The 55,778-nt window shown below is 63.6% G+C and carries 56 protein-coding genes (1 of these 56 running past the window's edge); 14 read left to right on the plus strand and 42 right to left on the minus strand.

The annotated features are described in order from the left end of the window. The 4 genes from QCE49_RS24745 to acnA form a co-directional block, all read left to right on the plus strand. Positions 1–136, plus strand: a 136-nt coding sequence (locus tag QCE49_RS24745; protein ID WP_309806707.1) for a citrate/2-methylcitrate synthase, incomplete at its 5' end; no start/stop codon positions are given. Positions 137–225: 89 nt separating this feature from the next. Continuing rightward, complete coding sequence (locus QCE49_RS24750; protein WP_008354065.1) at positions 226–738, plus strand: hypothetical protein; 513 nt, start codon at positions 226–228, stop codon at positions 736–738. Positions 739–770: 32 nt separating this feature from the next. Continuing rightward, the gene (locus tag QCE49_RS24755) at positions 771–2,222 is read left to right on the plus strand and encodes a bifunctional 2-methylcitrate dehydratase/aconitate hydratase (RefSeq protein WP_250459141.1); all 1,452 of its coding nucleotides are present in this window, start codon (positions 771–773) and stop codon (positions 2,220–2,222) included. Positions 2,223–2,261: 39 nt separating this feature from the next. Then, complete coding sequence (gene acnA / locus QCE49_RS24760) at positions 2,262–4,967, plus strand: aconitate hydratase AcnA (RefSeq protein WP_250459143.1); 2,706 nt, start codon at positions 2,262–2,264, stop codon at positions 4,965–4,967. Between the two features lie 96 nt (positions 4,968–5,063). On the opposite strand, the gene QCE49_RS24765 is transcribed toward acnA, so the two are convergent. Continuing rightward, positions 5,064–5,387: a DUF2917 domain-containing protein gene (locus QCE49_RS24765; RefSeq protein WP_008354068.1), complete on the minus strand. Its 324-nt coding sequence runs from the start codon at positions 5,385–5,387 to the stop codon at positions 5,064–5,066. A gap of 300 nt (positions 5,388–5,687) precedes the next feature. Between QCE49_RS24765 and QCE49_RS24770 the strand changes: the two genes are divergently transcribed. Beyond that, positions 5,688–7,112 (plus strand): PLP-dependent aminotransferase family protein, encoded by a 1,425-nt coding sequence (locus QCE49_RS24770; RefSeq protein ID WP_175982956.1) that lies wholly within the window; start codon positions 5,688–5,690, stop codon positions 7,110–7,112. Here the strand turns inward: QCE49_RS24770 and QCE49_RS24775 are convergent. Beyond that, entirely contained in the window at positions 7,109–7,939 is an 831-nt protein-coding gene (locus QCE49_RS24775) for an NAD(P)-dependent oxidoreductase (RefSeq protein WP_008354070.1), read from the minus strand. The two genes, QCE49_RS24770 and QCE49_RS24775, sit on opposite strands and share 4 nt — an antisense overlap. 127 nt (positions 7,940–8,066) lie before the next feature. After that, a complete protein-coding gene (locus QCE49_RS24780) occupies positions 8,067–9,518 on the minus strand; it encodes an NAD-dependent succinate-semialdehyde dehydrogenase (protein WP_008354071.1) in 1,452 nt (483 codons plus the stop codon). A 153-nt stretch (positions 9,519–9,671) separates the two neighbouring features. On the opposite strand from QCE49_RS24780, the gene QCE49_RS24785 reads away from it, so the two are divergent. Further along, on the plus strand, positions 9,672–10,088 hold the full coding sequence (locus tag QCE49_RS24785) for a MarR family winged helix-turn-helix transcriptional regulator (protein ID WP_008354073.1): 417 nt from the start codon (positions 9,672–9,674) through the stop codon (positions 10,086–10,088). 58 nt (positions 10,089–10,146) lie between these two features. Here QCE49_RS24785 and QCE49_RS24790 read toward each other — a convergent pair whose 3' ends face one another. The 3 genes from QCE49_RS24790 to QCE49_RS24800 are packed head-to-tail and all read right to left on the minus strand — an operon-like array spanning position 10,147 to position 12,152. Next, complete coding sequence (locus tag QCE49_RS24790; RefSeq protein WP_008354074.1) at positions 10,147–10,758, minus strand: hypothetical protein; 612 nt, start codon at positions 10,756–10,758, stop codon at positions 10,147–10,149. A gap of 32 nt (positions 10,759–10,790) precedes the next feature. Further along, positions 10,791–11,564: a molybdopterin-dependent oxidoreductase gene (locus tag QCE49_RS24795; protein WP_250440360.1), complete on the minus strand. Its 774-nt coding sequence runs from the start codon at positions 11,562–11,564 to the stop codon at positions 10,791–10,793. 3 nt (positions 11,565–11,567) lie between these two features. After that, the gene (locus tag QCE49_RS24800) at positions 11,568–12,152 is read right to left on the minus strand and encodes a cytochrome b/b6 domain-containing protein (protein ID WP_409017484.1); all 585 of its coding nucleotides are present in this window, start codon (positions 12,150–12,152) and stop codon (positions 11,568–11,570) included. 154 nt (positions 12,153–12,306) lie between these two features. On the opposite strand from QCE49_RS24800, the gene QCE49_RS24805 reads away from it, so the two are divergent. Next, positions 12,307–12,978: a heavy metal response regulator transcription factor gene (locus QCE49_RS24805; RefSeq protein ID WP_175982952.1), complete on the plus strand. Its 672-nt coding sequence runs from the start codon at positions 12,307–12,309 to the stop codon at positions 12,976–12,978. After that, positions 12,975–14,396 carry a heavy metal sensor histidine kinase gene (locus QCE49_RS24810; RefSeq protein WP_008354078.1) on the plus strand — a complete coding sequence of 474 codons (1,422 nt, stop codon included), beginning with the start codon at positions 12,975–12,977 and terminating at the stop codon, positions 14,394–14,396. The genes QCE49_RS24805 and QCE49_RS24810 overlap by 4 nt, the downstream gene beginning before the upstream one ends. Here the strand turns inward: QCE49_RS24810 and QCE49_RS24815 are convergent. The 21 genes from QCE49_RS24815 to QCE49_RS24915 all read right to left on the minus strand — a co-directional run bounded on the left by QCE49_RS24815 (position 14,347) and on the right by QCE49_RS24915 (position 34,756). Continuing rightward, positions 14,347–15,273, minus strand: a complete 927-nt coding sequence (locus QCE49_RS24815; RefSeq protein ID WP_008354080.1) for a LysR substrate-binding domain-containing protein — start codon at positions 15,271–15,273, stop codon at positions 14,347–14,349. The two genes, QCE49_RS24810 and QCE49_RS24815, sit on opposite strands and share 50 nt — an antisense overlap. An 84-nt stretch (positions 15,274–15,357) precedes the next feature. After that, positions 15,358–16,620, minus strand: a complete 1,263-nt coding sequence (locus tag QCE49_RS24820; protein WP_309806552.1) for a cytosine permease — start codon at positions 16,618–16,620, stop codon at positions 15,358–15,360. A gap of 29 nt (positions 16,621–16,649) precedes the next feature. Beyond that, positions 16,650–17,042 (minus strand): hypothetical protein, encoded by a 393-nt coding sequence (locus QCE49_RS24825; protein WP_008354082.1) that lies wholly within the window; start codon positions 17,040–17,042, stop codon positions 16,650–16,652. Positions 17,043–17,082: 40 nt separating this feature from the next. Beyond that, a complete protein-coding gene (gene arcC, locus QCE49_RS24830; RefSeq protein WP_033536053.1) occupies positions 17,083–18,045 on the minus strand; it encodes a carbamate kinase in 963 nt (320 codons plus the stop codon). After that, positions 18,042–19,469 carry a DUF1116 domain-containing protein gene (locus QCE49_RS24835; RefSeq protein WP_250459145.1) on the minus strand — a complete coding sequence of 476 codons (1,428 nt, stop codon included), beginning with the start codon at positions 19,467–19,469 and terminating at the stop codon, positions 18,042–18,044. The genes arcC and QCE49_RS24835 overlap by 4 nt, the downstream gene beginning before the upstream one ends. 14 nt (positions 19,470–19,483) lie before the next feature. Next, entirely contained in the window at positions 19,484–21,034 is a 1,551-nt protein-coding gene (gene fdrA, locus QCE49_RS24840; protein ID WP_250459147.1) for an acyl-CoA synthetase FdrA, read from the minus strand. Positions 21,035–21,094: 60 nt separating this feature from the next. Further along, positions 21,095–22,009: a DUF2877 domain-containing protein gene (locus tag QCE49_RS24845; RefSeq protein WP_250459149.1), complete on the minus strand. Its 915-nt coding sequence runs from the start codon at positions 22,007–22,009 to the stop codon at positions 21,095–21,097. Between the two features lie 18 nt (positions 22,010–22,027). Then, on the minus strand, positions 22,028–22,696 hold the full coding sequence (locus QCE49_RS24850; RefSeq protein WP_250436340.1) for a cysteine hydrolase: 669 nt from the start codon (positions 22,694–22,696) through the stop codon (positions 22,028–22,030). A 382-nt stretch (positions 22,697–23,078) separates the two neighbouring features. Continuing rightward, on the minus strand, positions 23,079–24,845 hold the full coding sequence (locus QCE49_RS24855; RefSeq protein ID WP_372492631.1) for an FAD-dependent oxidoreductase: 1,767 nt from the start codon (positions 24,843–24,845) through the stop codon (positions 23,079–23,081). 32 nt (positions 24,846–24,877) lie between these two features. Next, the gene (locus QCE49_RS24860) at positions 24,878–25,990 is read right to left on the minus strand and encodes a DedA family protein/thiosulfate sulfurtransferase GlpE (protein WP_008354090.1); all 1,113 of its coding nucleotides are present in this window, start codon (positions 25,988–25,990) and stop codon (positions 24,878–24,880) included. A 274-nt stretch (positions 25,991–26,264) separates the two neighbouring features. After that, positions 26,265–27,230, minus strand: a complete 966-nt coding sequence (denD, locus tag QCE49_RS24865) for a D-erythronate dehydrogenase (protein ID WP_008354091.1) — start codon at positions 27,228–27,230, stop codon at positions 26,265–26,267. A gap of 16 nt (positions 27,231–27,246) precedes the next feature. Continuing rightward, positions 27,247–28,035 (minus strand): 2-oxo-tetronate isomerase, encoded by a 789-nt coding sequence (gene otnI, locus QCE49_RS24870; RefSeq protein WP_250459151.1) that lies wholly within the window; start codon positions 28,033–28,035, stop codon positions 27,247–27,249. A 334-nt stretch (positions 28,036–28,369) separates the two neighbouring features. Then, positions 28,370–29,011: an aldolase gene (locus QCE49_RS24875; protein WP_250436338.1), complete on the minus strand. Its 642-nt coding sequence runs from the start codon at positions 29,009–29,011 to the stop codon at positions 28,370–28,372. After that, a complete protein-coding gene (gene otnK / locus QCE49_RS24880) occupies positions 29,011–30,288 on the minus strand; it encodes a 3-oxo-tetronate kinase (protein WP_250459153.1) in 1,278 nt (425 codons plus the stop codon). Before otnK ends, QCE49_RS24875 begins: the two co-directional genes overlap by 1 nt. Continuing rightward, the gene (gene ltnD / locus QCE49_RS24885) at positions 30,285–31,181 is read right to left on the minus strand and encodes an L-threonate dehydrogenase (RefSeq protein ID WP_008354095.1); all 897 of its coding nucleotides are present in this window, start codon (positions 31,179–31,181) and stop codon (positions 30,285–30,287) included. The genes otnK and ltnD overlap by 4 nt, the downstream gene beginning before the upstream one ends. Positions 31,182–31,191: 10 nt before the next feature. Continuing rightward, a complete protein-coding gene (locus tag QCE49_RS24890; RefSeq protein WP_250459155.1) occupies positions 31,192–31,896 on the minus strand; it encodes a FadR/GntR family transcriptional regulator in 705 nt (234 codons plus the stop codon). An 87-nt stretch (positions 31,897–31,983) separates the two neighbouring features. Further along, the gene (locus QCE49_RS24895; RefSeq protein ID WP_008354098.1) at positions 31,984–32,322 is read right to left on the minus strand and encodes a thioredoxin family protein; all 339 of its coding nucleotides are present in this window, start codon (positions 32,320–32,322) and stop codon (positions 31,984–31,986) included. A gap of 55 nt (positions 32,323–32,377) precedes the next feature. After that, complete coding sequence (locus QCE49_RS24900) at positions 32,378–32,905, minus strand: chromate transporter (RefSeq protein ID WP_175982943.1); 528 nt, start codon at positions 32,903–32,905, stop codon at positions 32,378–32,380. After that, the gene (locus tag QCE49_RS24905) at positions 32,902–33,453 is read right to left on the minus strand and encodes a chromate transporter (RefSeq protein WP_250459200.1); all 552 of its coding nucleotides are present in this window, start codon (positions 33,451–33,453) and stop codon (positions 32,902–32,904) included. Before QCE49_RS24905 ends, QCE49_RS24900 begins: the two co-directional genes overlap by 4 nt. Positions 33,454–33,458: 5 nt before the next feature. Further along, complete coding sequence (panE, locus tag QCE49_RS24910; RefSeq protein ID WP_250459157.1) at positions 33,459–34,385, minus strand: 2-dehydropantoate 2-reductase; 927 nt, start codon at positions 34,383–34,385, stop codon at positions 33,459–33,461. Between the two features lie 29 nt (positions 34,386–34,414). Then, on the minus strand, positions 34,415–34,756 hold the full coding sequence (locus tag QCE49_RS24915) for a hypothetical protein (protein ID WP_033536684.1): 342 nt from the start codon (positions 34,754–34,756) through the stop codon (positions 34,415–34,417). A 286-nt stretch (positions 34,757–35,042) separates the two neighbouring features. Between QCE49_RS24915 and gndA the strand changes: the two genes are divergently transcribed. Continuing rightward, a complete protein-coding gene (gndA, locus tag QCE49_RS24920) occupies positions 35,043–36,449 on the plus strand; it encodes an NADP-dependent phosphogluconate dehydrogenase (RefSeq protein WP_008354103.1) in 1,407 nt (468 codons plus the stop codon). A 145-nt stretch (positions 36,450–36,594) separates the two neighbouring features. On the opposite strand, the gene QCE49_RS24925 is transcribed toward gndA, so the two are convergent. Genes QCE49_RS24925 through QCE49_RS24950 form a run of 6 tightly spaced genes read right to left on the minus strand, consistent with a single transcriptional unit; the run spans position 36,595 to position 43,326 of the window. Further along, entirely contained in the window at positions 36,595–37,719 is a 1,125-nt protein-coding gene (locus tag QCE49_RS24925) for a Gfo/Idh/MocA family protein (protein WP_175982941.1), read from the minus strand. Further along, positions 37,716–38,783 (minus strand): sugar phosphate isomerase/epimerase, encoded by a 1,068-nt coding sequence (locus tag QCE49_RS24930; protein WP_250459159.1) that lies wholly within the window; start codon positions 38,781–38,783, stop codon positions 37,716–37,718. The genes QCE49_RS24925 and QCE49_RS24930 overlap by 4 nt, the downstream gene beginning before the upstream one ends. A 45-nt stretch (positions 38,784–38,828) precedes the next feature. Further along, complete coding sequence (locus QCE49_RS24935) at positions 38,829–39,794, minus strand: substrate-binding domain-containing protein (RefSeq protein ID WP_175982940.1); 966 nt, start codon at positions 39,792–39,794, stop codon at positions 38,829–38,831. A 25-nt stretch (positions 39,795–39,819) separates the two neighbouring features. Next, positions 39,820–40,836 (minus strand): ABC transporter permease, encoded by a 1,017-nt coding sequence (locus QCE49_RS24940; RefSeq protein ID WP_008354108.1) that lies wholly within the window; start codon positions 40,834–40,836, stop codon positions 39,820–39,822. Continuing rightward, complete coding sequence (locus QCE49_RS24945) at positions 40,817–42,304, minus strand: sugar ABC transporter ATP-binding protein (RefSeq protein WP_250436332.1); 1,488 nt, start codon at positions 42,302–42,304, stop codon at positions 40,817–40,819. Before QCE49_RS24945 ends, QCE49_RS24940 begins: the two co-directional genes overlap by 20 nt. A 2-nt stretch (positions 42,305–42,306) precedes the next feature. Further along, positions 42,307–43,326 (minus strand): LacI family DNA-binding transcriptional regulator, encoded by a 1,020-nt coding sequence (locus tag QCE49_RS24950; protein ID WP_175982938.1) that lies wholly within the window; start codon positions 43,324–43,326, stop codon positions 42,307–42,309. Positions 43,327–43,519: 193 nt separating this feature from the next. On the opposite strand from QCE49_RS24950, the gene QCE49_RS24955 reads away from it, so the two are divergent. Continuing rightward, positions 43,520–43,936 carry a YciI family protein gene (locus tag QCE49_RS24955; protein WP_250459161.1) on the plus strand — a complete coding sequence of 139 codons (417 nt, stop codon included), beginning with the start codon at positions 43,520–43,522 and terminating at the stop codon, positions 43,934–43,936. Positions 43,937–43,945: 9 nt separating this feature from the next. Here QCE49_RS24955 and QCE49_RS24960 read toward each other — a convergent pair whose 3' ends face one another. From QCE49_RS24960 to QCE49_RS24975, 4 genes are all read right to left on the minus strand, one after another. Next, the gene (locus tag QCE49_RS24960; protein ID WP_250459163.1) at positions 43,946–45,139 is read right to left on the minus strand and encodes a thiolase family protein; all 1,194 of its coding nucleotides are present in this window, start codon (positions 45,137–45,139) and stop codon (positions 43,946–43,948) included. A gap of 13 nt (positions 45,140–45,152) precedes the next feature. Next, the gene (locus QCE49_RS24965; protein WP_033536683.1) at positions 45,153–45,860 is read right to left on the minus strand and encodes an SDR family oxidoreductase; all 708 of its coding nucleotides are present in this window, start codon (positions 45,858–45,860) and stop codon (positions 45,153–45,155) included. Positions 45,861–45,941: 81 nt separating this feature from the next. Further along, entirely contained in the window at positions 45,942–46,370 is a 429-nt protein-coding gene (locus tag QCE49_RS24970) for a MarR family winged helix-turn-helix transcriptional regulator (protein WP_250459174.1), read from the minus strand. Positions 46,371–46,402: 32 nt separating this feature from the next. Then, entirely contained in the window at positions 46,403–46,687 is a 285-nt protein-coding gene (locus QCE49_RS24975; RefSeq protein ID WP_175982935.1) for a hypothetical protein, read from the minus strand. Between QCE49_RS24975 and QCE49_RS24980 the strand changes: the two genes are divergently transcribed. Further along, positions 46,660–47,814: a branched-chain amino acid ABC transporter substrate-binding protein gene (locus QCE49_RS24980; protein WP_008354116.1), complete on the plus strand. Its 1,155-nt coding sequence runs from the start codon at positions 46,660–46,662 to the stop codon at positions 47,812–47,814. The genes QCE49_RS24975 and QCE49_RS24980 overlap by 28 nt on opposite strands. A gap of 36 nt (positions 47,815–47,850) precedes the next feature. Here the strand turns inward: QCE49_RS24980 and QCE49_RS24985 are convergent, their stop codons facing one another. From QCE49_RS24985 to QCE49_RS25005, 5 genes are all read right to left on the minus strand, one after another. Continuing rightward, complete coding sequence (locus QCE49_RS24985; RefSeq protein ID WP_250459176.1) at positions 47,851–48,309, minus strand: Fis family transcriptional regulator; 459 nt, start codon at positions 48,307–48,309, stop codon at positions 47,851–47,853. Between the two features lie 21 nt (positions 48,310–48,330). Then, positions 48,331–48,546, minus strand: a complete 216-nt coding sequence (locus QCE49_RS24990) for a hypothetical protein (RefSeq protein WP_008354118.1) — start codon at positions 48,544–48,546, stop codon at positions 48,331–48,333. A 215-nt stretch (positions 48,547–48,761) separates the two neighbouring features. Then, complete coding sequence (locus QCE49_RS24995) at positions 48,762–49,433, minus strand: response regulator (RefSeq protein ID WP_250459178.1); 672 nt, start codon at positions 49,431–49,433, stop codon at positions 48,762–48,764. Further along, a complete protein-coding gene (locus QCE49_RS25000) occupies positions 49,430–50,914 on the minus strand; it encodes a sensor histidine kinase (RefSeq protein ID WP_250459179.1) in 1,485 nt (494 codons plus the stop codon). Before QCE49_RS25000 ends, QCE49_RS24995 begins: the two co-directional genes overlap by 4 nt. Before the next feature lie 254 nt (positions 50,915–51,168). Continuing rightward, on the minus strand, positions 51,169–52,080 hold the full coding sequence (locus tag QCE49_RS25005) for a LysR substrate-binding domain-containing protein (RefSeq protein ID WP_034473137.1): 912 nt from the start codon (positions 52,078–52,080) through the stop codon (positions 51,169–51,171). Between the two features lie 130 nt (positions 52,081–52,210). On the opposite strand from QCE49_RS25005, the gene QCE49_RS25010 reads away from it, so the two are divergent. The 3 genes from QCE49_RS25010 to QCE49_RS25020 form a co-directional block, all read left to right on the plus strand. Then, positions 52,211–53,365 (plus strand): methionine aminotransferase, encoded by a 1,155-nt coding sequence (locus tag QCE49_RS25010; RefSeq protein ID WP_008354122.1) that lies wholly within the window; start codon positions 52,211–52,213, stop codon positions 53,363–53,365. A gap of 22 nt (positions 53,366–53,387) precedes the next feature. Then, positions 53,388–54,170 carry an ABC transporter substrate-binding protein gene (locus tag QCE49_RS25015; protein WP_008354124.1) on the plus strand — a complete coding sequence of 261 codons (783 nt, stop codon included), beginning with the start codon at positions 53,388–53,390 and terminating at the stop codon, positions 54,168–54,170. Between the two features lie 94 nt (positions 54,171–54,264). After that, on the plus strand, positions 54,265–55,778 hold the 5' portion of the coding sequence (locus tag QCE49_RS25020; RefSeq protein WP_008354125.1) for a DHA2 family efflux MFS transporter permease subunit. 76 nt of this gene lie beyond the right edge of the window; the window shows 1,514 of its 1,590 coding nt (coding positions 1–1,514); it begins with the start codon at positions 54,265–54,267; its stop codon lies off the right edge, out of view.

Here is a 55,778-nt window from a genome sequence, read left to right on the forward strand (position 1 = left end):
CTTCGTGATCTCGCGCACGTCGGGATGGAGCGCGCACATCATCGAGCAACGCATCGACAACAAGATCATCCGGCCGAGCGCGAATTACACCGGTCCGGAGAATTTGAAGTTCGTCCCGATAAATAAGCGAAAATAGCGGACTGCGCGATCGGATTTCACGATGAGGAAATCCACCCCGCGCGGCAAACGCCATCCAACCCCAATGTTTTTGAAAGGTTTTTTTCGATGAACAAACTTCTGATCGCTGCAATCGCCGGCACGCTGGCTACGACGAGCGTCTTCGTCAGCGCCGACGCCTTCGCTGCGACCGCGACCGATGCAAGCAAGGCCAAAACCACGGCCAAGCGTCCCGCTCCGGCGCGCCGCCTGATCAAGCGCAGTCCCAAGGCCGAAGCGGCCGCGGCGGCCAAGGTTGATCCGATTCCCGAAGGTGCAGTGAAGTGGTCGTGCAAGGACGGCAACGCTTTCTACCTGAAAGGCGACATGAAGCGTGACGCAATCGTCACCGTGAACTGGGCCAAGAAGGATTACAAGCTGCCGCGTCAGGACACGACGACCGGTGCGGATCGTTTCCACGATTCGGCATCGGGCATGGATCTCGTCGTGATCCCGACCAAAGCAATGCTGTTCTCGGACAAGGACTCGTCGCGCCTCGCCGACGAGTGCATGACGCCCGAAATGGCAGCGGGCGGCGCAGCGCCGACCCAATCGAACGCGCTGATCAAGAACGCGGAGTAAGTTAGCTCGGCACTTAAATCAGGAATCCCTCGATGTCCGCACCGATTTCCAATGTCCGGCCCGAGCCGGACAAGGTACTCGTCGAAATAGTCGACTACGTGCTCGACTACAGTGTCGACAGCACGCTTGCGCTCGAAACGGCGCGCAACTGCCTGATCGACACGCTCGGCTGCGGACTCGAAGCCCTTTCGTACCCCGCCTGCACCAAGCTGCTGGGACCGATCGTGCCGGGCACGATCGTCCCCAACGGTGCGAAGGTGCCAGGCACCCAGTTTCAACTCGACCCGGTTCAGGCCGCCTTCAACATCGGCGCAATGATCCGCTGGCTCGATTTCAACGATACGTGGCTTGCCGCCGAATGGGGTCATCCGTCGGATAACCTCGGCGGCATCCTCGCCACGGCGGACTGGCTTTCGCGCAACGCGATCGCGTCAGGCAAGAAGCCGCTCGTCATGAAAGACGTTTTGATCGCGATGGTCAAGGCGCACGAAATTCAAGGCTGCATCGCGCTCGAGAATTCGTTCAACAAGGTCGGTCTCGATCACGTTTTGCTCGTCAAAGTGGCCTCCACCGCGGTCGTCGGGCAGATGATCGGCCTCACGCGCGACGAACTCGTCAACGCGGTGTCGCTCGCCTTCGTCGATGGTCACGCGTTGCGCACGTATCGCCACGCGCCGAACACGGGCTCGCGCAAGTCGTGGGCAGCGGGCGATGCAACCTCGCGCGCCGTGCGCCTCGCGCTGATCGCGAAGACCGGCGAGATGGGTTATCCGTCGGTTTTGACCGCTGAAACATGGGGCTTTTACGACGTGCTCTTCAAGGGCAACGCGTTCGCGTTCCAGCGTCCGTACGGCTCGTATGTGATGGAGAACGTGCTGTTCAAAATTTCGTTTCCCGCGGAATTCCATGCGCAAACGGCCGTCGAAGCGGCAATGACGCTGCACGGCGAGCTCAAGCAAGCCGGCAAATCCGTCGATGACATCCGCAAGATCACGATTCGCACGCACGAAGCCGCGCTGCGCATCATCGACAAGAAGGGGCCGCTCGACAACCCCGCGGACCGCGATCACTGCATTCAGTACATGGTCGCGGTGCCGCTGATTCACGGCCGCCTCACCGCGGCCGATTACGAAGATTCCGTCGCGCAGGACCCGCGCATCGACGTGCTGCGCGCGAAGATGGAATGCGTGGAAGACCCGCAGTTCACGAAGGACTATTTCGATCCGGACAAGCGCTCGATCCCGAATGCATTGACCGTCGAATTCAACGACGGATCGAAGCTCGCCGAAGTCGAAGTGGACTATCCGATCGGTCACAAGCGTCGTCGCGCGGACGGCATACCGCTGCTCGTCGAGAAGTTCAGGACGAATCTGGCGCGCCGTTTCCCGCAGAAGCAGCAGCAAGCGATCCTCGCGGTATCGCTCGATCAGGCAACGCTCGAAGCGATGCCGGTCAATGAATATGTCGATCTGTACGTGATTTAAGCAGCGCAATTTCCTCGTCTTAGTCCAAGGAAAATAACCATGGCCCACAATCTCCACAACACGCTCAAGGAATTCGACAGCGGTTCCGGCAAAGGCAAGTTCTACTCGCTGCCGCAACTCGGCGACGCGCTGAAGGTCAAGATTCAGCGTCTGCCGGTTTCGATTCGTCTGGTGCTCGAATCGGTGCTGCGCAACTACGACGGCAAAAAGATTTCCGAAGAACACATCGAACAGCTTGCGAACTGGAAGCCGAATGCCGCTCGCGTCGATGAAATTCCGTTCGTCGTCGCGCGTGTCGTGCTGCAGGACTTCACCGGCGTGCCGCTGCTCGCCGACATCGCCGCGATGCGCGGCGTCGCGAAGCGCGCGGGCAAGGATCCGAAAGCGATCGAGCCGCTCGTACCGGTGGATCTCGTCGTCGATCACTCGGTGCAGATCGATCACTTCCGCGAGCCGAACGCGCTCGATCTGAACATGAAGCTGGAATTTCAGCGCAACAACGAGCGCTACCAGTTCATGAAGTGGGGCATGCAGGCGTTCGACACGTTCAAGGTCGTGCCGCCCGGCATCGGTATCGTGCACCAGGTGAACCTCGAATACCTCGCGCGCGGCGTGCATCAGAAGGACGGCGTCTACTATCCGGACACGCTCGTCGGCACCGACTCGCACACGACGATGATCAACGGCATCGGCGTGGTCGGCTGGGGCGTGGGCGGCATCGAAGCGGAAGCGGGCATGCTCGGCCAGCCGGTGTATTTCCTGACGCCGGACGTCGTCGGCGTGGAGCTGAAGGGCAAGCTGCGCGAAGGCTGCACGGCGACCGACCTCGTGCTGACCATCACCGAAATGCTGCGCAAGGAGAAGGTCGTCGGCAAGTTCGTCGAGTTCTTCGGCGAAGGCACGGCGTCGATCGGCGTGCCGGATCGCGCGACCATCGGCAACATGGCGCCCGAGTACGGCGCGACCATGGGCTTCTTCCCCGTCGATGAAAAGACCATCGACTACTTCAAGGGCACGGGCCGCACCGACGCCGAAATCGCCGCGTTCGAGCAGTATTTCAAGGCGCAGAAGCTGTGGGGCGTGCCGAAGGCCGGCGAAATCGACTACACCAAGACGCTCACGCTCGATCTGGGCACGGTCGCGCCGTCGCTGGCTGGTCCGAAGCGTCCGCAAGACCGCATCGAAATCGGCAATGTGAAGAGCACGTTCATCGACCTGTTCTCGAAGCCGGTGGGCGAAAACGGCTTCAACAAGAAGGCCGCCGAGCTCGAAGCGAACTACACGACGGCCGACGGCGTGAATCTCAAGAACGGCGACGTGCTGATCGCCGCGATCACGTCGTGCACGAACACGTCGAACCCGAGCGTGCTGCTCGCCGCCGGCTTGCTGGCGAAGAAGGCCGTCGAAGCGGGTCTGACGGTCGCGCCGCACATCAAGACGTCGCTCGCGCCGGGATCGCGCATCGTCACCGAATATCTGACGAAGACGGGCCTCCTGCCCTATCTCGACAAGCTCGGCTTCACGCTCGCCGCGTACGGTTGCACGACGTGTATCGGCAATGCGGGCGATCTGACGCCCGAACTGAACGATGCCATCACGAAGAACGACGTCGTCGCGGCAGCCGTGCTGTCGGGCAACCGCAACTTCGAGGCGCGCATTCACCCGAACATCCGCGCGAACTTCCTGGCCTCGCCGCCGCTCGTCGTGGCCTACGCGATCGCTGGCAACATCACGCGCGATCTGATGACCGAGCCGGTCGGCAAGGGCACGGACGGCCGCGACATCTATCTCGGCGACATCTGGCCGACGAGCGACGAAGTTCATGCGCTGCTCAAGTTCGCGCTCGACGCGAAGGCGTTCCGCGAGAACTACTCTCAGCTCACGAAGGAAGGCGACCTGTGGAGCAAGATCGCGGGCGAAAGCGGCCAGGTCTATGACTGGCCGAAGTCGACGTACATCGCCGAGCCGCCGTTCTTCGGCAGCGAATTCTCGATGAAGCCGGCCGATTCGATTCCCCCGGTCAAGGGCGCGCGCGCGCTCGGCATCTTCGGCGATTCCGTGACGACCGACCACATCAGCCCGGCCGGCTCGATCAAGGAAACCTCGCCGGCGGGCGTGTGGCTGAAGGCGAACGGCGTGCAAAAGGCCGACTTCAACAGCTACGGCTCGCGTCGCGGCAATCACGACGTGATGATGCGCGGCACCTTCGCGAACGTCCGCATCAAGAATTTGATGATCCCGGCGAAGGCCGACGGCACGCGCGTCGAGGGCGGCCTGACGATTCATCAGCCGAGCGGCGAGCAACTGTCCATCTACGACGCAGCGATGAAGTACATCGCCGCCAATACGCCGACCATCGTGTTCGCGGGCGAAGAGTACGGCACGGGTTCGTCGCGCGACTGGGCGGCGAAAGGCACGCAACTGCTCGGCGTAAAGGCCGTGGTCGCGCGCAGCTTCGAGCGTATCCATCGCTCGAACCTCGTCGGCATGGGCGTGCTGCCGCTGCAGTTCAAGGGCTCGGACAGCGTGCAGTCGCTGAACATCACCGGCGAAGAGACGTACGACATCGAAGGTCTCGGCGACGACTTCAAGCCGCAACAGGAAGTCACGCTCGTGATCCATCGCAAGGACGGCAAGGACGATCGCGTGCAGGTGCTGCTGCGTATCGATACGCCGATCGAAGTCGACTACTACAAGCACGGCGGAATTCTGCCGTTCGTGCTGCGCTCGCTGCTCGCGGCGTAAAAGGCTCAAGCAGTTTTGCAGGTGACCGCGCTCGAAAGAGCGCGGGAACATTGGACCCGGCCACGGCCGGGTTTTTTTTCGCCCTTCTTTGGCTCCCTACGCTTTGGAGATCGCGATGCGCGGCCACGTCGTCCGGCGGGCGAACAACGCGCGCACCATCTCCCTCAGGCGACGCGCGCCCGCCCGCGTCGAATCGGACGACATCGAGAACCAGCTGGCGTCCGTCGTCCCGCTGACCCAGATCGTCGTGTAAGGCTTCAGTTCGACGGACGCGCCCGCGTCCAGCCAGTAATCGTCGGCGCCGCCTTCGATGGTCAGCCAGATTTGCCCGCGCGTCACGCGCAGCGTTTGGGGCCGATCGATCACCCAGCGCGTAGGCGCATCGCGCCCGTCGAGTTCGAATGTCCGGATTTCACGCATGATGCCGCTCCTTCAGATCGCGTAACTGAAAGGCCGCCCGACAGAGATGCAAGAGCAGCCGTTGATCCTATTATTCGACCGATTGCGAACAGCTTGAATGAACACTTGTGAACAGTTTGACCGAAACTGTTAAGCCAAATTGACCGAACAGTTCGCATCGATCTGACACTTTAAAACACTCTAGCTAGCCATTCGGCCAGTCTTGACGCGGGTTTTCGGATGCGTTCGAATGGCAAGACGACACTGGCGAACAGCGAACTCGAACTGTTCACAGCAAATCACTGAACAGTTTCAGACATCATGAATGCACTTCCGCTTCACATCGACAGCGGCACCGGCGTGCCGCTGACCGAACAGATCGTCAGTCAGATCGAAGCGATGATCCGCTCGCGCCGCGTGCTCGCGGGCGCGAAGCTGCCGTCGATTCGTCAGCTTGCCGCCGAGCAGCGCATCAGCCGCTTTCCGGTGATCGAGGCTTACGACCGTCTCGCGTCGCGCGGGCTCATTCAGCCGAAGCACGGCTCCGGGTTCTATGTGGCGAATCACGTCGATGAACGCGACAGCAACGCGGGCAATTGCGATCCGCGTCTGGCCGAAGAGGAATCGAACCAGATCCTCCAGCAGTTCAACTATCCCGGCGAGACGCTGAAGTTGTCGAGCGGCTTCATTCCCGAGGCATGGCGCGATGTGGACGGCCTGACGCAGGCGATCCGTCAGGCGTCGCGCACCGACGTATCGAGCGTGATCGATTACGCGATTCCCCACGGCGACACCGATTTGCGTCAGCAAGTCACGATGCGGATCAACGCGCTCGGCATCGACGCCGATCTTCCCAACGTGATGATCACGAACGGCGCGAGCCAGGCGCTCGATCTCGTCGTGCGCTACATGCTGAAGCCGGGCGATACGGTCTTCGTCGAGGATCCCGGTTACTACAATCTCTTCGGGCTCCTGAAGCTGCAGGGCGTGCGGCTCGTCGGCGTGCCGCGGCTCGCGAACGGACCCGACATCGACGTCGCGGAAGAACTGCTGAAGCAGCATCAGCCGAAGCTTTTCTTCATCAACACCGTGTTCCAGAATCCGACTGCGACGAACGTCGCGCCGCAAGTCGCGTTCAAGCTGCTGCAACTCGCGACCCAGCACGGCTTTTCCATCGTCGAGGACGATATCTACGCCGACTTCCAGGCCGTGCCGACGCAACGGCTGGCATCGCTCGATCAGCTCGATCGCGTGATCTATGTGGGCGGCTTGTCGAAGACCTTGTCGTCGTCGCTGCGCATCGGCTATCTCGCGGCGAATCGCGAGCTCGTGAAGAATCTCGTCGACGTAAAGGTGCTGACGAGCCTCGGCGGCACGCGCTTCGCCGAAAGCGTCGCGGCGGGCCTGCTGGAGCGCGGCACGTATCGCAAGTATCTGGAGCGCTTGCGCAAGCGCGTGCGCGATTCGCTGTCGAGCGCGGTGCAAACGCTCGAAGGCTATGGATGGGACGTGTTCGACGAGCCGAGCGGCGGCAACTTCGTATGGGCGAAAGTGCCAGGCATCGACGATTCATCCGTGCTCGTCGACGAAGCCGTGAAGTTCGGCGTCACGCTCGCGCCGGGCAGCTATTACCGCCCGAACGGCGAGGCGTGTGCGTGGGTGCGCATCAATTCGGCCTATGCGGGCGACCGGCGCGCGGCGCGCTTCTTCGAGTACATGACGGAAACCGCGGCCGCGCGCGCTTAACGACGTTCGCTGAAGAAACGTTCGAGCGCGTCCGTCGCGTCCTTGTCTTTCGCAAGCCGCGCGTAAAGTCCGGCCGCGCCTTCGTAGATGCGATGCTCCGCGAACTCGTCGCCGACGAACTCCGCGATCTCTTCCATCTCCGCGACCCAGCGATAGGCCTTCGGCGGCATGCGCGGCACATTGCCCGCGAGCCACGCGGCAAGCGCGGGCTGGCTCGCCGCGAGTTCGCTGAGAAGCGCATCGCCCGCGCCGTTGCGCATCGCGGCGAGCGCCATCGCCGAGCCGAGCGCCGTCAGCCCTTTCGTGATGCCCGCATACGACATCTTGAGCGCGGATGCGGCGCCGTTCGGGCCGTCGAGCACGCGCACGACGAGACCATGATCGGCGAGTAGCTGAGTGCGCTTTGCATGCGGTCCCGACATGTAGAACTTCGGCGCCGATGGCTGACCGATGATCGATGCATCGACGAACGGCGTGCGCGTCGGTTCGAGCGCGCGCTCGATCTGGCCGACGGTAGCGGGATTGATCGCATTGCAGTCGATGTAGACGGGCTGCGCGCTCGCGCGTTCGAACAGAGGAGCGAGGCGCTGCGCGGTATCGACAGCGACCGAGGGCGGCACGATCGACAGAATGAAGTCGCACGCCACGAGATCGTCGAGGCTTGCATCTTCCATGCTGGCTTCGCGCGCACGCGCTGCGCTCGCCGCGCTGCGTCCTTCGAGCGATGTCAGCACGCGCGCACCGCCTTGCGTGAAGGTACGGCCAATGGCCGATCCCATGCTGCCTGCGCCGAGAATTGCGATCGTCGGTTGTTTCGATTGCGTCACTTGCTGGCTCCTGTAGCTTTGTTCGATGACGATTCATACCGCGCTCATTCGTCATCCGAACTATCGGATCATCAAGGAAAGCGGCCCGTCGAAGGGCCGCCGTCCAACTAACCTACCGACTTGCGAATCAACGATGCTCCGTCACGAACTTCGTGACGAGATACGCTTCCATCGCTTCGCTGCCGCCTTCCGAGCCGTAGCCCGAATCCTTGACCCCGCCGAACGGCGTCTCCGGCAATGCGAGGCCGTGGTGATTGATCGAGAGCATGCCGCTTTCGATATCGTCCGACACCGCCGCTGACGTCGCCGCAGAGCTCGTGTAAGCGTAAGCGGCAAGCCCATAAGGCAGGCGATTGGCCTCGGCGATCACTTCGTCATACGACTTGAACGATGCGATCGGCGCGATCGGGCCAAACGGCTCTTCGGTCATGATGCGCGCGGAGAGCGGCACATCGGTCAGCACGGTCGGCGCGAAGAAGTAGCCTTCGCGGCCGATGCGCTCGCCGCCCGTCAACACCTTCGCGCCGTGCTCGCGCGCATCGGCGACGAGGCGTTCCATCGCTTCGAGGCGGCGGCCGTTCGCGAGCGGACCCATCTGAACGCCATCGTCGAGACCGTTGCCCACTTTCACCGCGCTCGCGGTGGCGACGAAGTGCTGCACGAACTCGTCATACGCGGATTCTTCGACGAGAAAGCGCGTCGGCGAGATGCAGACCTGACCCGCGTTGCGGAATTTCGCCGATGCGAGCATCTTCGCGGCGCGGGGGATGTCGGCGTCTTTGAACACGATGGCCGGCGCGTGGCCACCTAGTTCCATCGTCACGCGCTTCATGTGCTCGCCCGCGAGCGACGCAAGCAGCTTGCCGACCGGCGTCGAACCGGTGAACGAAATCTTGCGGATCGCGGGATGCGCGATCAGATACTTCGAGACATCGGCGGGCACGCCGAAGACGAGATTCAGCACGCCGGCGGGCAGGCCCGCATCGGCATATGCCTGCACGAGCGCCGCGCAGCTTGCGGGCGTTTCCTCGGGGCCTTTGAGCACGACCGAGCAACCCGACGCGAGCGCGGCCGATACCTTGCGCACCGCCTGATTGATAGGGAAATTCCACGGCGTGAACGCGGCGACCGGACCGACCGGCTCACGCGTCACGATCTGGCGCACGGCATCCGTTCGCGACGGAATCACGCGGCCATACGTGCGGCGCCCTTCTTCCGCGAACCATTCGATGATGTCCGCTGCCGACAGCGTTTCGATGCGCGCCTCGCCGAACGGCTTGCCCTGCTCCATCGTCATGATGGCGGCGATCTGTTCCGCACGCTCGCGAATGTTCTGCGCCGCGCGACGCATCAGCTTGCTGCGCTCGTAGGGCGAAACCTTGCGCCATTCCTTGAAACCGCGCGCGGCGGCGTCGGCGGCGAGCGAAAGCTCGGCTTCGCCCGCGAGCGCGAGACGGCCGATCTCCGCTTCGTTCGCCGGATTGATGACGGCCGTGTCGCGCGAACCGTCGCGCCACGCGCCGTCGATATAAAGCCGGGTATTCGGATAAGCGGGAAGGTCGGAACGAGTGTTGCTCATGCATGTCTCCTTGAGAGTGGCGTGGCCAATGTTGCTTGCGCCGGACCATATGACGCAGACGGCCATGGTATCGCGGCCACGTAAAATCTGCTGACGCGCGCTACGTTCAATCGATAGTTGCAGATCGAATTACATGACACGACGGTGACCCGTATGTTCGACCAATGCCTTTATTTCAACACCACCGCACTCGCGCGCGCACTCGAACGCGAATGGGCCAAAGCGTTCAAGCCGTTCGGACTCACGCCGTCGCAGGCGTTCATGTTGCGCGCGGTTGTCGAGCATCCCGGGCAGCTTCAAGGCACGCTTGCCGATGCACTCGCGATCACGCGCCCCACTGCCACGCGCACGCTCGACGGACTGGCGAAACTGGGGCTCGTCGAGCGCTGGTCCACTGAACGCGATGGCCGCGAATCCGCCATTCATCCGACCGATTCCGCGGTCGCGATGATGAAGCGCATCGGCGCGGTCAGCTCGGAGGTCACGCGGCGCATGAAGCGCAAGCTCGGCAACGCGCGTTTCGACGACACGGTGTCGAGCGTGAGGCATATACGCACGACGCTGGAATGACAAACGCCCGCGATCGATGATCGGCGGGCGCGTGCAGGGACTTTATCGAAGGTGACGCTTACATCGGCGGCGCGACGCCATCCTTCTCCACGACGATGCGTTGCGCCGCGAAGTCCGAACCAGCCGGAGTCGCGACGACGAACACTTTCTTTCCGGGCTTCAGGTCATCGTGCGTCGCGGGGGCAAACGTCACAACGGGCACGTTCTCCGGTACGGTCACCGAGTTCGCGCCGCCCTTGTACGAGAGCTTCAGATCGCGGCCGCTCGTGCCTTGCACGACCTGATCGACGTTCGCGTTGGTCATCGAGCTCTTCGGTCCGAGATCCCATTCATAGTGGCCTTCGCCTGTGCCGCGCGCGGCTTCCGGGAACACGAGTACCTCGGTCGCGGTGAGCTTGCCGTCGGTGCCGGTGGTCGCAGCCGTGCCGACGAACGAGCCCGGCTTGATGTCCTGCAGCTTGATGTTCTTCAGCGCGGTGACGGGCGTATCTGCCTTGACGGCGATCTTCACGGTGTCGCCGCTGCGTCGATGAACGGTCAGCGTATCGCCCGACAGCGACACGATATCGCCGCGAATGCGCGCGGGTTTCGCGGCGGGCGTCTGAGCAAGAGCCGCGGATGCGAGTGCGAGCGTCACGATGCTGACGCCAAGTTTGAGTCGAATCGACATGCAATCTCCTTCTGGTGATGAAAGCAAAGGCTTCAGGAACCGCCGAACCAGTTGTAGCCCTGGTTCTCCCAATAGCCGCCGGGATAATCGTTCGTCACAGTGATCGCGACGATGTGCTTCGGATTCTTGTAACCGAGCTTGGTCGGCATGCGCAGCTTCATCGGGAAGCCGTACTTCGCCGGCAAAATCTGGCCGTCGTAGGTGAGCGTGAGCAGCGTCTGCGCGTGCAGCGCGGTCGGCATGTCGATGCTCGTCGAGTAGTTGTCGGCGCAATGAAAGGCCACGTATTTCGCGCTCGTATCGGCGCCTGCACGCGCGAGGATTTGCGCGAATCGCACGCCGCCCCACTTGCCGATCGCACTCCAGCCTTCGATACAGATATGCCGTGTCACCTGGCTTTCCTGCGGCATCGCGTGCAGTTCGTCGAGCGTCCACACACGCTTGCCTTTGACGAGGCCGCCAATCTCCAGCTTGTATGTCGATGGATCGACTTCGGGCACTTCATCGATGTCATAGAACGCGTTGAACGGAAACGGCCGCGTGATCATCGAGTCGGGATAAGTCGGCGCGAGCTGGTTCGGGTCGAATAGCAACGCCTGCATGTCGTCGTTGAAGGATGAAATGCGGCGCAGCATCGCGTTGACCGATTTGTCGTCGGTGATGTTGCAGCCCGACAGCATCGCGAGGCCGCCCAGCGAAAGAATGCGCTTGCCGAACAAACGGCGCGCCGGCGCCTTCAGTTCCTTCGCGGCATCCTTGATGATGAGTTCAGCGTCGGGTCTCGATTTGAATAGCTTGAGCGACATGTGTTAGCGACCTCGGATCATCAGCACGAGCGAGCGCGGCACGAGCGCGACCATCGCGACGTGCACGACGAAGAACGCCACGAGAAAACTCATGCCGAAGAAATGCACGATGCGAGCGTTGTCGTAACCGCCCATCAACGTGCGAAGCAAGGGAAACTGCACCGACTTCCACACCGCGAGTCCAGACAGGATCACGATCGCGATGTCCACGATCACCGCGAGATACGCGAACTTCTGCACCGCGTTGTAATGCGTGAGATCGTCGTGACCGAGCTTGCCGCGTAGCGCGGCGAAGGCGTCGGTGAAAATGCTCTTGATGGAGAGCGGAAACATGCGGCGGCGCAGGCGTCCGGTGAAGAGATTCATCGCGACGTACACGATAAAATTCGCGACCAGCAGCCACATCGCCGCGAAATGCCATTGCAGCGCGCCGCCGAGCCAGCCGCCGAGCGTGATCGCGGACGAGAAGGTCAGCGATTTGAAAATCGGCGATGCGTTGTAGATCTGCCAGCCGCTCGTCACCATGATCAACACGGCGAACGCGTTGAGCCAGTGCGTGATGCGCAGCCATAACGGTTGGATTTGCACGTCGTCGAGCCTCGCGAGTCGTTGAGATTTCGAGGGCATGGTAGCGACGCGCCGCTGATCGATCGATGACCTCTCGATGACTTTTTTGTCATCTTTGCGAGCGTCGCGCGCGCTCTGGCTAGAATGTCGGCAATCCATCGAATGCAGTGCGAGCATGACCATCCTCGTTATCGAAGACGACCGCAAGACAGGCGACTACCTGAAGAAAGGGCTCATCGAGTCCGGCTATCAGGTCGAGCTCGTTCGCAACGGCACGGACGGTCTGCACCAGGCGCTCGCGAATTCCTACGAACTGATCGTGCTCGACGTGATGCTGCCGGGCATCGACGGCTGGCAGGTGATGTCGGCCTTGCGCGCGAAACGTGACTTGCCTGTCATTTTTCTCACCGCACGCGATCACGTGACGGACCGCATTCACGGACTCGAACTCGGCGCGGACGATTATCTCGTCAAGCCCTTCTCTTTCACCGAACTCGTCTTGCGCATTCGCACGCTGCTCAGACGCGGCGTGATGCGCGAATCCGATACGTTCCAGATCGCGGATCTTCATGTGGATGTGCTGCGTCGCAAGGTGACGCGCAAGGGCATCGACATCGTGCTCACGAACAAGGAATTCGCGCTGCTGCATCTCTTTTGCAAGCATCAGGGCGAGGCGCTGTCGCGCACCCTGATCGCATCGGAAGTGTGGGACATGAACTTCGACAGCGACACCAATGTCGTCGACGTCGCGGTGAAGCGGCTGCGCGCGAAGATCGACAATCCATTCGATCTGAAGCTCATTCATACGGTGCGCAGCATCGGCTATTCGTTCGGGGAGAATCCTTGAACCGGCCATCGCGCTCGCTTGCGGTACGTATCGCGTTGTCGTTTGCGGTGATCGTGTGCATCGTCGTCGGCATGATCGGCGCATCGCTCTATCACGCGACGAATCGCGCGCTGTCCACGCGCGCGGATTACCAGCTGATCGCGCGCGTCGAGCATTTCCGCTCGCTTCTGCACGATCTCTACACGATCAAGGAAATCGAAGCGCGACCTCGGCTCTTCGAAACGATGCTAGGCGATCGTCAGGACGTCATCCTCTTCCGACGCGCGGGCTCGGGGCCTTTCATCTACGTCAATCCGGAGAAGATGCCGTTGCCGCCGCTCGATGTCGTGCCTGTGACGCGCGCCATCGGACTCGATGACCTGTACGAAGGCTCGCGCGCGGACGGCGTGCGGATGCGCTGGGTCGGCGCGCAGGCGCGCATCGGCGAGAACGGCGAGGTCGTCGAGATCATCGCCGCGCATGTGATGACGCAGGAAGCGATCGTGTTGTCGGCGTATCTGAAGCGCGTATGGATCAACGTGATCGGCGCGGTGCTCGTGACGTTGCTGCTCGCTTACTGGGTCACGAGCCGCGGACTCATGCCGCTCAAACTGATGGCCGATAAAGCCGCCGAAATCACGCCGAACCGATTGTCCGCGCGGCTCGACGTCGCCCATGCGCCCGCCGAATTGCAAAGCCTCGCGGCGTCGTTCAATGCGATGCTCGACCGGCTCGAACACGGCTACGAGCGTCTGGTGCAGTTCTCCGCCGATCTCGCGCATGAACTGCGCACGCCGATCGGCGTGTTGGTCGGTCAAACGCAGGTCACGCTCGCGCACGAGCGCAGCGTCGCGGAGTATCGCAGCGTGCTCGAATCGAATCTGGAAGAACTGGAGCGCCTCGCGCGCATCGCGCAGAACATTCTCTTTCTCGCGCAGGCGGATCATGAGCAGCAACAGATCGAACGGGAGCGGCTCGATATCCGCGAAGCGCTCGAGACGATCGGCGCTTACTTCGAAGGCATCGCCGATGAACGCCGCATCACGTTCGATATCCAGGCCGAAGGCGAAATGCTTGCGAATGCAATCATGTGCCGCAGGGCGATCGGCAATGTCGTCGTGAATGCGGTGCGTTATGCGACGGCGGGCACCGTGGTCCGGCTGCGCGGTTACGCGGATGAACAAGGCGCGAGCATCGTCGTGGGCAATCGCGGCGCGCACATCGAGAAGGAAGAGCTCGCGAAGCTGTTCGACCGCTTTTATCGCGGCGACGCGGCGCGCAGCGAGTTCACGGAATCGAGCGGACTCGGCTTGTCGATCGTTCAGGCGATCATGCGGCTGCATGGCGGCGTCGCATCCGCCGAATCCACGCCGGACGGGTGGATCGAATTCACCTTGCGCTTCCCTGCTGCGGAGCATCGCCGCACAACCACGCCCTGAATTCCGGTCGCATCAGATAGTCGACGCACCATGCCCGCACCTTGCCGACGCCATCCGAACGATGCGCGAGGAAGAGCCGCGTCGCGTGCTTCTGCTCCTGAATCGACTTACTGACGAGCCCGGCGTCGCCGAATGCCGCGCGGATATGCGTGGGCACATAGCCGATCGCGACATTGCGCGCGATGATTCTCACGGCCATCGAAAAGTCGGGAACGAAGATCGGCTTCTGCCCTTCCAGAAGCCACGCATGCATCGGATCGAAATCGATCGACGTGTCCTTGATGCAGACCGCCGGATACTTCCGCAACTCCGCGCTTTGCAGGATATGCGGCGCATCCGCGAGCGGATGATCGGCGCCCACGAGAAAGTCCCACGCGAGATGGCCGAGCGCGACGCTCGTGATGCCGTCGGTCTTCGGCACGAAATGCGGCGCGCCGACGACGATATCCGCCTTGCTTGCATAGAGCGCGTCCCAGCAGCCGTTGTACACCTCCTGCTGGATCGTGACGCGCGTCGTCGGATACGCATCTTCCAGATCGCACAAGAACTGGATGATCGCGTCGCGCGGCACGATGTTGTTGACGGCCACGGTGAGCTCGGGCTCGATGCCCCCCTGAACGATGGCGAGATTGCATTTGAGCGCCTGCAGATCGTCGAGAATCGCCTTGCTGTGCGCGATGAAGTATTCGCCCGCCTCGGTGAGCCGGATATAGCAACCGCGGCGCTCGAACAGCTTCGCGCCGAACGATTCCTCGAGCTTCCTGACGGTGTAACTGATCGCCGACGGAACCTTGTTCAGCCGTTCCGCGGCCGCCGTGATGCTTTGATACTGCGCAACCAACCGGACTATCCGAATGCTTTCGTCCGAAGTGAACATCGAGCCTGCTTCCACATGAGTATTTGTCCTGCCACATGAGCGAAGCGCGCGATGAACACCGTGCGCTTCGCTCACATCGTTGCGTCAGTGCCCGCTGGGCTTGACAGTGCCGCTCGCCTGCGCGAACCGGCTCAGGATCATGTAGCCGATGCACGCAACGAGAATCGAATCGAGTGAGGGAATCGACGTGACCGTGAACATGCCGTTCACCGTCGCGAAACCCGTGAGCGATCCGAGAATCCACGCGACGAAGGTCATGATCTTGATCTGCGGTTCGCGCGCTGGCGCGGCAGCATCATACCCGTTGCGCCGATACATCACGAAGTCCGCGATATAGATGCCCGCGACGGGGGGCGTCGCGATGCCGAGGAACAGCAGGAACGGAATGAACCACGACATGATGTTCATGCTGACGACGATCGCCGCCAGCACGCCGAGCGCAACCGTGATCTGCCACTTCGGAAAGCGCGTGATGAGCGTCGATGTGACGAGCGTGCCCTGGAACATGTTGCCCGCGTTGCCCGTGACCGTCGCGAAGATCAGCAGCAAGGCGGCCGGCAAGGTCGCGCCGAACACGGCCATCGCGGTGAGCAGCGAGCTCTTGCCCGTGAGCACGCTCGGCGTCGCGCCCGCCCAGTACAGCAGCGGATAGGCGATCAGGAACGTGAGCAGCGCGCCGCCGACCGCGTGTTTGCGGTTATGCGTGAAGCTGCCGAAGTCGGGCAAGGTCGCGACCAGCACGATGATCGTGCCGACGACCGTCGATACCGCGACGCCCATCGGCATGCCGGCGATCGCATCGACGGCAGGCGCCTGGCCATTGAGCGCGACGCGCACGATATAGCACATCATCAACGCGATGACCGGCACGGCGAACTGCGCCACCTTGCCGAGCACTTCGAAGCCGAACGCGGTGGACGCGACGAAGATCACGCAGCCGATCGCGACGAGCAGCGGCGCGGGCACGTTCACGCCATGTTGCGCGAGCAGGTCGGCGACCGAGTGGCCGAACATGTTGGCCGTCACCGCGATCCATCCGAACAGGCTGACCGCGAGCAGCACGTTGATGGCGATCGCGCCTTTCTCGCCGAACGGATACTTCACGATGCCGTAGGTCGGCAGCCGTGCTTTCTCGCCGACCGAGATCGTGATCGACGCGAGAATCGCGAGGATCAGGCTGCCGATCCCGACGACCTTGATCAGATCGCCGTTCGACATCTGATTGCCGAGACTCGACGACGACAGCAACACCGGCGTGACGGCGATGCCAAGCAGGATCATCGCGATGCGATAGCCCGGCGCAGTGCCGGGCGAAGCGCTGACCCGGCTCTCTTTCGATTGACTCATGACAGTTCCTTTGCTGATGCCGATTCCATTCAGGGCGTGTAGTGGTGGCCGGTGTATTCGCGCCATCCGCCGGATGCCGTGATCTCCTTCTGTCCTTCGACGAGCCACGGTTCGGCGAGGACGCCGAGCACTTCGCTGCCGTCCGCGAGCACGACCTTACCGATCGAAAGACCCGCCGGTTCGCTGAGCAAGAGCGCGCCGAGATTGGCCATCGGCAATTCCCAGACTTCCAGCGATACGGCCACGCCGCCGCTCTTCACGCGCAACATGCCGGGATGACGATCGTTGATGGTCCAGATGCGATAGCACGCGTCCGTGCGATCCTCGCGCACGAATTCGCCCTTCGCCGCCAGCATGTTGTGGTTCAGCCCGAGGCCACGCATCAGCGTGCCGTTCACGGCGAGCAGTATCTTGTCGTTCATGTGTGTCCTTCTCCTTGTTGATGTCGGGGGCGTATGCGCGTTACGGCGTGATCCACGTACCCGTGCGCCGTTCGAGCGCGGGCCTGATCGCCGCCGGACTCGTGATGAGCCCTTCGCCCGCGTGGCCGTCCGGTTCAATGTGCGACACGAAGCGCAGAATCGCCTCCACTTTCGGCAGCATGCTGCCCGCGCCGAACTGACCCTGCGCGATCAGCTCGCGCGCTTCGCTCACGCTCATCGTGTCGAGCCAGCGCTGCTCGGGCGTGCCGAAGTTCACCGCGACCTGTTCGACGCCGGTCGGAATCAGCAGCAGATCCGCTTTCAGTTGCTGCGCGAGCAGCGCCGATGCGAGGTCCTTGTCGATGACCGCCTCGACGCCGGACAGCTTGCCGTTCTTGCGCACCACCGGAATGCCGCCGCCGCCGCACGCGATCACCACGCAGCCTTGCGCGAGCAGGCTCGCGATGACATCGCGCTCGATGATTTCAAGCGGCTCCGGCGACGGCACCGTGCGCCGCCAGCCGCGTCCCGCGTCTTCCATCAAGGTCCAGCCGAGCTCTTCCTGGCGCTTCTTCGCGGTCGCTTCGTCGAAGAATGCGCCGACCGGCTTGGCCGGCTTCTCGAACGCGGGATCGTCGGCGCTGACGCGCGTCTGCGTCACGAGCGCAACGACGCGCCGTTCGATGCCGCGACGGTGCAGCTCGTTGGTCAGCGCCTTCTGGAACATGTAGCCGATCGCGCCCTGCGTATCGCCCACCGCGTAGTCGAGCGGCACGGGCGCGACTTCCTGAGACGCGAGCTCGGAACGCCGCAAGATGAAGCCGACTTGCGGCCCGTTGCCGTGCGTGAGCACGACGTTCCATCCCGCCGCGATCATGTCGGCGATATGTGTCGCGCTCTCCGTCACCGCTTCGTATTGATCGGGAATGCTCAGATGACGATCGTCGCGAATCAGCGCGTTGCCGCCCACGGCGACGACTGCCAGAGGTTTTCGAACTGTCATGATGCTTGTCCGCTGTGTTGTTTGACGGTCTCGGCGAGCGCGCGAATGGCTTCGACGAAGCACTCCATCGGCGCGGTCGTGATGCCTGCGCCGATCTGCCCGACGCCTGCTTGCTTGTGAGCGATGCCCGTATTGATGACGGGCAAAATGCCGCGGTCGGCCACCTTGCGCGCATCGATGCCCGCGGCGGTCGGCGCGAAGTTGAGCGCGGGCAGCGTGAACGCCGGATTGCCGCCGAGCGTGATGGCCTGCATGCGGCGGCTGTTCGCGGTCGCATCGGCGGGCGTGCCGCCGACGAACTTCACGATCGCGGGCGACGACGCCATCGCGAAACCGCCCACGCCGGCCGTTTCGGTGATCGCGCTGTCGCCGAGATCGGCGGCTGCGTCATCGACGCCATAGCCCGGAAAGAACAGGCCCTCGACCGGATTCGCCTTCGCCTGGAACCAGCGGTCGCCGGTGCCCGACAGACGGATGCCGAAGTTCACGCCGTTGCGCGCCATCACCGAGACCATCGAGCTGAAAGGCACGTTGGCGCACGCGTCCATCATGGCCTTGCACGCGGCCATCGAGATGTTGAGGAAGAAGTGATCGTTGGCGATGATCGCCGCGCTCGCTTCGCGAATCTGCGCGAGCGGCAGTTGCGTGCCGAGCAGCGCGGGCACGATGCGCTTGATGAAGAGGCCCGTCGCCGCGCTGTTGCGGTTGTGGACTTCATCGCCCATATGCAGCGCCTGCGCCATCAGCGGCTTCAGCTCGATCTCGCCGGACACCGCGAGCGCGGCCTTCAGCGCGGGCGCGAGCGTCGCTTTCATCCAGCGCAGACGGTCGAGCACTTCCGTGCTGTTCGCGCCGAAGCGCAGCACCTTGCCGAGACCTTCGTTCAGATTGCTGTACGTGCGATGCCCGTTCGCCTTGTTCTCGACGACGAAAAGCGGCATCGACGGACTGATGATGCCCGCCATCGGACCGACGGCCTGATGGTGGTGACACGGCTCGAGATCGACCTTGCCGTCGAGAATCAGGCGTTCGGCGGCGGCGTGATCGGCGGCCCAGCCTTCGAGCATCACCGCGCCGATGATCGCGCCCTTCACCGGCCCGCACATGTTCTCCCACGCGATCGGCGGACCGGAGTGGAGAATCAGCTTGCGCGCGCTCATCGCGCTGATTGCTTCGGATGCCGTAGCGATGTCTTTCAACACCGGCTGCGCTTCGAGATAACGCGCGAATGCAATGTCGTTCGCCTGCTCGACGAGCGGATGACGCATCAGCCACGCGAGATCGAGGCCCGCGGCGACATCGCCGAGAGCGGGCGGCTGCCAGTTGACGTGACTGACTTCGCCGCCCGCGAGACGCAGGTTGTCGGCGAAGCTCGTGAGCCCGCAGTTCACCACTTTTAGTGGCTGACCAAACAATCGGTTCATTCTTTTGCTCCTTTTTACGCGTGGCGTCGCGCCTGCAGACGCGCGACGCGGCTCGCCCACAGCGCGGCCTCGGCGTTGCATCCGGCGACGAGAACGCCTGCCTCGCGCAATGCGTCGATCTGACGGCTTCTGACTTGCGGATCGGATTCCGTGCCGCACACATGCGCGATCAACAGCGGCGCGTTTTCGCGCGGCAATTGCGCCAGCAATGCGATGAGCCCTTGCGCCGGTTCGTCCGCCGCGCCGTAACCGAGCACGAGATCGAACAGCACGACGGCAGTTGCGGGATCGAGCATCTCGGCGCGCACGCGTTCGTCGCGCAGGGTCGGGTCGATCATCGGATGCGGACGGCCGCGCGTGAAATCGTCGTCGCCCATGTCGACGATCGTGTGGCCCTCGCTCTTCCAGATATCCGCGAGCTTCGCGTTGCCTTTCACCGGCGTGTTCGAGCTCGCCATGAAACCTTCCGCCTTGCAGAGCAGTTGGCTCTCGTAGCAGAACGTGCCGCCCGCGAACACGCCGCGAATGAACTTGCGGCCCGCGCCGAGCGTTTCGCTCCGCTTGACGAGCGTCGCTTCGTCGTTGGCTTCCACGCGCGCGGCGCTCGCGGGCAGCGGCGCGCCGTTCAGCAACGCGACGGCGAACTGCGCGGCATCGGCGAGCGTGTGCGCGGGCGTGAGGCCCGGCGCGCGCATCTCGTCTTCGGAAGCGCCGAGAAAATTCACGACGACGGGCTTGCCCGCCTTGCGCGCGCTCTCCAGAATGCGCTCCGCAACCGCGCGTGCGGGCGGCTTGGAGATCAGCACGATCACGCGCGTGTCGGGATCTTCGGCGAGCGCGTCGAGGCCGAACTGCATCGAAATGCCGCCGATGTCCTCATGCAGATCGTGTCCGCCCGTGCCGAGCGCCTGCGAAATGCCCGCGCCGAGCTGGTCGATACGGCAGGTGACTTCCTGCAGCCCCGTGCCCGATGCGCCCACGACGCCGATGCCGCCGCGCCGCACCACGTTGGCGAAGCCGAGCGGCATGCCGTTGACGATGGCCGTGCCGCAGTCGGGGCCCATGACGATGAGGCGCTTTTCGCGCGCGAGCGTCTTGATGGCCTTTTCGTGCGCCATGCTGACGTTGTCGCTGAAGAGCATGACGTTCATGCCGAGCTGCAGCGCCTTGATGGCTTCGGCGGCCGCGTAATCGCCCGGCACCGAGATGAGCGCGAGGTTCGACGCGGGTTCGTCGTCGCAGACCATCGCGAGACTGGTGGCCTTGAGCGCTTCGCGCGTCTGCGTGTCGGATGTCGACGCGCGCGCGCTCAGGCGTTCGCGAGCGAGACCGAGCGCTTCTTCGCAAGCGGCTTCGTCGCCGCGCACCGCGATGACGAGATCGTTCGGGCTTGCTTTCGCGTCGTCGCCGAGTCCGGCGTCGGCGAGCTGCACGAGATTGGCCGGCGTCCCCATGACGACGGACGCCTGCTCGACGCCCGGCAGCTTGCCGATATGCGCCGAAATCTGCATCAGGGAAACCGAATCCTGATACAGATTTTTGAATATTTCGATTTTGATGGCCATTGCACCTCTCCGTTCTTTAAATGCGATTCGCGGTTTCTTGAAAACAGAATCGCAAATGCTTCAAGCCGATTCCGGGAATAATGATTTCGCTTCGCGCATTGGAATCGTTTCTCGCCATGCGCGCATGCCGTGCAAAATGCCGCCGAGACAATCCACGCCGGACGACGCGCCCCAGCGCATCACGGCATCGGCGGCATGTTCGATATCCGCGCTTTCGTCCGCCGCCGATGCAATCGCGATAAATCGATCGACCGGTTCGTTGAAATGTCCGTCGAGCGCGAGTTGCAGGTAATGGCGGCTGATATCGTTCGTGCGATGCAGATTCGCGCGCAGCTCGGTCGACAAGACATGCCGGTGCGCGTCGATTTGCGGATCGCCGCGCGCGGCCCAAATCGCCGCGAGATAGCCGAGCAGATAATCGTCGCCGTCGGGCGTGAGACCGCCGCCGAGGCCGACGAGCGCGTGAACCGTGGCAGCGAGCGTGGCGGGGTCATCGTGTGGACTCAGCCTGACGGCGCGCGCGTGCGCCGGCCAGCCCGGCAGCCACTGCAGCGCGCCTGCCACGGCGTGCCGCGCGCAGTGCGCCGCAAGCCGCGCCGCGACGCGCTCATGCCGCGCCGACAACGCATCCGGCGACATCCGCACGCCGGTTCCGCTTTGCAGCGCGGGCTGCCAGCACGCCGCGCCGGTCAGATCGACCTGCCACGTCGCGCCGGTCAGACGGCCATTGGAAAACGGGACGCGCTCGCCAGGCCGCGCATGGTCGCGCCAGTCCCAATCCGGCGGCGCGCTCACGCGCGCGCCGCACGACAGGTTCTCGCACGCGGCATCGACGAGCGTGAACCAGTCGCCCGTCTGCGCGACGAGATTGAGCGCGTGCCTGAAACTGCTGTGCACCGCGAAATCCCCGGTGCGCGACAAGCCCGGCCGCGCCAGATAGCCGATGCTCAGGCCGCGTAGCGTGATCGGACTCATGCGCAGGCTCAGCGCGCCTTAGCCGCGCAGCGCTTCGATGACCGCGCCGGCGTCGCTGACCCAGCCGAAGATCGCGCCTTGCGCCTTGATCATCTCGAGCGCGTACTTCTGGAACTCGGGGAAGTACGAACCGACGCAATCCTGCGGCACGATGCATTCGAAGCCGCGATCGTTGGCCTCGCGCACGGTCGTCGTCACGCACACTTCGGTCGTCACGCCGCACACGATCAGCGTGCGGATATCGTGATTCTTCAGGATGAGATGCAGGTCGGTTTCATAGAACGCGCCCTTGCCCGGCTTGTCGATGACCGGCTCGCCCGCGACCGGATACAGTTCCGGAATCAGGTCGTGGCCCTTCTCGCCACGCACGAGGATGCGGCCCATCGGACCGTCGGAGCCGATGAAAGTCTTGCCGCCGCGCGTGAGTTTGGCCGGCGGGCAATCCGTCAGGTCGGCGCGATGGCCTTCCCGCGTATGAATGACGAGCATGCCGGCGTCGCGCGCCGCGGCCAGCACGCGCTTGCACGGTTCGATCGCGGTGCGCACGAACGACACGTCGTTGCCCAGCGCTTCGCCGAATCCGCCGGGTTCGACGAAATCGCGTTGCATGTCGATCATGACGAGCGCCGTGTGTTTCGGCTCGAAAGCCAGATCGAAAGGTTCGGCGCGGAAATGTTTTTGCGTCACGGCATACTCCTCTTCTTCGTTGAATTAAATGGATCGGTTCGATTGGTTTAAACGCACGAACTCATAAGTAATTCGAAATAATTGAATTCTCCGTTCGCGCGATTATTCGATTCTTAATGCCACTGAAAATCAGTGCGGTTCAAATTCGACAGAACTTCGAACTGATTATAGGCAGCGCGAATTGGAACACGATGAAATGATTGAACGCCGAGGATCAAATTTCTCGAAGCTCAATAATGAGCGCCCAGAGCGTCAATACTGGCGCGGCTTTAGACAGTCTTTTGCAACTGAGTCGGAATGTCGCGTGAGTCGCGTGATATTCGAAAATAAAAACGGCCACTGTCGAGTGGCCGTTTTTATCGTCCGGAGCGTGATGCGCGTTTCACGCCACGGGCACGCTCAAAGCTTCGCGCTTCGCGAGCAAGCCGTGAATCTGCGCGACGACCGCAGCGCCTTCGCCGACCGCCGCCGCGACGCGTTTCGTCGAACTCGAGCGCACGTCGCCGATAGCGAACACGCCCGGCACGCTGGTTTCCAGCGCCATGACGCCTTCCGTGCGCCCTTCGTGGGCCTCCGGTCCAGTCAGCACGAAGCCTTTCCCGTCGACGTTCACGTTGCAGTTGCGCAACCAGTCGGTATTCGGGTCCGCGCCGGTGAAGAGGAACAGATGCCGCGACTCGATCGTGAGCGGCCCATCCGGCGACTTGCAATTGACCGCGGTGAGCGCGCGGCCGTCGCCGTCGAGCGAGGTGATCTGCGTATGCGTTCGCACCGTGACGTTCGGCAGCGAGCCGATGCGCTCGACCAGATAGTGCGACATGCTCGACGACAGCCCCGCGCCGCGAATCAGCACATGGACGTGCTTCGCATGCGTCGCGAGATAGACGACGGCCTGTCCCGCCGAATTGCCGCCGCCGACGAGCACGACTTCCGCGTTCTTGCAGAGCTTCGCCTCGACCGGCGACGCCCAGTAATACGTGCCGTGCCCTTCATACCGATCGAGCCCCGCGATGTCCGGCCGCCGATACGCCGCACCCGAAGCGATCACGACCGTCTGCGTCGTCACGCGCGTGCCGTTCTGTAGTTCGATCTGGATCGGATTGCAGTCGCAATGCAGCGCCTTGATCTTCGTCGGAATCGCGATATGCGCGCCGAACTTCTGCGCCTGCACGAACGCGCGACCGGCGAGCGCCTGACCCGAGATGCCGGTCGGAAAGCCGAGATAGTTCTCGATGCGCGAGCTCGCGCCCGCCTGCCCGCCCGGCGCGCGGCAATCGAACACCGCGACCGACAGACCTTCCGACGCCGCGTACACCGCCGTCGCGAGACCGGCCGGACCCGCGCCGACGACGGCGACATCGTAGACATGCGCGGGATCGAACTCCGGCAGCCAGCCGAGCTGCGTCGCGACCTGATTTTCATCGGGCGCGCGCAACACGGTGCCGTCCGGGCAGATGACGAGCGGGAAATCGGCCGTCGATGCCGAAATGCGTTCGAGCAGCGAGATCGCATCGGGGTCGGTGCAGGCGTCGATCACCGTGTGCGGATAACCATTCCGGCGCAGGAAGCCTTGCAGCGACACGAGACGGCCGTCGTCGGACGGGCCGAGCAGCACCGGTCCGCTGCCCTTTTCGATGAGGCCGACGCGCCGCAGGATCAGCGCGCGCATGATGCGCTCGCCCAGTTCCGCTTCGGCGACGAGCAGCGCCCGCAGACGCTCCGGCGGAATCACGATGCCATCCACTTCGCCGACCGCCATGCCGTCGACGAGACACGGCTTGCCCGAGAGTTGCGCCACTTCCGCGAGAAAATGCCCCTCGCCGTGCTCGCGCACGATGTGCTCGATGCCGAGCGCATCGCGCCGCGTCACGCGCACCGCGCCCTTCAGGACGATCACCATGCCGCGCCCGGTTTCGCCGACGCGGAAAATCCACTCGCCCGCGCGATAGTGCGCCGGCGTGCCGAAGCGGCTCATGCGCTCGATCTCGTTATCGGTGAGGCGCGGGAACATCTGGTGCACGCGGCTTTCGAGCGGCGAGAAGGGCGCGTTGTCGTCGCTCGTCGAGGATGCGGCGGCGGGCGTCGGCACCACGTTCGGATTCGGACTCTCCATCGGCTCGCGCGCGCTCCATGCGACGACATTCGGCATGTCCTGAGAGGACTCGTTGAACGGCGTGGTACTCATGCGCGATCTCCGTGTGGAAAACCAGCTTCATGCAGGGATGCGGTGCCCGCGGGCGATGCCGACGCCGATCCCGATACCGACGACTTGACGGGCCACGGGCACATCGCCGCCATTTCCGCGACTTCCTCGGGCGACGACGCCGCGAGCTCGCCGAACTCGGTCAGCGTCGCGACGTGAAAACCGGCGAGCCGCCACGCGTCGAGCCCGCCCGTGAGCGGCACGACGTCGCGAAAACCCGCGTTACGCATGGTCTTCGCCATCCACGCAGCCGACACTTCGTTCGGACACGAGCAATAGATGACGACCTTGCGCGACTTGTCGTAGCTCTCGATGATCTTCGCGAGATCGCGTTCGTCGGCGAACATCGAGCCGGGAATCGCTTCGGGATCGAGCATGCGTTTTTCGGGCGAACGGATGTCGAAGATTACGGGCAGCGGCTCGTCGTTCATGAGGGCATACAGCTCGTCCACGCTGATGCGCGCTTTTTCCAGCGTCGCCATGAGCGCGCGGCGGCGCCACCAGCGGTACGTGACGTAGATCGCGAGCAGCACCGCGACGACCGCCACCGCCTGCCGCCCGAGCTGCGAGATCATCGCGAAGACCATCTCCAACTGCGCCGCGAAGATGACGCCGACCGTCAGCCCGACCGCGCCCCACAGCGCGATGCCCGCGCCGTCGTGCGCGATGAAGCTGCGCAGCTTCACGCCCATCGCGCCCGCGAGCGGCACGGAGACGAGCGAAAGACCGGGGATGAACTTCGCGACGAGCAGGATGCGTACGCCCCAGCGCCCGAAGAAGCGTTCGGTCTTCTTCACGCAGGTATCGCGCGAAAGCGAGAGCTTGCAGATGGTCTTGAGCGTTTTGTCGCCATACTTGCGCCCGCCCTGGAACCAGACGAGATCGCCGAGCACGCCGCCCGCCACCGCGACGCACAGCACGCCCACGAGCGGCGGCCAGAATGCGCCGCCGTCGACCGCCATCAGCGCGATGGATGCGCCGACGACGATCATCGTCGGCATGGCGGGCACGGGCAGCCCGAGCGCCGAGCCCATCACGTTGACGAACACGATCGCCGGGCCGAATCGATCGACTAGCTGATGCAACAACATGGGAATCTCCCGCGCGGGAATGGTCTGTTCACGGGACGACGGGACGCGCGCCGCGAACGGCGCTGCGAAGGCGCACGGAGCACGTTAGGCACGCAAGGCACGAAAGCGAGAGAGATACGAGCGCTTGCGGCCGCTCGTGGTTCAACGCGATACGCGCGGCGCCGGGCCGACGTTCGTCACATTTAAGAGATAAGTGTAGCCCGGAAACGCGATCGTAAGCATGACAGGCGCGCGGGACGCGGGCATCGCGCGCGCGATGCCCGGAGAGTGGGATTCAGGCGAGGTCGTCGGCGATATAGGCGCGGATCACGTCGGCGAAATTTTTATCGCCCGACAGGCCGAGTTGCTCCGCGCGCGCCGTATTCCACGCGCCCGGCCAGCTGCACACGATCTTCTCGATGCGTTCGTCGCGCTGCCAGTCGATGCGCTGCACGACTTCGTCGCCCGCCACTTCGCGCAGCGCCGCGACCATCTCGTTCACGCTGACCGACAGCCCCGGCAGATTGATGACTGGCCGCAAGCCGAGCTTTTCGCGCTCGATTTCGCAGCCGGCGATCAGCGCCTCGACCGCGCTTTTCGGCGACAGCAGCCACAGACGCGTTTCGCCATCGACGGGACACGTCGAACGCTCGCCGTTCAGCGGCTCGCGGATGATGCCGCTCGCGAACGACGACGCCGCCGCGTTGGGCTTGCCGGGGCGCACGCTGATCGTCGGCAGGCGCAGCACGCGGCCATCGACGAAACCGCGCCGCGCGTAATCGGAGAGCAGCAGCTCGGCGATCGCCTTTTGCGTTCCGTACGACGATTGCGGATTCAGCGCGGTGTCGTCCTGCACGACGTCGGGCAGCGCGCCGCCGTACACCGCGACCGAACTCGTGAACACGACGCGCGGCTTGTGGCCCGCCGCGCGGCACACTTCGAGCAGCGCGCGCGACGCGTCGAGGTTGATCTTCATGCCGAGATCGAAATCCGCTTCGGCCTGGCCGCTCACGATCGCAGCGAGATGGAAGATGGCTTCCGTCCCCGTGTCGACGTGGCGTTGCAGCACCGCCGGGTCGGAGATGTCGCCAGTTTCGGCGCGCACGCGTTTGTCGTTCAGCAGGCTGTCGTCTTGCGGACGCGCTACGTCGAGCAGCACCAGTTCCGTGATCGGCTTGCCATTGAGCTCGTTGCGCGCGAGCAGCCGCTTTGCGAGTCGCTGACCGATGAAGCCCGCGCCGCCCGTGATGAGTATCTTCATGTGGTCGCTTCCGTTTTTACAGATAAGGTTTGAGCCAGCCGAGACCTTCCGACGTGCCGGCCTTCGGTTTGTATTCGCAGCCGATGAAGCCCTCGTAGCCAAGCGAATCGATCAGTTCGAAGAGATACGGATAGTTCAATTCGCCGATGCCCGGTTCGTGGCGCTCCGGCACGCCCGCAATCTGGATATGGCCGATGCCCGCATTCGTGCGCTTCATGTCGCGCTTAAGCTTCATCGCGATGTCGCCTTCCACGATCTGGCAGTGATAGATGTCGAATTGCACCTTTAAATTCGGCGCATTGATCTCATCGCAGATTTGCTGTGCTTCGTCTTGGCGGTTCAGGAAGAAACCGGGTATGTCGCGGGTGTTGATCGGCTCGATCACGATCGTTATGCCCGCTTTCTGCGCTTCTTTTGCCGCGTATTCGAGGTTCTTCAGATACACCGCGCGATGTTGCTCTCTGTTCTGATCTTTCGCGATCAGGCCGGCCATGACGTGCAGTTTCTCGTTGCCCAGCACGGCGGTGTATTCGAGTCCCTTTGCGACGCTCTGCTTGAACTCTTCCTCGCGGCCCGCTAACGAGGCGATGCCGCGTTCGCCCTTCGCCCAGTCGCCCGGCGGGGCGTTGAACAACGCCTGCGTCAAGCCATTGTCCGTTAAGCGCTGCTTGATTTCATTCGCTTCAAAGTCGTAAGGGAACAGGAATTCCACCGCCTTGAAACCATCCTTCGCCGCTGCGGCGAAGCGGTCCAGGAAAGCGTGCTCGGGGTACATCATCGTCAGGTTTGCTGCGAATCTTGGCATTTGCTTGTGCTCCGTCTGTTCCGGTTTCGAATGCGCTTGCTTCCATGGAATCCTGTGTTCGAGTCGGTCTATTCGCGTTGCCCCTGTGCGGGGCGGCACTTACTTTCTTTGCTGCTGCAAAGAAAGTAAGCAAAGAAAGCAGCTTTTCAGGCCCGCGGTCACACGCAATTTGGGTAGTACTCTCGTCCACCGTGGCACTCGCCTAAAGAGTGCCCTCATAGGCCCCATCGGGCCTGGCTCGCGCACGGTCCGACCAGCTAGTCCGTTTCGCGCGCTCGTTCAGCACGAAATGGCTCCAGCCCGCTTCGCGGCCGATCGGTCAGTCGGCTGTGTGTTACCAGCGCGCGCCGAACGTCTTCTTCAATTCCTCTATCGCTTCTTCCGCCAACGGCTCCGGGCGCGGCATCGTCGATAGATACAGCCGCGCCGTCTCCTCCAACTCCTCCAACGCATAGCTCGCGTGCGACACAGACTTCTCCCACACCACCGGCCCCAACCGCTCCAGCAACACCGCCCTCACCCGCGACGCCAACGCCGCCACTTCCTCCGCCACCGACTCGTCGCCCGGTCGGCGGTACGCTATCAGCGGAACATGGCCCACCTTCATCACGTAGTACGGCGTGATCGGCGGCAATACATCGTCGTTCTTCCACACGCCCGCCAACGTCAGCGCCACCAGATGCGTCGAATGCGTATGCACCACGCCGCGCGCGTTCGCATCGTTTTCGTAGATCCGGCGATGCAGCGCCAACGTCTTCGACGGACGTCCGCCCGATACGTGATTGCCTCGCGCATCCACCTTCGCAATATCGTTCGGATCGAGGCGGCCCAGGCACGCATCCGTCGGCGTGATCAACCAGCCATCGTCGAGCCGCGCGCTGATGTTGCCCGCGCTGCCCACCGTATATCGGCGCTCGTACAGGCTTCCGCCCGTCACGCAGATCTCTTCGCGAATAGCGTTCTCGTTCGATGCCATCACAGTGCCTTCAACGCCTTTTCAAAGAAATCGGTCGTGCCGAAATTGCCGGACTTGAGCGCCAGGCCCAGCGCCCCGCTTCCATCCGCGCCGATCGATTGCGTCGCCGGCACGCCCGGATCGATCTGCGGCCCGATGCGCAACGAACGCACGTCCAGCGCCTGCACCACCGCGCCCGACGTTTCGCCGCCCGCCACGACGAATTTGGCGCAGCCGTCATCGCGCAACGTCCGGGCTATCGACGCAAGCGCGTCTTCCACCAGATGTCCCGCCTTCTCGACGCCCAGTTCCTTCTGCACCGCCTTCACTTCTTCCGGCGATGACGTCGCGTAAATCAGCACCGGCTCGTCGTGCTGGCGCGCGAATTCGACCGCGCTCTGCACGACCGGCTCGCCGCGCGACAACGCCATCGGATCGACGCGAAACGCCGGCTTCGATTCGCGCCAGTGCGCAACCTGCGCGTTCGTCGCCTTCGATGCACTCCCCGCCAGCACCACCGCTTTGCCCTCGATCGTCGGCAAATCGGCGGCGTGCTCCGCGTGCGCCAGCAGACTCGCCGCGCGGAAATTCTGCGGCAATCCAAGCGCGATGCCCGAGCCGCCCGTAATCAGCTTCAGATCGCGGCATGCGTCGCCGAGCACGTACAAGTCCTCGTCCGAAACGGCATCCGCGATCGCGAGGCGCACGCCGTCTTTCTTCAATTCATCGATGCGCGCGCGGATCGCGTCCGCCCCCTTCGCAATCGTGTCGTAACGAATGAGCCCGACCTTCGATTTCGTCTGACGCTGCAAGACGCGCACGAGGTTCGGGTCGGTCATCGGCGTGAGCGGATGATTCTCCATGCCCGATTCGTTCAGCAACACATCGCCGACGAACAGGTTGCCGCGAAAAATCGTGCGCCCATTCTCGGGAAACGCCGGGCACGCAATCGTGAAATCGTCCTTCAGCGCGTCGAGCAACGCGTCCGCGACCGGGCCGATGTTGCCCTTGTCGGTCGAATCGAACGTCGAGCAATACTTGAAGAAGAACTGGCGGCAGCCCTGCGCGCGCAGCCATTCGAGCGCATCGAGCGACTGGCGCATGGCGTCGTCGGCGGGAATCGTGCGCGACTTCAGCGCGACGACGATCGCGTCCGCCTCGATCCGCGCGCTCGCTTCCGGCACGCCGATGGTCTGCACCGTGCGCATGCCGCCGCGCACGAGCATGTTGGCGAGATCGGTCGCGCCGGTGAAATCGTCGGCGATACAGCCGAGCAGTGCCTGCGCCGCTTGCGTCATTGCTTCGCTCCCTTCGGAATGTCGATGCCCGGAAAAATCTTGATGACCGCGGAATCGTCCTCGCCGCCGTGTCCGGCCGTGGACGCCATCATGAACATCTGATGCGCCGCCGCCGACAGCGGCAACGGAAATTTCGACGTGCGCGCCGTGTCGAGCACGAGGCCCAAGTCCTTAACGAAAATATCGACGGCGGAAAGCGGTGTGTAATCGCCCGAAAGAATGTGCGGCACGCGATTCTCGAACATCCACGAATTGCCCGCGCTGTGGGTGATGACGTCGTAAAGCGCATCCGGATCGACGCCTTCGCGCAGACCGAGCGCCATCGCTTCGGCCGCCGCCGCGATATGCACGCCCGCCAGCAACTGATTGATGATCTTCACCTTCGAGCCCGCGCCGTGGGCGTCGCCGAGCCGATAGACCTTGCCCGCGATCGCGTCGAGTACGTCCTCGCAGGCGGCGTAGGCGTCGGCGGGGCCGGAGGTCATCATCGTCATTTCGCCGGAGCTGGCTTTCGCCGCGCCGCCGGACAAGGGCGCGTCGAGCATGTGCACGCCCTTCTCGCCGATGCGCTTGCCGAGATCGGCGGCGAATTGCGGCGATACCGTCGCGCACGCGAGCACGACGCCGCCGGGTTTCATCGCTTCGACCGCGCCGGTTTCGCCGAACAGCACGGCTTCGGTCTGCGCCGCATTGACGACGACCGTCAGCACGACCGCGCACTTGCCGCCCAACTCGGCCGGCGACGCGCACGCGATGCCGCCTTCGGCCGCGAACGCATCGAGCACCGGCTGGCGCACGTCGCACGCATGCACGGCGAAGCCCGCCCGCAGCAACGAGCGCGCGACGCCCATGCCCATTGCGCCCAAACCGATCACTCCGACGTTTCGTGTCATCGCAAATTCCTTAACAGATGCCCGCTTCCGCCAGTCGGCGCGCGGCGTTGATGAGATGCGTCTGCGCGGCGTGGCGCGCGGCGTCGGGCTCGCGCGCGCGGATCGCCTCGACGATCGCCGCGTGCTCCTCGCGCACCTGACGCATGAAGTCCTCGCGCAGCGCCTCGTTGCCGCGCGTAACGAGCGTGCCCGCTTCCAGGTACTGGTTCAGAAACGTGAGGGTTTTCAGGAAGTACGGATTGCCGGTCGCGTTGGCGATTTCCCGATGGAACGCGACGTCCTCGGCGACGCCGTCGCGGCCATCGCGCACGGCTTCATCGATGGATGCGAGCGCGTCATCGATGGCGGCGAGTTGTTCGTCGGTACGCCGCTGCGCGGCTTCGGATGCCACTTCGGCCTCGATCGCCCGGCGCAGCGCGAGAATCTGCACGACCGCGCCGGGCTCGACCGCCTGCGCATAATCGATGCGCAACGGCCGAATCCCCGCGCGCTCGACGATGAATACGCCGCTGCCCTGACGCGGCTCGACCATGCCTTCGTTCTTCAGCCGCGAGATGGCTTCGCGAATGACCGTGCGGCTCACGCCGAATTCCTGCGCGAGCACCGCTTCGGTCGGCAGCTTGCCGGTCGCGGCGAAACTGCCGTTCTCGATCAGCTTTTGCAATTGTTGCGCGACGGTGTCGCTCAACGCGCGCGGCGGAATTTTCTCGAACATGCGACTCGATGCGCCTCGTCAGGTCATCGGGTCATCATACAAATTTTTACGATGGAAGTGGACCGAGGAATAACCCTCGGTCGTGGCTTACTGCGCGAGCGGCTCGTCGATGAGCGCGAGCGCGTCACGAATTTCGGAGACGTCGCCGGGGCGCACGAGGCGCGCGACTTCCTTGCCGCCGAGCATGAAGACGAGCGTCGGCCAGAGCTTTACGCGAAACGAACGTCCGAGCGGGCGGCCGCTGCCATCCTCGATCTTGATGTGCTGCACCGCGCGATGATCCTGAAATGCCTGCGCGATCAACGGTTGCGCGGCACGGCAGAAACCGCACCAGTCGGTGCCGAACTCGACGACCGTCGGGCCGGTGAGCGCGTCGATTTCCGTGCGATCCGGTGCGGTCTTCGCGTATTCGATGTTCATGCTCATGGCGTGCTTCCTTGTCTTTTGTTGTCGATGAAGCCAGCAGAAAACTTGCCCGATCTTACTGGCCGAAGCCCGTCAGCCCGATGAGCGCGCCGCCCGCGAGCAGCCACAGCGGATGCAGCTTCGTCCGGTACGAGACGAGCGCGACGAGCGCCGTGATGGCCGCGAGCGTCCAGGTTCCATCGGATGCCTCGGCGATCAGCAGCGCGCTCGCCGCGACGAGCCCGGCCGTGATCGGCACGAGCCCGAGCTGGATGAAGCGCCGCCACGGGCGATCCTTGAAGCGCTCCCACGCGTGCATCGCGGCGATCGTCACGAGCGACGACGGCCCGAACTTCGCGATCGACGTCACCAGCACGCCGGGCCAGCCGGCGACATGCCAGCCGATCAGCGTGACGACCATCATGTTCGGGCCGGGCGCGGCCTGCGCGAGCGCGAAGAGCGCGGAGAAATCGGCCTTCGACATCCATTCGTGAACCTGCACGACCTGACGCTGCATTTCCGGCAGGATCGAATTGCCGCCGCCGAACGCGAGCAGCGAGAGCTGACTGAAGATCGCCGCGAGCGAAAGCAGATCGTTTTTCATCGGCGGACTTTCCACGCGATCAGCACCGAAATCGGCGTGAAGACGAGCATCGTCGGCAGGAGCGGCGTGCGCAGGATCGCTATTGACGCGAACATCAGAAGCGCGACCATCGCCGCTTCCGGCTTCCGGCGCAGCGGCCACATGATCTTCGCCGCCATCGCGATGAGCAGGCCCGCCGCGGCCGCCGCGAGTCCCGCGAACAGATGCGCGATGCGCGGGTCCTGATGCGTGCGCTGATAGATCACGCCGAGCCCGATCACGATGAGCGACGGTCCGACAAGCAGGCCCAGCAAGCCCGCGAGCGCGCCCGGCACGCCGCGAAAGCGCATGCCGATTGCCACCGACAGATTGATCACGTTGCCGCCCGGCAGGAACTGACAGAGGCCGAGGAGATCGGTGAACGCCTCGGCGTCGAGCCATTTGCGGCGCTCGACGATCTCGCGCCGCGCGAGCGGCAGCGCGCCGCCGAACGCCGTCAGCCCGAGCGTCAGAAAGCCGATGAAGATTTCGGCGACCGTCGGCCGTGGCGCGTGGCCGTCGCGGGACATGACGCTCACGCGCGTGCCCGGCGCGCTTCGTAGGCTTTCAGATGCGCGTACGCGACCGCCAGCGCCGACAGCCCGGCGATTTGCGTGCGCCGCCGCGACAGCAGATCGCCGACGATGTGATCCGCCTCGATCGGCGCGCCGTTCTCGAGATCGCGCAGCATCGATGCGGTCATCGGCGAGCCGCGCTCCGAGAAAAACGCCCGCGCGCGCGTGACGACCGCCTCGCCCGGTGCGTGCGCGTTGTCGCCGGCGATGCCGCAGCATTCGTCGAAGAGCCGGAACAGCAGCGCCTCGCCGCCCGGCGCCGCGAGAATATCGCCGATGGGCGCGCGCATCAGGCAGGTGCCGGTCGCGAGCGTGGCGAGGAACACCCACTTGTCCCACATCGACTGAAGGATGTCTTCGCTCACGTTTAAATCGAAGCCCGCGCCGTCGAGTTGCGCGGCGATTGCGTCGATGCGCGCCGAGCGGCCGCCCGTGCGCTCGCCGATAGTCATCGAATGCATGTTGTTCAGATGCACGATCTCGCCTTCGGCGTCGAGCGTCGCGGCGATCACGCATTGGCCGCCGAGCACGTTCGCGGGATCGAAGCGCGCGTCGAGCGCGTCGAGATGGCCCATGCCGTTCAGGAGCGGCAGGATCGCGGTATCGGGACCGACGGCGGGCGCGAAGGAATCGATCGCGCCTTGCAGGTCGTAGGCCTTGCAGCTCAGGAGCACGAGATCGTAAGGGCCGTCGATGTCTTTCGCGAGCACCATCGGCGGACAGGCGAACGCGAGATCGCCTTCCGGGCTCTTCACTTTCAGGCCGCACTGACGCAGCCGCTCGGCGCGGCGCTCGCGCACGAGAAAGGTCACGTCGGTGCCCGCTTCGAGCAGCCGTGCACCGAAATATCCGCCGATGGCCCCCGCGCCCACTACCAGAATCCGCATGTCTCGCTCCTTTTCGCTGTATGAATCGTTCACGCCTGCCAGACGCCATAGCCCGCTTCGCGCAAGCCGATCGCCAGTTCCACTTCCATGTCGCGCGCGCCGTCGTAGGGCATCGGGTTGTACATCTCATACAGTTGCGGCAGGAGCCGCAGTCCGTATTCGCGGACATAGCGATTCGACTGGATGCCGGCCTTGTGCTTGTCGAAGCGCACGTCGGGATCGATGCCCGTCATGCCCACGTAGACGAACGGCATGCCGATCACGTAATCCGGATTCGCGCGACGGAAACGCGCTTCGTTCCAGACCGTTCCGGACAGTTCGACGACGTAGACGGAGTAATGATGGCTGCGCGCGCGCCGGGCGGGCGGCATGTTTCGGATGGCCTTCGCGGCGTGCTCGTTGCGGGCGTCCATTCTATGACGGCGATGCTTTTGGCGCTCGATCGGACGGCGCGGCCCCTGCCGGATGCGTCTCAAAGTGGTAAATTCGGGCGGTCTGCGCTCGCGCAAAACGATCGGACATCGGCGCGGCCCATCGCGCCGCCGGTCGGAACCGGAGACGATCTCTCTCGCGCGGGCGCCGCCCCATCGACACGCTTTCATCCCGAAGCCGCGCGCCACGAGCCGCGCGACGCTTCGGTCATTCGGAGATCAAGCAATGAGCAAGCAAGCTATCGGCGTGGTAGGCCTCGCCGTCATGGGCCGCAACCTGGCCTTGAACATCGAGAGCCGCGGCCACGCCGTTTCGGTATTCAACCGCAGCCGCGCCAAAACCGACGAACTGATTGCCGAACATCCCGACAAGAAGCTCGTGCCGACCTACACGCTCGAAGAGTTCGTCGAGTCGCTCGAAAAGCCGCGCCGCATTCTGATGATGGTGAAGGCCGGCGCCGGCACCGACGAGACCATCGCTTCGCTGCGTCCGCTGCTGGAAAAGGGCGACATTCTCATCGACGGCGGCAACACGCATTTCACCGACACGATCCGCCGCAATCAGGATCTCGCGAAGTCGGGGCTGCATTTCATCGGCACGGGCGTGTCGGGCGGCGAGGAAGGCGCGCTCAAAGGCCCGTCGATCATGCCGGGCGGACAGAAGGAAGCGTACGAACTCGTCGCGCCGATCCTCACGGAAATCGCCGCGAAGGCGCCGGACGGCGAGCCGTGCGTCGCTTACATGGGCCCGGACGGCGCGGGCCATTTCGTGAAGATGGTGCACAACGGCATCGAATACGGCGACATGCAGTTGATCGCCGAGAGCTATGACGTGCTCAAGCGCGTCGCGGGTCTGTCGAACGAAGAGCTGGGCAAGGTGTATGTTGAGTGGAATCAGGGCGAACTGGACAGTTACCTGATCGAAATCACGTCGAAGATTTTCTCGAAGAAGGACGAGGAAACCGGCAAGGATCTCGTCGATGTGATTCTCGACCGCGCCGCGCAAAAGGGCACGGGCAAGTGGACGAGCCAGAACGCGCTGGACCTCGGCGCGCCGCTGCCTTTGATTACGGAAGCGGTGTTTGCGCGCGTGCTGTCGTCGCTGAAGACGCAGCGTGTGGCGGCGAGCAAGGTGCTGGCGGGCCCGACGCCGAAGTTCGACGGCGATCGCGCGGCGTTCGTCGAGTCGGTGCGGCGTGCGCTGTATCTGTCGAAGATCGTCTCGTATGCGCAAGGTTTTGCGCAGTTGCGCGCGGCGTCGGAAGAGTACAAGTGGGATCTGCATTACGGCGAGATCGCGAAGATTTTCCGGGCGGGCTGCATCATCCGCGCGCGCTTTTTGCAGAAGATCACCGATGCTTATGCTGCGAAGCCCGACCTCGCGAATCTGTTGCTCGATCCGTATTTCAGCGATATCGCGGCGAAGTATCAGGAAGCGCTGCGCGATGTCGTCGTGGCGGCCGTGAAGGCGGGGATTCCGGTGCCGGCGTTCTCGTCGGCGATTGCTTACTTCGATGCGTATAGGTCGGAGAGGTTGCCCGCGAACCTGGTGCAGGCGCAGCGCGATTTCTTCGGCGCGCATACGTTCGAACGCACGGATAAGGAAGGGAGTTTTCACGCGAATTGGGCGTGAGGATCTGACTGAACAGATCGAGAGCATGAGACGCGGCTTCCTTTGGAAGCCGCGTTTTTTCTTGCAGCCAAGCTGCGAAACCTTCGATTCGCAATCGAGCGTTTGGCGCGCATTTCGGCTGAAGGCGAAGAAAGTGGGTATTCGACTAATTCTTCAGCCCCACCCACTCGCCATTCCGCCCCCCACTCCTCAACACCGCCTCCACGAACCGCAACCCCGCGACCCCATCCTCGACGGTCGTCAGCCAGTCATCCCCCTGCGTCGTCCCGCTCGCGATACACGCCGCCGCATCCGTATAAACCTGCGCGAACGCTTCCAGATACCCTTCCGGATGTCCCGCCGGCACGCGCGTCGCGTGCAGCGCTTCAGGACTTTGCACTCGCCCGCGCGTGATGCGCTCCGACGCGCCGCCTATCGGCGTGAACCACAATTCGTTCGGCTTCTGTTGATCGAACGCAATGCCCGCCTTCGTCCCATACACGCGCAATCGCAACGCGTTCTCCTCGCCGGCCGCGACCTGACTCGCCCACAACATGCCACGCGCGCCGTTCTCGTAGCGCAACATCGCCTGCACATGATCGTCGACACGACGATTCGGCACGAACGTCGTCACATCGGCGGCAAGCTCGGACGGCCGCATCCCCGTCACGTATTCCGCAAGCTGATACGCGTGCGTGCCGATATCGCCGAGACATCCCGCCGGTCCAGCGAGCGCGGGATCGGTGCGCCATACGGCCTGCCGGTTCGCCTGCGTCTCGACAGGAAGAGACAGCCAGTCCTGCGCATACTCGATCTGCACCACGCGAATGTCGCCGAGCAAGCCGCGCTGTACCATTCCGCGCGCATGCCGCACGAGCGGATAACCCGTGTAGGTATAAGTCACCGCGAACACGCGATCCTTCTCGCGCGCGAGCTTCGCCAGCGCCTCGCCTTCATCGAGCGAAACGGCGAGCGGCTTGTCGCAAATCACGTGAATGCCCGCTTCGAGAAAAGCGGTCGCGATCGGCGCATGCAGATGATTCGGCGTGACGATCGCGACCGCCTCGATGCCGTCCGAGCGTCCAGCCTCGATGCGCGCCATCTCGCGAAAATCGTCGTAGCTGCGCGCGAGCCCGATCGCCGCGGCGCTCGATGCCGCGCGCCGCGCATCCGACGACAACGCGCCCGCGACGAGTTCATACCGATCGTCGAGCCGTGCCGCAATGCGATGCACCGCGCCGATGAACGCGCCCTCGCCGCCGCCGACCATCCCCAACCGCACGCGATTCATCGCTTGTCTCCGGAATCGATGCCGAGCACGCCGCGCATCTGCTCGCGGCTCGCGCCGCTGCCTGCGAAGTCATCGAAGGCGCGCTCGGCCACGCGGATGATGTGATCGCGGATGAACACCGCACCTTCGCGCGCGCCGTCTTCCGGATGCTTCAGCGCGCATTCCCATTCGAGCACGGCCCAGCCGCCGAAATCGTATTGCGCCATCTTCGAGAAGATCGCCTTGAAGTCGATCTGGCCATCGCCCAGCGAACGGAAGCGGCCGGCGCGATCGACCCATCCGGAATAGCCGCCGTACACGCCCTGTTTCCCGCTCGGCCGGAACTCGGCGTCCTTTACGTGAAACGCCTTGATGCGCGCGTGATAGATGTCGATGAACGCAAGGTAGTCGAGCTGCTGCAACATGAAGTGGCTCGGATCGAACAGGATGTTCGCGCGCGGATGATCGTCCACCGCCGCGAGAAAACGCTCGAACGTCACGCCGTCATGCAGGTCTTCGCCAGGATGAAGCTCGTAACACACGTCGATGCCCGCGCGATCGAACTCGTCGAGAATCGGACGCCAGCGGTTCGCAAGCTCTTCGAACGCGGCTTCGACGAGACCCGCCGGACGCTGCGGCCACGGATACACATACGGCCACGCGAGCGCGCCCGAAAACGTCACGTGCGCGTTCAAGCCGAGACGCTTCGACGCCGCCGCCGCGAGCTTCATTTGCGCGATCGCCCATTCGGTCCGCGCGGCCGGATCGCCCCGCACATGCGGCGCGGCGAAGCCATCGAACAGCGTGTCGTATGCGGGATGCACGGCGACCAGTTGCCCTTGCAGATGCGTCGACAACTCGGTGATCGCGACGCCCGCATCGTCGACGGTGCGGCGAATCTCATCGCAATACGCATCGCTCGCTGCGGCCTTCTCCAGATCGATCAGACGCGGATCGGCAGGCACCTGTATGCCCTTGTAACCGAGCGACGCCGCCCACGACGCGAGATTCGCGAGCGTATCGAACGGCGCCTGATCGCCCATGAACTGTGCGAGAAATATCGCCGGGCCTTTGATGATTTTCATCTTTCGCCTCCACAAAAAGAAGGCCGGATGAACGGCCTTCGCGCATCAGAACGGCGAGTTCGGGAAATAGAACTGCTTAGCGTTGTCCTTCGTGATGAGCACCGACGGGATGATCGTCGTCGGCGGCAGCTTGTCGCCCTTCAGGCGCGCGTCGGCGGTCAGCTTGATCGCGTCGTAGATGAACTTCGGCGAATACGAGACATCGGCCGGCACGCGCGCATCGCCGTCCATGATGCGCTTCACCGCTTCCTTCGATCCCGCACCGCCGAACACGATCTTGATGTCCGTGCGCTTCGCCTGATCGATCGCCTTCAGCACGCCGACCATCATGTCGTCATCCGCGGCCCACACGGCGTCGATATGCTTGAAGCGCGTGAGATAGTCCTGCATTACCTTGAACGCATCGTCGCGATTCCAGTTGGCGTATTTCGCATCGAGAATCTTGATGTCGGGATATTGCTTCAGCACGCCTTCGAAGGCGTTCCAGCGCTCGTTGTCGAGTGTCGTCGGAATGCCGCGCAGCGCGACGATATCGCCCTTGCCGTTCAACTGCTTCGCGAGAAACTCGGCGGGAATCTTGCCGAAAGCGGTGTTGTCGCCGGCGACGTACGCGTCCTGCGCGCTCGTGTCGGTCAGGCCGCGATCGACCACCGTCACATACACGCCTTTCTTCTTGACCTGCGCGACCGGTTGCGTGAGCGACGCCGATTCCTGCGGGAAGATCACGAGCGCATTGATCTTGTTGACCGTGACCAAATCCTGCAACTGGTTCGCCTGCTCGGGCGCGGTGCTCGCCGTCTTCACGATCACCTTCAGGTCGGGATGCGCCTTTTCCAGTTCCTTCTTCGCTTCGTTGGCCCACCACACGATGCCGCCCGTGAAGCCGTGATCGGCGGTCGGAATGGCGACGCCCAGCACGACCTTGTCGGCGGCGAATGCGGACGACGATGCAGCGGCGAACGCGCTCGCCGTCAACGTGAGCGCGCCGAGCGCGCGAAGCATTTTCTTCATGACGATGTCTCCTGTTTTAAGACTATCAACGACGACCGCGCTGCAGGAATGCTACGAGGATGATGACGGCGCCCTGCACCGCCGCATTCAGATACACGCTGATGATGCTCGTGAGATTCAAAATGTTGTTGATGACCGAAAGCAGAATCGCGCCGATGACCGTGCCGATCACGCGCCCTTCGCCGCCCTTCAGCGCCGTGCCGCCGACCACGACGGACGCGATCGCTTCGAGTTCCCACAGGAGGCCCGTCGTCGGCGTGGCGGAGCCTAAGCGCGGCACATACAGAATCGTCGCGACGGCCACGCATAAACCGAGCAGCACATACGTGACGATCTTCACACGATCCACGCGAATCGCCGCATAACGCGCGACCTGTTCGTTCGATCCGATCGCCTGCACATGACGCCCGTACACCGTGCGATTGAGCACGAGCGCACCGCCCGCCGCCACGATCGCGAACACCCAGATCGGCACCGGAACATGCAGCAGACTCGCGTAATAAACCGGCCCGTAAAGATCGACGAGCGAGTTGTCGAGCGTGAGCGCGCCGCCATCCGCGAGCCATGTGAGCAGCGCGCGAAATATGCCGAGCGTGCCGAGCGTGACGATGAACGGCTCGATGCGCCCTTTCGTCACGAGCACGCCATGCGCGAAGCCGAACAGCGCGCCGAGCACGAGCGCGAGCACGATGCCGAGCGCGATGATCAGAAGCGGCGGCACCGCGTGGCCGTGAAAGCCCTGCATCAGCGCGTTCATCATGTAGATCATGCTGCCCGCGATGAGCGCGGCCATCGAACCGACCGACAGATCGATGCCGCCCGAGATGATGACGAAGGTCATCCCCACCGCGATGATGCCAATGAACGACGTGCGCGTGAGCACGTTCATCGCGTTGTCGACGGTGGCGAAATCGCCGTTGAGCAAGGTGCCGCCGATACACAGCGCGATCAGCCCGATGAGCGGCCCGACGCCGAACATGAAGCGCGCGACGGTGGAGAGACGGCTCTCGCTTTCGGTGTCTTCAGTGTGTGCCGGTCGCATGCGCGATCAACCTCTCTTCGGTCAAAAGATCCATGCCGAGTGTCGCGACGAGTTCGCCCGCGCGCATCACCGCGACGCGATGACACAAGCCGATCAGCTCGATCAGTTCGGACGAGATCACGATCACCGCGCGGCCTTCCGCGGCCAGCCGATGAATCAGGAAATAGATATCGCGTTTCGCGCCGACATCGACGCCGCGCGTGGGTTCGTCGAGCACGATCACGCGCGGATCGGGATTCAGGAACTTCGCGAGCGCGAGCTTCTGCTGATTGCCGCCCGACAGCATGCGCGCGCGTATCGACGCGTTGCCGGTGCGTATGCCGAAGTCCTTCACCGCCGCGTTCAGGGCTTCGCGTTCCGCGCGCGTATCGATGAGCGGATGCGCGTAGCGCTCCAGCGTCATCATCGTGAGATTGTCTTTCAGCGCCATGTCGACGTGAAGGCCGCGCCCCTTTCTGTCTTCGCTCAGATAAGTGAGGCCTTGCTGCATCGCTTCGCGCGGGCCTTTGAGCTTGACCGTTTTTCCGTCGATGACGACGCGCCCCGCACAGAGCGGACGCAGGCCGACGAGCGCTTCGAACAGCTCCGTGCGCCCCGCGCCGACGAGTCCCGCGAAGCCGAACACTTCGCCCTTGCGCACCGAAAAGCCGATGCCGTCGGCCCAGCCCGGCACCGAGGCGCCTTCGACTTCGAACGCGACCGGCGCGTCGTCGGACAACGGCGGCTTGTCGGGGAACATGTCGGAGACTTCGCGGCCGACCATCAGATTGGCCATCTGCTGACGCGTCAGCTCGTCGGTCGGCGCGCGCGCGACGAAGCGGCCATCGCGCATCACGATCACTTCGTCGGTCACGCGTTCCACTTCGTCGAGCTTGTGCGAGATATAGACGATGGTCGTGCCCGCTTCCTTCAGACGCGCCATCAGGCCGAAGAGACGCTGCGTCTCCGATGGCGTCAACGTCGCGGTCGGTTCGTCCATGATGAGCAGGCGCGCGCTGCGCAACATCGCCTTCGCGATCTCGACGAGCTGCTTCTCCGCGACGATCAGATCGCGCACCTTCGTATCGGGATTCTTGTGCAGGCCGACGTCGTTCAACGCGGCGCGGGCATCGTCGCGCATCGCGGCTTCATCGAGGAAGAAGCCTTTCTTCAGCTCGTGCCCGAGGAACATGTTCTGCGTGATGCTCAAATGATCCGCGAGATTCAATTCCTGATGGATCAGCACGATGCCCGCATGTTCGGCATCGCGCGAACTCGTGAAGTCGCGCGCGCGTTCATCGACGAAAAGCTCGCCCGCGTTCGCACGCTCGTAGCCCGCGAGAATCTTCATCAGCGTGGACTTGCCCGCGCCGTTCTCGCCGAGCAATCCGTAGATGCGGCCCGGCGCGAGATCGAAGCTGACGCCGTGCAGCACGCGCACCGGCCCGAACTGCTTTTCGATGCCCTGAAAGCGCACGGCGAGGCTCATCGTCACGCGCTCCTTCTTCGAATCAGCCGATGCGGCAGCAGCACGCCCGGCACATCCGCGCGCGGGTCGCGCAGGCGCTTGAGCAGCAGGTCGGCTGCGGTTTCGCCGAGCAGTTGCATCGGCTGCGAAACGGTCGTGAGCGGCGGATCGACATGCGCGGCAACGGCGATATCGTCGAAGCCGACGACAGCGACATCGTCGGGCACTGAAAAGCCCGCGCCGCGAAAGCCGTTCATCACGCCGATGGCGAGCGTGTCCGACACGGCGAAGGCGGCCGTCGGACGCGCATCGCCCAACGATGCGAGTTGCGCGGCCGCGCGCTCGCCCGCGTCGTAATCGAGGCTGTCGAGTTCGATCAGCCACTCCGCGCGCGGCTCGATGCCGGCTTCGATCAACGCATCGCGATAGCCCGCGAGCCGCTGTCGTCCATACAGATAACCCTGACCCGAGTTGATGAGCGCAATGCGCCGATGCCCCTTCGCCGTCAGATAACGCACGACATCGCCCGCGGCGAGATGATTGTCGATGCCGACGTACGGCACGCCCGCCGCCGGATCGAACTCGCAGCACGCGACCCACGGCAGCGTCGACGCTTCTTCGGCGAGCGCTTTTTGCACGGCGGCGGGATCGAGACAGATGGCGCCATCGGCGCGGCGGCCGCGCAGCAGATCGAAATAGCTTCGCTCGCGCAACGGGTCCGCGCCGGTATCGCACAGCAGCATGAAGTAGCCGTTCTGACGCGCGACGCTGTCGATGCCGCGCACGATCGCCGCATAGAACGGATTGCCGAAGTCGGGGACCATCGTGAGGAGCAGGCGGCTTTCGGCCGTGCGCAGATTGCGCGCCAGCTCGTTGATGCGATAGCCGCTCGTCGCGACCGCTTCGAGCACTTTTTCGCGCGTCGTCTCGCGAACGTTCGTGTGTCCGTTGAGCACGCGCGATACGGTCGCGACCGACACGCCCGCGCGTTCAGCGACGTCGGCAATCGATACTTCTTCGCGTGGTCGAACCGTATCTGACATCGCTTTGCCGCGCGTCGCGATCGAGATGTAATGGATTACATTATTTGATCTTACGGGTCGCGAAGGCAACAGCAATCGACTAGGGAAAAACGCTTAAGGGCGGGCATGTCGATCTCGTGTCATGTTGCTCGTCGTTAGGTGTGAGCGTACCGAAGACGCTCGATAAATGCACCAACTTCCAGGAGCGATCCACATGCGATTCATGATGCTGATGATTCCGCGCGGCTACGAAAGCGCCGAACCGGGCACGATGCCGAGCGCCGAAGCCGTCGCCGCGATGATGAAATACAACGAGGAATTGCAGAAGGCCGGCGTGCTGCTCGCGCTCGACGGACTGCATCCGCCGTCGATGGGCGCGCGCGTCACGTTCGAAGGCGGCAAGCCGCGCGTCACCGACGGACCGTTCGCCGAAGCGAAGGAAGTGCTCGGCGGCTACTGGATGGTCCAGGTGAAGTCGCGCGAGGAAGCGATCGAATGGGCGAAGCGTTGCCCCGGATCGGATACGGAGATGATCGAAGTGCGGCAGGTCATGGAGATGGACGATTTCCCGCCGGACGTGCAGCAAGCCGCGGCGGGTTTCGATGACATGCAGAAGAACGCGAAGCGCTGACGCGAACGCCTACGCGATCGCTTCCAGCGCGAGCGCGATGCCCTGCCCGCCGCCGATGCACAGCGTCACGATCGCGCGCTTCACGCCGTCGCGGCGCATCGCGTGGGCGAGGCGCGTCGTCAGCACGGCGCCCGTCGCGCCGATCGGATGACCGTGCGCGATCGCGCCGCCTTCGACGTTGACGATGTCGTCGGGCACGCCGAGCGTTCGCGCCACCGCGATCGGCACCGCCGCGAACGCTTCGTTGATCTCGAAGCGCTCGACATCGCCGAGCGTCCATCCCGCGCGCTGCAACGCCTGCTGCACGGCGGGCACCGGACCGAGCCCGAACATCCCCGGCTCGACCGCCGCGACCCCGAACGCCGCCAGGCGCACGAACGGTTCGATGCCGCGCGCGTCCGCTTCGTTGCGGCTCGTCACGATCATCGCCGATGCGCCGCTGTTCAGCCCCGGCGCATTGCCGGCCGTAATCGTGCCGTTGGGACGGAATGCCGGACGCAATTTCTCCAGCGCCGCGAAATTCGTGTCGGGACGCGGCTGCTCATCGCGCGCAAACGCAACGGTTTCCTTGCCCGCCTTCACATCGACGCCGACGATTTCCGCATCGAACGCGCCGTCCTTCTGCGCCGCCGCAAACGACTGCTGCGAGCGCTCGGCCCAGCGATCCTGCGCCTCGCGCGTGATATCGAACTTCGACACGAGATCTTCCGTATGCCAGCCCGAATGCTCGCCCGAGAACGCATCGACGAGACCGTCGCGCAGCAGGCTGTCGTAGATCTGCGCGTTGCCCATGCGATAACCGCGACGACCGCCATCGAGCAGATACGGCGCGCGGTCCATGTTCTCCATGCCGCCCGCGATGGCAAGCCGCGAGACGCCCGCCGCGATTTCCGTCGCCGCCGTCGCCACGGCCTGCGCGCCGGAGCCGCACACGCGATTGACCGTCAGCGCGGGCACGGAAACCGGCACGCCGCCGCCGACCGACGCCTGTCGCGCCGGATTCATGCGGTTGCCCGCCTGAATGACGTTGCCGAACACGACCGAATCCACCGATGACGGATCGAGCGCCGAACCCGCGCGCCGCAACGTTTCCGCGATGACGGCCGCGCCCAGATCGACGGCGGGCGTGTCCTTCAGCGAGCCGCCGAACCCGCCGATCGCCGTACGCACCGGATGACACAACACGATGTCCTGCGCAAACATGGCGAGCCTCCGATCAGCGCGGAATTCCGGTGAGGTAGATGGGGGCGTCGGTCGACAGCGATTGCTTGACCGCGCGCCCGGTGTCATCGACGAGCACTTCTTCCTGATTCTTCTCCACCGCCGCGAGCACTTCGCGCACGACATGTTCCGGCGTCGATTTCGGCGCGGTGACTTGCGCGGTCATGTCGGTATCGATGTAACCGGGATGCGCCGCCACGACGAGCGTGCCCTGCTCGCGCAATTCCTCGCGCAGGGCGTTCGTGGCCGCCCACGCCGCCGCCTTCGAGATGTGATACGCGCCGCCCGCCGGCAACGAGACCCAGCTCAGCACCGAAAGAACGTTGATGACCGCACCGCCGCCGTTCTTCTTCAGCACGGGCGCGAATGCCTGCGTGAGCGCGATGGGGCCGAACGTGTTGATTTCGAGCAGATCGCGAATGCCTTGCGTCGATGCCGGATCGACGAGCAAGCCGCGCGTCGTCACGCCCGCGTTGTTGACGATCACTTGGACGTCGGTGTAGGTCGCCGCTGCTTCCGCGATGTCGGCGGCGTTCGTCACGTCGAGGCGGATCGCTTCGACGCCCGGAATGTCGACGCTCTTCGGATCGCGCGCGGCCGCATAAACCTTCGCCGCGCCCGCTTCGATCAACGACTTCGCAAATTGCTTGCCGAGCCCGCGATTGGCGCCGGTGACGAGTACCACTTTTCCTTTGACCTGCATGATCTGCTCCGCTTGATTGTGCATATGCACTAATGCCGATGAATAAAAGGCTCGCACGCGGCGAGCCAGCGCTTGATCAACTCACTCCATCGTCGTCAATTCGAACAGCGACTGGCGCAATGCCTTCGCGCGTTTCTCGCCGAACTTCGTTTCGAATTCCGCCTGCGCCGCGCGCCATTGCGCCGCTGCCTTCACGAGCGTTTCCTTGCCGGTTGCCGTGAGACGCAAGCCGACGGCGCGCGAACTCGCCGATTCCTGCGCCGCTTCGACGAGACCGTCGCGCTGCAAGGGCTTGAGCGCACGCACGAGCGTCGTGCGGTCCATCACCATCGAATCGGCGAGTTCGAGCATCTGCACGCCGGGCTTGCGCCCGATCGCCGCGAGAATCGTGAACTGCGCCGCCGTGATGCCCACTACGCTCAAATGCCGCTCGTACATTTGCGACACATAACGCGCCGCCTGACGGATCGCAAAACAGTTGCAGTCGAGAGGAGAAGAGTTGGAAGTCATGCCACGCAGAATATTTGTGCATATGCACTTTGTCAAGCGGCGGGATTCAATCGGCCCGATAGCAGCGTCTCGCGGATGGTCGGGAATCGTCGCGCGCGGCGCGTCGGCGAAACGCCCGAAGCCGCCATGGGGTTGAGATCGCGGCGTATCGGGCCTATGCCGAAATCCGCATCGGACGCGCGACTAAACACCAAGACGCGCCGAAATTGGCTCCCTACATTTCGCTTGTCCGATGCCAGGGCGTTCCATTCGATTTCGATTTGCCAGATCAAAAAGGAGAGGGAAAACCATGCGCTTCCGTACCAGACCTTTGGCATGGCTCGTGGCGTGCGCCGCGGCCACGCTCGGCGCCGTGCCTTTTGCCGCGAGCGCCGACGAACTTCCGGTGAAAGTGGGTTTCGCCGCGCCGCTGACCGGCGCGAACGCGGGTTACGGGAAGGATCTCCAGAACGGCGTGCAGCTCGCGCTCGATGAAGCCAACGCGAAAAAGATCACGATCGGTGGCAAGACGGCCAAGTTCGAGATCCGCGCGGAAGACGATCAGGCCGATCCGCGCGTCGGCGTGCAGGCGGCGCAGAAGCTCGTCGACGATGGCGTGGTCGTCGTCGTCGGACACTTCAATTCGGGCACGACGCTGCCCGCATCGCCGATCTACAACAACGCCGGCATCCCGACGATCGATCCCGCCGCGACCAATCCGACCATCACGACGCGCGGCCTCGCGAACATGTTCACGGTGATTTCCAGCGACGCGCAGAACGCGGGCAACGCCGGCGTCTACGCGGTGACGACGACGAAGGCGAAGCGCATCGCGATCATCGACGATCGCACGGCCTTCGGTCAGGGCGAGGCCGACGAGTTCGAGAAGGCGGTGAAGGCGAAAGGCGGCACGATCGTCACGCGCGAATACAGCGACAATCAGACCGTCGATTTCAGCGCGCAACTGACGCGCATCAAGTCGACCAACGCGGATCTGATCTTCTTCGGCGGCCTCGACCGGCAGGCGGCGGCGGTCGTCAAGCGGATGAAGCAGCTCGGCATGAACGCGCAGTTCGTGGGCGGCGGCGGCGTGATGGACGCGGATTTCCTCAAGCTCGCCGGCGACGCCGCCGAGGGCGCGCAGGCGTGGGAATACGGCAGCCCGCTCGACAAGCTGCCCGAAGGCAAGGCATTCAGCGAGAAGTTCCAGAAGCGCTTCGGCGTCGCGATCCTGTCGTATGCGCCGTTCGGCTACGACGCCGCGTGGGCCGCGATCAACGCGATGCAAAAAGCCAATTCCATCGATCCGAACGTGTACCGGCCGGTGCTGAAGACCAACAAGTTCGACGGCATCACGGGGCCGATCGCGTTCGACGACAACGGCGCGTTGAAGAACGCATCGTCGACGCTGTATCAGGTGAAGAACGGGCAGTGGGAATCGGTCGTGACGAAGCACGGCATGTGATCGAAACGCTTCGCGCGGCCGCCCGCGCGAAGCGTTTCAATGCGTGGGCGAATCGCTCGGGCGCGGCAACGTCGCGATGAAACGTTCGAGATGCTCGTTGCATTCGATGACCGCTGAAAGACGCACTTCTCTCATCTGCCGGTCGTGCTCGTTGATCACCGCAGTGAGCCGCGGCACCGCAGTCGCGGGAAGGCGCCAGTCGCCGACCGTCAGGCCGCGGTCGAGCAACGCGAGCACGTCGCCCTGCACTTCATCGAGCGTCGCGCGGTCCAGAATGCCGAAGCCCGCCTCGGTCAAGAGTCCCGACAGCAGCACGGCCTGCGCGATGCACTGCGCCTCGATCAGACTCCCCCGGCCACGCTTGACCGATTCGAGTGCGATCCGGCATTGAAGGATGACTTTGTCCGCCTCGACGCGCGGCATCGGCAGCCAGTAGATCCTGGCGTTCCGGTCTCGCGACGGTTTCGGGAGCCTTCGTATTTTCGTGTTCGACATCGTCTCGACTCCTCGTGGCGTTCAATCGACAAGCAGAAGACAAGCCAGCGAAACGAAACACAGAAGCGCGCTGAGACAGAAGAACCGGTCGGATTTCGCCAGCGGTCCACGCGGCGTCTGCGGCAAGGGCGCGTCGTCCCGGATGATTCTCAAGACCGCGACGTACTCCACGATCGAACAGCACAGCATGACCGCCGCTGCGAGCAGGAAAGCAACAACCAGAATGTTGATCGACATAACTTCATGCACCCCCGATAGTGGTCGCAATGGTCCGGCGCGCCATGTCAAGAAGTGAAACGCGATTCACGCGCACATGACGTCCGACTGTTCCGGTCAGCGCATCATTCGTGCTTGTCGCGGAACATGAAACGCATCCTAGCCGCTCGAATCTTTCACGGCGCTATCGCGCGTGCTACGCATATCTAAGTATTGTCACCGAGCGCACACATCGATCATTCTTCGCGTGCGCGCAGGATATAGCCGAGACCGCGCAACGTCATGATCCGCGCGTTCGTTTCGGCCAGCCGCTTGCGCAAGCGATGAATATAGATGTCGATGGCATCGGCGCTGGCGACATCGTCGAGACTGAAGATGCATTCCATCAGCATCGACTTCGACACGGTCTTGTCCTGCCGCAGGATCAGCGCTTCGAGAATCGCGTGCTCGCGACGTCGCAGCGAAATGGGCGCGCCCCGATAGCTGAACTCGCGCGTGGCGAATGCATACCGGAGATCGCCGCACATCAGCGCGACGGCTTTCTGCGCGCTCTGACGACGCACCAGAGCCTTGATGCGGGCCACCAGTTCGCGCGCATCGAAAGGCTTGACGACGAAATCGTCCGCGCCCGCTGCGAAGCATTCCACCTTGTCCTCGATCGATCCGTGCGCGGTCAGCATCAGTACGGGCACGGTGTCGCCGCGGCGCCGCAGCCGTCCGAGCAGTTCCTTGCCGCTCATCGCGGGCAGGCGCATGTCCAGCAACACGACATCGTAGGTGCATTGATTGAGGATCGACGTGGCGCATTCCGCGTTCGGCACATGATCGACGATGAAAGAATCCGCCTTCAACAGACTCACGATCCAGTGCGCCAGCTCGGCGTTGTCTTCGACGAGCAGCAGCTTCATCGGATGTCCCCGCCGGACCATGCGGGCAGCCTGACCGACACGGACAATCCTGCACGCGCGTAGCCCGCCCCGAGCGTGACGGTGCCGCCGTGGCGCAGCGCGATCTCCCGCACGATCGGCAGCCCGAGCCCGGTGCCATCGGTAAAAGCAGACGCGCGATAGAAGCGCTCGAACACATGCGCGCGTGCCTCGGCGGAAAGCCCCGGACCGTTGTCGACCACCTGCAACAGAACCTGCTCGTGCGAACGCCTGACGATCACGGTGACGCGCCCACCCGGCTGCGTGTAGCGAATGGCGTTGTCGACGAGGTTCGACACGAGCGCGGACAGCAGCGCCGCGTTGCCGGCCACCATCGTGCCCGGTTCGGTTGCTGCGCCAAGGTCGATATCACGCCGCTGCGCCAGCACGATCAGTTCTTCGAGCACGGACTCGACGACATCCGTCATGTCCGTCATCGTTCGTATGGGTTCGGGCGTGGACTCTGCCTGCGCGAGCATCAGCAGTTGCTTCGTTACGGCTTTCATCTTTTTCATGCTCCGGCCCGCGCTCTTGAGCGCGATCTCGCATGCGCGCTCGCCGCCGCAGTTCAGGCAAGCGTATTGGATCTGAGTGTCGAGAAGCGTGAGCGGCGTGCTGAGCTGATGCGCCGCATCGGACACGAAATCGCGCTGTGTCCGCGCGTGATGCCTGACTTGCGCGATGCATTGATTGAGGGCGTCGACGATCGGCCGGAGTTCGCGTGGCAAAGCTTGCGCGCGCATCGGATCGATTTCCAGCGGCGAGCGCCCGGCGAGGTCGTCCTTCAGGCGCATCAGCGGACGGAGCGCGGCCGCGAGACCGAGCGGAACGAGCGCGGCGACCAGCGCGAGCATCACGCATGCGCGCAGCAACTGCGGGCGCCATAGCTGATCGCGCATGGCATGCCGCGAAGCCCGCGTCTTGGCGACGATGACCCGCACCGCCACCACCTTGCCGTCATCGAACAGAAAACGCGGATAAGAGATGGCGCGAACCTTCGTACCCTCGAACTCGGCGTCGAAATAAACGGGATGTGAGCTTTCGCGCTCGGGCATCGGAAGCTCCGGCCTGCCGCCGAGCAATCGGCCGCGTTCGGCGACGACCTTGTAATACACGCGATCCCGATATGGCGACTCGAACATTTCGAGGGCCGCTGGCACGATCTTGACGGTGAGTTCGCGATCGGACCACTCGATGCCATCGCCGATGGTCCGTGCGGAGGCAAGGAGCGCCGCGTCCTCCATCATGTCCGCCGTGCGGCACGCGGAATCGTACGAAGCGATCGATGTAATCAGCACGAAAAGGGCGAGCGGCGCGAGCAGCCAAAGAAGCAGGCGTATGCGCAGGCTCGTCCGTCCGCATCTCGCGAACCGCGCGCACGCCGGCCGCAGCGGACGTTTCAGATTTTCGGCAGACGTGGCTTCGCCGGATTGCCGGTGTCCGTTGATTTCACGCCCGGGCATAGGCACTCGCGCTCGGGCCGTATGAAGCGAAGGATCTGAGTCGCACCCAGGCATCTCCGTCTGTTCGCAGGCGGCGGCTGTCGCAGCCTGTCATCTTTTGTGTGCGGATTGTAGTGGGTCGAATCCTTCGCAGTTCTTTCGCAGATTCCTATTCTTAATACGGAGTTTCCATGAGTCGAAGAAACTCAAACATCGGCCGTTTAGGAATAGTTCTACGCTCTGCAGGATGTGCTTAACCCATAACCCGCAGCGGATCAAAGATTGCGACGAAGATTTTCACGCGTGTGCGCCGCTTCATCGGCAAGCCATTGCGCGAACTGCTGCAACGCGGGCGACGGCGCGGGCCGCTCCGGATACACGAGGTAGTACGCCGCGCCGCTCGGCACGCACAGCGAAAACGGCGCGATGACGCGCCTGGCGCGCAGGTCTTCTTCGATCAGCGAGAGGTCGCCGATCGTCACGCCCAAACCCTGCATCGCCGACGAAATCGCCAGATCGAGCGTGTCGAAATGCTGCGCTTTCGTCGACGGCAGGCCGGCGTAACCGTAAGCGCCGAGCCACAGTAGCCAGTCGCGGCGGTCGCGCGTGGGATGCAGCAGCGTTTTCCCGGCGAGATCGTCGGGTGTTGGCGAGGCGTTCTTCTTAGGCTTCCACAATTCAGGCGCGCAAACCGGCGTCAGCACTTCATCGAAAAGATGATGCACGCTCGCGCCCTTCCCCGACGGCGCCGCGCCGAAGACGATCGCTGCGTCGAACTGCTCCGCGCTGAATTCGACGCCATGCGCCACCGACGCCGTCACTTCCACGACCAGTTCCGGCCGCTCGTTCTGCAGGCGGATCACGCGCGGCAGCACCCAGCGCATCGCGCAGGTCGGGCACTTCACGCGCAGAATGCCGGATTGCGCGCCGCCTTTCGCGAGGGCATCGTCGATCTGTCCGAACGCCTGCTGCAACGGCGCGACCAGCAACGCGCCGTGATGCGTGAGCGCGAGCCCGCGCGCCTGCCGCGTGAAAAGCGCATAACCGAGATGCGCCTCCAGCCCGGCGATCTGACGGCTGACCGCGCCCTGCGTCACGTTCAGCACCTCGGCCGCGCGCGTGAAATTCAGTTTCTGCGCCACCACCAGAAAGGTTTTGAGCACGTCGAGGGAAGGAAGGGGTTTCATCGGGTTTTTGACATGTAGCCATGATCTGCAAGCATGGCTAGTATGACAAAGTTTCGATTGTCCGCGCTTTATTGCTGCGGTTGAATCGACGGCAGATTTTCGTCGAACCGCAATTCCGGAGACATCCGCCGTGCAAAGCGCCTGCATTCCCGAGTCGAAGCTGCCGAACGTCGGCACGACCATTTTTACCGTCATCGGCCAGTTGGCCGACGAGCATCACGCGCTCAACCTGTCGCAAGGCGCGCCGAACTTCGCGTGCGATTCGAAGCTCATCGAAGGCGTCGAGCGAGCCATGCGGGCAGGACATAACCAGTACTCGCCGATGTCCGGCGTGCTCGCGCTTCGCGAAGCCATCGCCGTGAAAACGCAGAAGCTCTACGGCGCAACCTACGATCCGGGCACGGAAGTCACCGTCGTCGCGAGCGCGAGCGAAGGCCTGTACGCGACGATCAGCGCGCTCGTGCATCCCGGCGACGAAGTGATTTACTTCGAACCATCGTTCGACAGTTACGCGCCGATCGTGCAGTTGCAGGGCGCGAAGCCCGTCGCGATCAAGCTCTCGCCGCAGGATTTCCGCATCGACTGGGACGAGGTCGCCGCCGCGATCACGCCGAAGACGCGCATGATCCTCGTCAACACGCCGCACAACCCGACGGGCAGCGCGTTCACATCCGCCGACGTCGAGCGGCTCGCGGCGCTCACGCGCGACACGAAGATCATCGTGCTGTCGGACGAAGTCTACGAGCACGTCGTCTTCGACGGCGCGCTGCATCACGGCATGGCGCGTTATCCGGCGCTGGCCGAGCGCAGCGTCATCGTGTCGTCGTTCGGCAAGTCGTATCACGTAACGGGGTGGCGGGTCGGCTACTGTCTCGCGCCCGCCGCGCTGACGGCGGAAATCCGCAAGATTCACCAGTTCATGACCTTCTCCGCCGATACGCCGATGCAAATGGCCTTCGCCGAAGCGCTCGCGGATGAATCGAGCTATCTGAATCTCGGGCCGTTCTATCAGCACAAGCGCGATCTGCTCGCGGAATCGCTGAAAGCATCGCGCTTCGAGTTGTTGCCGAGTGCGGGCAGTTTCTTCATGCTGGCGCGTTACGACGCGATTTCCGATCAAGGCGACAGCGATTTCGTGCTGCGCCTGATTCGCGAGGCGCGCGTCGCGACGATTCCGCTGTCGGCGTTCTATACCGACGGCACCGACAACCGCGTGATCCGTCTTTCGTTCGCGAAGGACGACGACACGCTCATCGAAGGCGCGCGCCGCCTTTGCTCGATCTGACGATTTCCTGGAGACCAACACGATGAAACTGAACCACATCGCCAGCGCGCTGTTCCTCGCATGCACGTTCACGAGCGGCGCCGCGCTTGCCGCCGATACGCTGCGCTTCGGCCTCGAAGCGCAATATCCGCCGTTCGAATCGAAATCGTCGACGGGCGAGCTGCAAGGGCTCGACATCGACGTCGGCAATGCCGTGTGCGCCGCCGCGAAAATGCAGTGCAAATGGGTCGAGACGTCGTTCGACGGCCTGATCCCCGCGCTGCAGGGCCGCAAGTTCGACGCGATCAACTCGGCGATGAACGCGACCGAGCAGCGCCGCCAGGCGATCGATTTCACGACGGTCGTGTATCGCGTGCCGACGCAGCTCATCGCGAAGAAGGGCAGCGGCATCGAGCCGACGTCGGCATCGCTGAAGGGCAAGAGCGTCGGCGTGCTGCAAGGCTCGATTCAGGAGACGTTCGCGAAGGCGCACTGGGAAAACGACGGCGTGAAGGTCGTGCCGTATCAGGATCAGAACCAGGTCTACGCCGATCTGAAGTCCGGCCGTCTCGACGCGACGCTCGTGCTCGCGCCCGCGGGACAGAGCGGCTTCCTGTCGAAGCCGGACGGCGAAGGCTTCGCGTTCGCCGGTGCGCCCGTGCGCGACGACAAAATTCTCGGCAGCGGCATCGCCTATGGCATCCGCAAGGGCGACGATGCGCTCAAGACCAAGCTCAACGCGGCGATCGAGAAGGTCAAGGCGGACGGCACCATCGACAAGTACGCAAAGAAATATCTGGGCGATATCGATATTTCGGCGAAGTAAGCAGCTTTTTTTGAGCGCAGGCACACTGGCGGCTTGATCTTTTTCGGCCGCCAGCCGCGTCTTGCAAGCTGGCGGCCTCAAGCATGGAAGCCGCATGAGCACGCCGACGACGCCCAAACCCGCCGCCGCACCGTCACCCTCACCGTCCGCGCCGCCGCCGCTCGAAGGCGGCAAGCTCGTTCTCGCCACCTTCGCGGTGGCGCTCGCGACGTTCATGAACGTGCTGGATTCGTCGATCGCCAATGTCGCGATCCCGACGATCTCCGGCAATCTCGGCGTGTCCGTCAACGAGGGCACGTGGGTCATCACCGTGTTCGCGGCGTCGAACGCCGTCTCCATTCCGCTGACCGGCTGGCTCACGCAGCGGCTCGGGCAGGTGCGTCTTTTCGTCGGCGCGATCCTGATGTTCGTGCTGTCGTCGTGGCTGTGCGGGCTCGCGCCGAATCTGCCGGTGCTGCTCTTCGCGCGCGTGTTGCAGGGCGCGGTCGCCGGGCCGCTGATTCCGCTGTCGCAGGCGATCCTGCTCGGCTCGTATCCGAAAGAGAAGGCGTCGATGGCGCTCTCACTGTGGGCGATGACCGCGACCGTCGGCCCGATCGCCGGTCCCGCGCTCGGCGGCTGGATCACGGACAGCTATTCGTGGTCGTGGATCTTCTATATCAACATTCCGGTGGGCATCTTCGCGGCGGGCGTGACGTGGATCATCTACCGCGACCGCGAATCGCCGACGCGCAAGGCGCCGATCGACGTGATCGGTCTTCTGCTGCTCGTCTCGTGGGTCGCTTCGCTGCAGATCATGCTCGACAAGGGCCGCGATCTCGACTGGTTCTCGTCGCCGCTGATCGTCGTGCTGGCGATCGTCGCGGTGATCGCGTTCGCGTTCTTCGTCGTGTGGGAGCTGACGGACAAGAATCCCGTCGTCGATTTGCGGCTTTTTGCCGGGCGCAATTTCTTCGGCGGCACGGTGGCGATTTCGGTCGCGTATGGCGTGTTCTTCGGCAATCTCGTGTTGCTGCCGCAATGGATGCAGCAGTATCTGAATTACCGGTCGATCGACGCCGGGCTCGTCACCGCGCCGCTCGGCATTTTCGCCGTGATCCTCGCGCCGATCATGGGCAAGGTGCTGCCGCGCAGCGACGCGCGCATCATCGCGACGGCGGCGTTCGTTGGCTTCGCGTTCGTGTTCTGGCTGCGCTCGAAGTACGTGATCGAGATCGATACGTGGCATCTCGTCTTGCCGACGCTGCTGCAAGGCATTCCGATGGCGATGTTCTTCGTGCCGCTCACGGCGATCGTGCTATCGGGCTTGCCGCCGTCGAAGATTCCGGCGGCGGCGGGGCTGTCGAATTTCGCGCGGGTGTTTTGCGGCGCGGTAGGAACGTCGCTCGCGGGCAATGCGTGGGACAACCGCATCGCGCTGCATCACGAGCGGCTCACCGAGCAGGCGAATGTCTACAATCCGGCGTTTTTGCAGTCGCTCGGGCTATCGCAATCGACGCTCGACGTGAGTGAAGCGCAGGCGCGCGGCATGTTCAATTTCACCGTCAACTCGCAAGCCGCGATGATGGGACTCAACGATATCTTTCTGATCTCAGCGGTGATCTTCAT

Source organism: Caballeronia sp. LZ008 (genome assembly GCF_031451435.1).
Classification (GTDB): Bacteria; Pseudomonadota; Gammaproteobacteria; order Burkholderiales; family Burkholderiaceae; genus Caballeronia; species Caballeronia zhejiangensis.

What these genes read in the sequence shown, in the direction of transcription:
- QCE49_RS24965 (WP_033536683.1), bottom strand. Translation starts at nt 45,860, where the DNA reads ATGCAGGTCAAAGGAAAAGTGGTACTCGTCACCGGCGCCAATCGCGGG.
- gndA (WP_008354103.1), top strand. Translation starts at nt 35,043, where the DNA reads ATGAGCAAGCAAGCTATCGGCGTGGTAGGCCTCGCCGTCATGGGCCGC.
- QCE49_RS24765 (WP_008354068.1), bottom strand. Translation starts at nt 5,387, where the DNA reads ATGCGTGAAATCCGGACATTCGAACTCGACGGGCGCGATGCGCCTACG.
- QCE49_RS24825 (WP_008354082.1), bottom strand. Translation starts at nt 17,042, where the DNA reads ATGAACGACAAGATACTGCTCGCCGTGAACGGCACGCTGATGCGTGGC.
- QCE49_RS24935 (WP_175982940.1), bottom strand. Translation starts at nt 39,794, where the DNA reads ATGAAGAAAATGCTTCGCGCGCTCGGCGCGCTCACGTTGACGGCGAGC.
- arcC (WP_033536053.1), bottom strand. Translation starts at nt 18,045, where the DNA reads ATGACAGTTCGAAAACCTCTGGCAGTCGTCGCCGTGGGCGGCAACGCG.
- QCE49_RS24890 (WP_250459155.1), bottom strand. Translation starts at nt 31,896, where the DNA reads ATGTTCGAGAAAATTCCGCCGCGCGCGTTGAGCGACACCGTCGCGCAA.
- QCE49_RS24895 (WP_008354098.1), bottom strand. Translation starts at nt 32,322, where the DNA reads ATGAGCATGAACATCGAATACGCGAAGACCGCACCGGATCGCACGGAA.
- panE (WP_250459157.1), bottom strand. Translation starts at nt 34,385, where the DNA reads ATGCGGATTCTGGTAGTGGGCGCGGGGGCCATCGGCGGATATTTCGGT.
- QCE49_RS24785 (WP_008354073.1), top strand. Translation starts at nt 9,672, where the DNA reads ATGTTCGACCAATGCCTTTATTTCAACACCACCGCACTCGCGCGCGCA.
- QCE49_RS24770 (WP_175982956.1), top strand. Translation starts at nt 5,688, where the DNA reads ATGAATGCACTTCCGCTTCACATCGACAGCGGCACCGGCGTGCCGCTG.
- QCE49_RS24960 (WP_250459163.1), bottom strand. Translation starts at nt 45,139, where the DNA reads ATGTTTGCGCAGGACATCGTGTTGTGTCATCCGGTGCGTACGGCGATC.
- QCE49_RS24985 (WP_250459176.1), bottom strand. Translation starts at nt 48,309, where the DNA reads ATGTCGAACACGAAAATACGAAGGCTCCCGAAACCGTCGCGAGACCGG.
- QCE49_RS24975 (WP_175982935.1), bottom strand. Translation starts at nt 46,687, where the DNA reads ATGCCAAAGGTCTGGTACGGAAGCGCATGGTTTTCCCTCTCCTTTTTG.
- QCE49_RS24990 (WP_008354118.1), bottom strand. Translation starts at nt 48,546, where the DNA reads ATGTCGATCAACATTCTGGTTGTTGCTTTCCTGCTCGCAGCGGCGGTC.
- QCE49_RS24835 (WP_250459145.1), bottom strand. Translation starts at nt 19,469, where the DNA reads ATGAACCGATTGTTTGGTCAGCCACTAAAAGTGGTGAACTGCGGGCTC.
- QCE49_RS24900 (WP_175982943.1), bottom strand. Translation starts at nt 32,905, where the DNA reads ATGAAAAACGATCTGCTTTCGCTCGCGGCGATCTTCAGTCAGCTCTCG.
- QCE49_RS24845 (WP_250459149.1), bottom strand. Translation starts at nt 22,009, where the DNA reads ATGAGTCCGATCACGCTACGCGGCCTGAGCATCGGCTATCTGGCGCGG.
- denD (WP_008354091.1), bottom strand. Translation starts at nt 27,230, where the DNA reads ATGAAGATACTCATCACGGGCGGCGCGGGCTTCATCGGTCAGCGACTC.
- otnK (WP_250459153.1), bottom strand. Translation starts at nt 30,288, where the DNA reads ATGACGCAAGCGGCGCAGGCACTGCTCGGCTGTATCGCCGACGATTTC.
- fdrA (WP_250459147.1), bottom strand. Translation starts at nt 21,034, where the DNA reads ATGGCCATCAAAATCGAAATATTCAAAAATCTGTATCAGGATTCGGTT.
- QCE49_RS24980 (WP_008354116.1), top strand. Translation starts at nt 46,660, where the DNA reads ATGCGCTTCCGTACCAGACCTTTGGCATGGCTCGTGGCGTGCGCCGCG.
- QCE49_RS24950 (WP_175982938.1), bottom strand. Translation starts at nt 43,326, where the DNA reads ATGTCAGATACGGTTCGACCACGCGAAGAAGTATCGATTGCCGACGTC.
- QCE49_RS24970 (WP_250459174.1), bottom strand. Translation starts at nt 46,370, where the DNA reads ATGACTTCCAACTCTTCTCCTCTCGACTGCAACTGTTTTGCGATCCGT.
- QCE49_RS24795 (WP_250440360.1), bottom strand. Translation starts at nt 11,564, where the DNA reads ATGTCGCTCAAGCTATTCAAATCGAGACCCGACGCTGAACTCATCATC.
- QCE49_RS24925 (WP_175982941.1), bottom strand. Translation starts at nt 37,719, where the DNA reads ATGAATCGCGTGCGGTTGGGGATGGTCGGCGGCGGCGAGGGCGCGTTC.
- QCE49_RS24780 (WP_008354071.1), bottom strand. Translation starts at nt 9,518, where the DNA reads ATGAGCAACACTCGTTCCGACCTTCCCGCTTATCCGAATACCCGGCTT.
- acnA (WP_250459143.1), top strand. Translation starts at nt 2,262, where the DNA reads ATGGCCCACAATCTCCACAACACGCTCAAGGAATTCGACAGCGGTTCC.
- QCE49_RS24955 (WP_250459161.1), top strand. Translation starts at nt 43,520, where the DNA reads ATGCGATTCATGATGCTGATGATTCCGCGCGGCTACGAAAGCGCCGAA.
- QCE49_RS25015 (WP_008354124.1), top strand. Translation starts at nt 53,388, where the DNA reads ATGAAACTGAACCACATCGCCAGCGCGCTGTTCCTCGCATGCACGTTC.
- QCE49_RS24930 (WP_250459159.1), bottom strand. Translation starts at nt 38,783, where the DNA reads ATGAAAATCATCAAAGGCCCGGCGATATTTCTCGCACAGTTCATGGGC.
- QCE49_RS24945 (WP_250436332.1), bottom strand. Translation starts at nt 42,304, where the DNA reads ATGAGCCTCGCCGTGCGCTTTCAGGGCATCGAAAAGCAGTTCGGGCCG.
- QCE49_RS24820 (WP_309806552.1), bottom strand. Translation starts at nt 16,620, where the DNA reads ATGAGTCAATCGAAAGAGAGCCGGGTCAGCGCTTCGCCCGGCACTGCG.
- QCE49_RS24855 (WP_372492631.1), bottom strand. Translation starts at nt 24,845, where the DNA reads ATGCCGAATGTCGTCGCATGGAGCGCGCGCGAGCCGATGGAGAGTCCG.
- QCE49_RS24750 (WP_008354065.1), top strand. Translation starts at nt 226, where the DNA reads ATGAACAAACTTCTGATCGCTGCAATCGCCGGCACGCTGGCTACGACG.
- QCE49_RS25000 (WP_250459179.1), bottom strand. Translation starts at nt 50,914, where the DNA reads ATGCCCGGGCGTGAAATCAACGGACACCGGCAATCCGGCGAAGCCACG.
- QCE49_RS25005 (WP_034473137.1), bottom strand. Translation starts at nt 52,080, where the DNA reads ATGAAACCCCTTCCTTCCCTCGACGTGCTCAAAACCTTTCTGGTGGTG.
- QCE49_RS24940 (WP_008354108.1), bottom strand. Translation starts at nt 40,836, where the DNA reads ATGCGACCGGCACACACTGAAGACACCGAAAGCGAGAGCCGTCTCTCC.
- QCE49_RS24805 (WP_175982952.1), top strand. Translation starts at nt 12,307, where the DNA reads ATGACCATCCTCGTTATCGAAGACGACCGCAAGACAGGCGACTACCTG.
- QCE49_RS24905 (WP_250459200.1), bottom strand. Translation starts at nt 33,453, where the DNA reads ATGTCCCGCGACGGCCACGCGCCACGGCCGACGGTCGCCGAAATCTTC.
- QCE49_RS24790 (WP_008354074.1), bottom strand. Translation starts at nt 10,758, where the DNA reads ATGTCGATTCGACTCAAACTTGGCGTCAGCATCGTGACGCTCGCACTC.
- QCE49_RS24860 (WP_008354090.1), bottom strand. Translation starts at nt 25,990, where the DNA reads ATGTTGTTGCATCAGCTAGTCGATCGATTCGGCCCGGCGATCGTGTTC.
- QCE49_RS24755 (WP_250459141.1), top strand. Translation starts at nt 771, where the DNA reads ATGTCCGCACCGATTTCCAATGTCCGGCCCGAGCCGGACAAGGTACTC.
- otnI (WP_250459151.1), bottom strand. Translation starts at nt 28,035, where the DNA reads ATGCCAAGATTCGCAGCAAACCTGACGATGATGTACCCCGAGCACGCT.
- QCE49_RS24915 (WP_033536684.1), bottom strand. Translation starts at nt 34,756, where the DNA reads ATGCCGCCCGCCCGGCGCGCGCGCAGCCATCATTACTCCGTCTACGTC.
- QCE49_RS24995 (WP_250459178.1), bottom strand. Translation starts at nt 49,433, where the DNA reads ATGAAGCTGCTGCTCGTCGAAGACAACGCCGAGCTGGCGCACTGGATC.
- QCE49_RS24875 (WP_250436338.1), bottom strand. Translation starts at nt 29,011, where the DNA reads ATGGCATCGAACGAGAACGCTATTCGCGAAGAGATCTGCGTGACGGGC.
- ltnD (WP_008354095.1), bottom strand. Translation starts at nt 31,181, where the DNA reads ATGACACGAAACGTCGGAGTGATCGGTTTGGGCGCAATGGGCATGGGC.
- QCE49_RS24815 (WP_008354080.1), bottom strand. Translation starts at nt 15,273, where the DNA reads ATGTTCACTTCGGACGAAAGCATTCGGATAGTCCGGTTGGTTGCGCAG.